The following is a 55,491-nucleotide window of genomic DNA, read 5'->3' as shown; positions in this document are numbered from 1 at the left end:
TCCGATGTGTGCAACTCAAATTTGATAACCCGGTATTGGATCGGCCGCGTCTGTATTTACTGAACGATCTTTTTACACCTGACCGTACTGCTGGCCATGGCGTAACCAGCGATCCAGTAAGGGACTGACGTGACTCGGCCAGCGCTCCAGCAACGCCAGGGCGGCGTCGCGCACGGCGGGTAGCAAATCGGCATCGCGCATCAAGTCGGCCACTTTGAATTGCAGCAGCCCGGTTTGCCGGGTGCCGAGCATTTCGCCGGGGCCGCGCAGTTCAAGGTCTTTTTCAGCGATCACAAAACCATCGTTGGTTTCGCGCATGATGCCCAGACGCTGACGTCCGACTTGTGACAGCGGCGGATGGTAGAGCAGCACGCAATGGCTGGCCGCGCTGCCCCGGCCAACGCGCCCGCGCAGTTGGTGCAGTTGCGACAAGCCGAGACGCTCGGGGTTTTCGATGATCATCAGGCTGGCATTGGGCACGTCCACGCCGACTTCGATCACGGTGGTTGCGACCAGCAATTGCAGCTCGCCGGCTTTGAATTGGGCCATGACTTCGGCTTTTTCAGCGGCCTTCATGCGGCCGTGGATCAGGCCAACGCGCAGCTCGCCCAACGCGCTGGACAGGTCTTCGAAGGTGCTTTCGGCGGCCTGGCAGGTCATTTCTTCGGATTCTTCAATCAGGGTGCACACCCAATACGCCTGTCGCCCTTCGGCGCAGGCCGCGCGCACCCGCTCAATCACTTCAACCCGCCGCGTGTCGACCACCAGCACGGTGTTGACCGGGGTTCGGCCGGGCGGCAGTTCGTCGAGGATCGAGGTGTCGAGGTCGGCGTAGGCGCTCATGGCCAGGGTCCGCGGGATCGGGGTGGCGGTCATGATCAACTGGTGCGGGCACATGACCCCGCCCACGCCTTTGTTGCGCAAGGCCAGACGTTGCTGCACGCCGAAGCGGTGCTGTTCGTCGATGATCACCAGCGCCAGGTTCTTGAACTGCACCTGGTCCTGGAACAACGCATGGGTACCGACCACCATCGGGGCGCCATTGGCGATTTGCTCCAGCGATGCTGCCCGCGCCTTGCCCTTGAGCTTGCCGGCCAGCCAGGCGACTTCGAGACCCAGCGGCTCCAGCCAGCGTTTAAAGCTGATGAAGTGCTGCTCGGCGAGGATTTCAGTGGGCGCCATCAAGGCCACCTGATAACCGGCTTCCAGCGCCTGCAGGGCGGCCAGGGCTGCGACAACGGTTTTACCCGCGCCCACATCGCCCTGGATCAGGCGCAGCATGGGTTCGGGCTGGCTGAGGTCGTAGGCGATTTCGTTGCCGACCCGCACTTGCGCGCCCGTGGGCGGGAAGCCCAGGTTGGCGAGGTATTGCTTGGGCAGCTTTTTAGCCTTGGGCAACGCCGGAGCTTGCTGCGAGCGCAAGCTCTCGCGCAGGCGTTGCTGCGAAAGCTGATGAGTCAGCAGTTCTTCAAACGCCAAGCGGTGCTGGGCCCAGTGATGGCCCAGCGCGAGTTCTTCAACATCGGCATCGGCGGGCGGCTGGTGCAAATAGCGAATGGCCTCGTCCAGCGGGGCCAGTTGGTAATCCTTGGCCAGTTCGGGCGGCAACCAGTCGGGCAGGCTGCGCGGCCCCAGCATGGCCAGGCTTTGCTGGCTGAGTTGGCGCAAACGCTGCTGGGTCAGGCCTTCGGTGGTCGGGTAGATCGGCGTCAGGGTGGTGTCGACCGGCGGCGGCTCAGCGCCGGTGATGGCGCGGTATTCGGGATGGTAAATCTCCAGCCCCGACGCACCGGGCCGCGCCTCGCCATAGCAGCGCACTTCGGTGCCGCGCTTGAGGCTTTCTTTTTGCGCATTGCTGAAATGGTAAAAACGCAGGCTCAAGCCGCCGGTGCCGTCGTTAATACGCACCAGCAGGCTACGGCGCTTACCCATTACCACGTCGAGGCCGATCACCCGGCCTTCGACCACGGCGTCTTGCCCCGGCCGCAGCGCGCCAATCGGCACCACACGGGTGCGGTCCTGATAGCGCAATGGCAGGTGGAAAAGCACGTCCTGAACGGTTTCGAGCCCGACCTTGGCCAATTTCTCGGCCATGGCCTCACCGACGCCCTTGAACACGGTGACCGGCACGTTAGACAACTCAGTCATTTCAGCTTCTTACGTCGCAGCAGGTGGCTTGGCCACGGAACACAGGCGGATCGAGTCCGCGAGGATTTCAATGGCTTTTGGCCGAGGGAAGCTGGCGCGCCAGGCAATCGCTACCGTGCGAAACGGCACCGGCGGGGTCAGCGGGCGCACCGACAAAATGCCAGGTGCGTAATGGTGGCTGTCGACCGCCGACAACGGCAGGATCGAAATTCCCAGACCCGAGGCCACCATGTGGCGGATGGTTTCCAGCGAGCTGGATTCCACAGTGGTGTGCTTGGCGCCATCTGCACCTTTGGTCAGCGTCGGGCAAGCCTCAAGCACTTGGTCACGGAAGCAGTGGCCTTCACCCAGCAACAACAAGCTCTTGTCGTTGAGCAGACTGGCGTCGATGGTGTCTTTTTTGCTCCACGGGTGTTCACTCGGCATCAGCACATAGAACGGCTCGTCGTAGAGCGGCAACGTCAGCACGTCGGCTTCGTGGAACGGCAGCGCGATGATGATCGCGTCCAGCTCGCCGTTGCGCAGTTTGTCGCGCAGTACGTGTGTGAAGTTTTCTTCGATGTACAACGGCATTTGCGGGGCGACCCGATGCAGTTGCGGAATAAGGTGTGGGAAAAGGTACGGGCCAACGGTGTAAATCGCCCCGACTTTGAGCGGAGCGGTCAGTTGGTTCTTGCCGGCCTGGGCCAGTTCGCGAATCCCCTGGGCTTGCTCAAGCACCTTTTGCGCCTGGGCAACGATACCTTCACCTACAGGCGTGAGACGCACAGCGCTTTTGCTGCGCTCGAAAATCAGCACACCGAGTTCGTCTTCCAGTTTTTTCACGCCCACTGACAGCGTCGGCTGGCTGACGTGGCAACGCTCGGCGGCATGACCGAAGTGTTGTTCTTGGGCGAGCGTAACGATGTAGCGCAATTCAGTAAGAGTCATAGCGGGCGTCCCTGTATTGACGAGCCAAGCATAACGGCTGCAATCGATAGACGCACGTTATCACTCATTGCCCGGGGAACCACAGTGACTGCGGCAGGTTTCATCCGCTGCTTTGTAGTCGCTGACGAAGCATGAGGCTGCGATGGGTTGCGAAGCGACCCCAAACGGCGGTCCTGCGGCCCGCATCGCAGCCTTCGTACCTGGTCAGCGGCTACAGGGGCGGGGCCAACATGCAAAAAGGGCACCCTGCGGTGCCCTTTTTGCTGTTAACGCCGACGTTTATCGATGGAATAAACGAACGGCGCCACGATTTCGATGCTGCCGTTGGTCAACATTTCTGGCGGCGGCTTGGGCAATGGCTGTGCCCGGCGAATCATTTCCAGGGTAGCCCGGTCCAGATCCGCGTTGCCGGAGCGCCCTACCAACTCGTAGGACAGCACCTTGCCTTCAGCGTCGACCACGAAGCGCAGACGGTTCAGACCTTCCTTGCCCCGCGACTGCGCTGCTGGTGGGTACTTCTTGTACTTGCCCAAGTGGGCCAGCAACGTACCTTCCCAGCTGGCTTTGGCAGCCAGTTGTTGTGGCGACGGGCCTGGAGCCGGTGCAGCAGACTTTTCAGTCGGCGCTTTGGTCGGCGTGGCGTCGCTTGGTTTCTCTTCTGACGGCTTTTCTTTGACCGGATCAGGTTTTTCCACAGGCTTGGGCGGTTGAGGCTTTTGCTTGGGTTTGACCGGTTTCGGAACAGCGATCTTCGGCTTGGGCGCTTCAGCCAGCTTGGGTATCGGCAACTCTTCCACAGGGGCCGGTGGTTGCGGTGGTGTCACCACTTTCGGCGGCGCAGGCGGTGGTGGTGCTGGCATCGGCGCCAGATCAACCATCATGGCTTGCGGTGGAAGTTCGATAGCCCGTGGGTTGGACCATTGCAGGGCAAGAATCACTGCCACTGCATGGACACCCAACACCACGGCCAAGCTGATTGCGTAACGCGTCATCTTTTGGCGCGCTATGGTCATTTCTTGGCTGCCGTCTCTAATCCGACCAGACCTACCTTCAAGTAACCGGCTGCGCGCAGTGCATCCATCACGCTCATCAAGTCACCGTAGTCCACGCCTTTGTCGGCCTGGAAGAAGATCGTCGTGTCTTTGTTGTTGTGAGTCCTGGCATCCAGGGTCGGACCCAACGCCTCAACCGTGACTGGCTCTTCGCCCAGGTACAGGCGCTGGTCAGCCTTGACGCTGAGGAACACCGGTTTCTCTGGCCGCGGCGCCGGTTTGGCGGTCGAAGCGGGCAGGTCAACCTTGATATCCACAGTGGCCAGCGGTGCGGCCACCATGAAGATGATCAGCAGCACCAGCATCACGTCAATAAAGGGGGTGACGTTGATTTCATGGTTCTCGGCGAGATCGTCATCGCCTTCTTTTAAATGCAGGCCCATGGCCGATTACCCCACTTTCACCATGTGCGGTTGCGAGCTGCGCTCGGGCGGCAGGTGATCGAGGTCACGGCTAACCAGCAGCAACACTTCTGCCGACGCATCAGCCACCTGAGCTTTGTAGCCGGTGATGGAGCGGGCGAAGACGTTGTAAATCACTACCGCAGGGATCGCTGCAACCAGGCCCAGTGCAGTGGCCAGCAAGGCCTCGGCAATACCCGGTGCAACCACGGCCAGGTTGGTGGTTTGGGTTTTAGCGATACCGATGAAGGAGTTCATGATGCCCCACACGGTACCGAACAGACCTACGAACGGGGCGGTGGAACCGATGGTTGCCAGCACGCCGGTGCCGCTGCTCATGTTACGACCGCAAGCCGCTACCAGGCGCTCAAGACGGAAGCTCACACGTTCCTTGATGCCTTCTTTCTCACGGCTATTGGCCGACAGGCGCATTTCTTCCATCGCGTCTTGCACCAGCAGGTGCGCGAGGGTGCCTTCTTTGGCAGCGGTTTCGCTGGCTTCCTGAAGGGTACGGGCTTTTTTCAGGTTGGCGATTTCACCGCGCAGACGACGCTTGGCACCCAAGACTTCAAAGCCTTTGGCAATCCAGATGGTCCAGGTGATGATCGAGGCAATGGCCAGGCCGATCATTACGATTTTTACGATGATGTCAGCGTTTTTGTACATGCCCCATGGGGACAGGTCGTGAGCCATGCCCAGGCTGTTGTCTTCTTCAGCGATCACTTGCGGTGCATCATCGGCCGGTGCGCCAGCGCCTTCTGCCAGGGCAGGGTCGGTCGCGACGGGGGCAGCAACAGGCGCCGGGGCCGCAGCTTCGGTTGCAGAATGTGCAGCGGGGGCAGCAGGCTCATCGGCAAAGGCCGCAGCAGGTGCCAGCAGGAAGCTGAACATCAGCGCCGCAAGCCCACGCCATAGACGTGAAGGGCTCGAAAGCTGGGTTGGCGAAGCGGTGGGTTGATTGCGTGTCATGCTAGCCGGACCTGAAGAAAGAAAAAGGATAATTGCCCTACAGCGCGTCTTAAGACCCAGGGCAAACGATGCGTTATTATTGCAAGTAATTCTTGTTAACAAAAGCAAATGCACCTGTTTTTTTCAAATGTCACGACCTTGGTCGTGTCCGTTCAGCCATTTTTGTAACATTTAGTAAGGAGTTTTGAGATGTCCAACGCCACAGCGTTGATCGTCGGTTGCGGTGATATCGGAAGTCGCTTGGCCACTCAATTGCTCGATAAAGGCTGGCAAGTCTATGGGCTGCGCCGCTCAATCGATCGTTTGCCGGCAGGCGTCATCGGTGTCGCGGGCGACCTGTTCAATGAGGCATGCCCGGCTGACTGGCCGACCGGGCCAATTGATTACCTGGTGTACAGCGCCACTGCAACGGAGCGCAACGAAGCAGGTTATCAAGCAGCCTATGTTGAGGGTTTGAAACACACCTTGAGCTGGCTCAAGCAACATAACCAGCAGCCCAAGCACTTGCTGTTTGTGTCCAGCAGCGGTGTGTATATGCAGCAAGACGGGGAATGGGTCGATGAAAACTCCCCTGCGGAGTCGACCATTTTTTCCGGTCGGGTCATGCTGCAGGCTGAGCAGGTAGCGCTGCACAGTTGCCTACCCGCCAGCGTCGTGCGCCTGACCGGCATTTACGGGCCGGGCCGGGAATGGCTGCTGGGGCAAGTGCGCAAGGGTTATCGGGTTGCGGTCAATCCGCCGCTGTACGGCAACCGCATTCACGCCGATGACGCTGCCGGGCTGCTGGCCTTTTTGCTGGAAGCGGCTGATCAGGGCAAAACGCTGGACGACTGCTACATCGGTGTCGACAACGCGCCCGCGCCGCTGGCCGAGGTGGTGGACTGGTTGCGCGAGCGCCTGGGTGTGACCGAATGGGCCGAAGAGGCAAGCGTGCGCCGTGCGGGCAGCAAGCGTTGCAGTAACGCACGGGCTAAAGCATTGGGCTGGGAGCCGCGCTACCCAAGCTACCGCGAAGGCTATGCCGCGATTCTTGAGAACAGTTGATCGCAGGCGCTGTCGAGGCACGAAGGCTGCGATCTTTTGAAGATCAAAAGATCGCGAGGCAAGCTCGCTCCTACAGGAGCGGGGTTGGCTTTTGGGGTTGTTTCTCCAGCACCCATTCCTGTTTGCCAGGGTAGAGCTGGGGCATTTCGTCAGGCTTGGCGGAGTCCAGCGCCTGGAAGATTTCAAGTCGGTTGCCGTTTCGCACAAAGATATGCGCGGCGCCGATTTCGTCCTGTTGCAGCCACAGGCTGTCGTATTCGCCACTCATCGACGCGCAATCGCCCGCCATGCACAGGGCGTAGGCGTTGTTGTTGGGCAGGCCTTTGACTTGACCGTCCGGCATAAAGGTCACGGTATTGCCCTGCCCCACGCCGCTGATCACACGCCACTGACCGCCTAGATAGGCCGCCTTGAGCGCGTACTCGAAATTCGTACCTAATGGGGCTTCACTGCTCAGCTTTAGCGGCGTGCGCACAAAGGACTGCTGAGGGTCGGCGTCTGAAGCGGCCTGAACCAGCTCTGCGCCCTGCATATTAAGCTCGATGGCCGAACTGCCATACACCGCCACTTGCCAGGCGCCCTTGTGGCCAGGCGTCAATTTGCCTTCGACCCACTCAAAGCCGTTGGTGTAGTTGGCTTTGGCGTTTTTGGCGTCGATGTCCCATTCAAGGTTCGGCCCGTTAGCCAGCAAGGCTTCACGCAGGTTGCCGCCCTTGGCAGCTTCATCGATTGCGCCCTGGTTAATCCAGACGCCACTGATATCGCGGGGTGCAGGTTCGCTGGCACAGCCGCCCAATAATACGGCGAGCAGTGACAAGGCTAGCGCTTTGCGCATAGTGGAATCCTTTTAAAGCGGGGGGAGAAGCGAGGGGGTTGGCGCAGCATGAATGTGCTGCGCCGAGGGTATTACTCGAGTACCAGAATGGCGTCCATCTCGACTTGCGAACCCTTTGGCAGCGCAGCAACGCCGATGGCTGCACGTGCCGGGTACGGCTGTTCGAAGTACTTGCCCATGATCTCGTTGACCTTGGCGAAGTGGCTCAGGTCGGTCAGGAAGATGTTCAGCTTGACGATGTCTTTGAACGAGCCACCCGCTGCTTCAGCTACCGACTTCAGGTTTTCGAACACCTGAACGGTTTGGGCTTCAAAGCCTTCAACCAGTTCCATGGTTTTTGGGTCCAGCGGGATTTGACCGGACATGTAGACGGTATTGCCAGCTTTGATCGCCTGAGAGTAAGTACCGATCGCTGCAGGTGCCTTATCGCTGGTGATTACAGTCTTGGACATGGGTGACTCCTTGTAATTAGGTGGCTACGCACGCATACGAGTGATGCGGATGACCCCGGTAAGGGCGCGCAGTTTTTTGATCACGCGCGCCAGGTGCACACGGTCGTGCACGCTGACTACCAGTTGGACCACGCTGATTCGACCATCGCGTTCGTCCATGCTGATTTTTTCGATGTTGCCGTCGGCGGCGTTGACGCTGCTGGCCAGCAAGGCGATCAGGCCGCGCTGGTGTTCCAGCTCGACGCGCAATTCGACGTTGAATTCGCCGGTAACGTCCTTGGCCCATGATAGCTGGACGCATTTTTCAGGGTTATGACGGATTTCACTGATATTGCGGCAGTTGTCCAGGTGCACGACCATGCCTTTGCCCGCCGACAGGTGGCCGACAATCGGGTCGCCCGGAATCGGCGTACAACATTTGGCGTAGCTGAGCACCAGGCCTTCTGTGCCGCGAATGGCCAGCGGGCCTTCGGGGCTCGGCAGTTGCTCGCCCTCGCCCAGCAAACGTCGGGCCACGACATACGCCATGCGGTTGCCCAGACCAATGTCTTCAAGCAGGTCTTCGATGTGTTCCAGGCGATATTCCTGGAGCATGGCCTGAACGCGTTCGGCGGGGATCTTGTCCAGCGCGCTGTTAAAACCGTTAAGCACTTTGTTCAGCAAACGCTCGCCGAGGCTGATGGACTCGGAACGGCGTTGCAGTTTCAGCGCGTGGCGAATGTGCGTGCGCGCCTTGCCGGTGACTACAAAGTTGAGCCAGGCCGGGTTCGGGCGTGCGCCCGGCGCACTGACGATCTCGACCGTGGAGCCGCTTTGCAGTGGCTCGGACAGCGGCGCGAGACGACGGTTGATCCGGCAGGCAATGCAGCTGTTGCCGACGTCGGTGTGTACCGCGTAGGCAAAGTCGACCGCCGTGGAGCCTTTGGGCAGCTCCATGATCCGGCCTTTGGGTGTAAAGACGTAGACCTCGTCCGGGAACAGGTCGATTTTTACGCTTTCGATAAATTCGAGGGAGTTGCCGGCGCGCTGCTGCATCTCGAGCACGCCCTTGACCCATTGCCGCGCCCGGGCGTGAGTCCCGGTGTGCTGCTCGTCGCCACTGGATTTGTACAACCAGTGCGCGGCGATGCCGTTGTTGGCCATTTCTTCCATTTCACGGGTACGGATCTGAATTTCGATCGGTACGCCGTGCATGCCAAACAGCGTGGTATGCAGCGACTGATAGCCGTTGGCTTTAGGGATTGCGATGTAGTCCTTGAAGCGGCCCGGCAGCGGTTTGTACAAATTATGTACAGCGCCCAGCACGCGGTAGCAGGTGTCCACTTTGTCGACGATGATGCGGAACGCGTACACGTCCATAATCTCGTTGAACGCCCGACGCTTGCCGCGCATCTTTTTATAGATGCCGTAGATGTGCTTTTGCCGCCCGCTCACTTCGCCCTGAATGCCGTCGACGGCCAGACAGTGGCTGAGGGACTCTTCAATTTTGTTGACGATCTCTTTGCGATTGCCCCGGGCGCGCTTGACCGCCTGATAAATGCGCGCCGAGCGCATCGGGTACATCGCTTTGAAACCGAGGTCTTCGAATTCGATACGAATGTTGTGCATGCCCAGCCGGTTGGCGATGGGCGCGTAGATTTCCAGGGTTTCCTTGGCAATCCGCCGGCGTTTTTCGCCGGACAACACTTCGAGGGTGCGCATGTTATGCAAGCGGTCCGCCAGCTTGACCAGAATCACGCGAATGTCGCGGGCCATGGCCATGGCCATTTTCTGGAAGTTTTCAGCTTGGGCTTCGGCTTTGGTTTCGAAGTTCATCTGGGTCAGCTTGCTGACGCCATCGACCAGTTCGGCCACGGTTTCACCGAACTGCGCAACCAGCGCTTCTTTGGCAATACCGGTGTCTTCGATCACGTCATGCAGCATGGCCGCCATCAGGCTCTGATGGTCCATATGCATGTCGGCAAGGATGTTTGCCACTGCCAGCGGGTGCGTGACATAAGGCTCGCCGCTACGTCGGCGTTGGCCGTCGTGGGCTTGTTCTGCGTAAAAATACGCTCGTCGGACCAGATTGACCTGGTCCGCACTGAGGTAGGTCGACAAGCTGTCGGCGAGGGCGTCTATGCTCGGCATGAGGGAGCCTCCTGCCAAAACTGTGAACCCTTCGCCGTACTACGTCGACCGGGCATAGGCTTAGTTCGCCTCGTTGGACTCGTCCTCGAACGCTGCAAACAGCGGTTCGTCTTCGACGATTTCAGCGTTGGCGATAAACTCGTAGCTCATCAGGCCTTCTGCGATTTCGCGCAGGGCAACAACGGTAGGCTTGTCGTTTTCCCACTGAACCAGAGGCTCTTTACCACCGGTGGCCAGTTGACGGGCACGCTTGGTAGACAGCATGACCAGCTCAAAGCGGTTATCCACGTGTTCTAGGCAGTCTTCAACGGTTACGCGGGCCATGGTCTTCCTCGTAGCAAATACAATGTGCGCGCTGCCCGGATGGGCGAGCGGACTCGACAGTTTAAAAAATCACCAGCCATTAGGGAAGCGCTGATTTTTCACTCACCCTGCCCAACGTCTCTGTAAGTGCCAATGTAAAGCCCTTGCAGGGGTTTTGGGAAGAGCTGATTAACCGAGCAATTCGGCCAGCAATTTACCGTAGCGCTGCTGTTGGCGCTTTTGCTGGAGACGACTGGCATGGAAAATGGCCTTCAAGTCATCCAGTGCCAGAGCAAAGTCGTCGTTGATGATCAGGTAGTCGTAGTCGACGTAGTGGCTCATTTCACTCACGGCTTCGCGCATACGGCCGTCAATAATCTCGGCACTGTCCTGCCCGCGATTGTCCAGACGATCACGCAGGGCTTGCTGGCTCGGCGGCAGGATAAAGATCGATCGTGCCTGAGGCATCAGTTTGCGAACCTGCTCGGCACCTTGCCAGTCGATTTCCAGGATCAGGTCGTGACCTTCATCCAGCGTCTGCTGCAAGTAGCTTTGCGAGGTGCCATACAGATTGCCAAACACTTCGGCACGCTCAAGAAAATCGCCGTGCTCGATCATCTTCACGAACTCTTCGCGCTCGACGAAGTGATAGTGCACGCCGTTCTCTTCACCGGGACGCATGGCCCGGGTGGTGTGTGACACCGAGACGCGGATCTGCGGCTCAATGTCGATCAGGGCCTTGACCAGGCTGCTTTTCCCGGCCCCTGAAGGCGCGGAAATAATGTAGAGAGTGCCAGTGCTGTGGGTCATGTCAGGGGAAGCCTTACTCAATATTCTGTACTTGTTCGCGCATCTGCTCGATCAACACTTTGAGGTTGACCGCAGCCTGGGTGCTGCGCGGATCGAATGCCTTGGAACCGAGGGTGTTGGCCTCCCGGTTGAGTTCTTGCATCAGGAAGTCGAGCCGACGGCCGGCAGCACCGCCCGACTTGAGCACGCGCCGCACTTCCAGAATGTGGGTGCTCAGACGGTCCAGCTCTTCTGCGACGTCACTCTTTTGCGCGAGCAAGACCATTTCTTGCTCAAGGCGCTGAGGGTCCAGCTCGGCTCTCATGTCGGCGAAGCGGTCCAACACCTTCTGCCGCTGGGTCGCGAGCATTTGCGGGACCAGCTCACGCAGGGTCTCTACGTCGCTTTCAATGGCGCTCAAGCGGTCACTGATCAAGCGTGCCAGCTCGGCGCCTTCGCGCTCACGGCCGTTTTTGAGTTCTTGCAGACCTTGCTTGAACAGCGCCAGCGCCTGGTTGTTGAGGGCCTGCGGGTCGGCGGCATCGGCCACCAGCACACCGGGCCAGGCCAGCACTTCGAGCGGATTGAGGGCCGCGGGCTGCTTGATCAGGCTGGCAATGGTCTCGGCAGCGGCCACCAGTTGCGCGGCGCGCTCGCGGTCGACTTGCAGCGGCTTGCCCGTGGTTTCTTCGGTGAAGCGCAAGGTGCACTCCAGCTTGCCCCGGGAAATACCTTGGCGCAGCGCTTCACGCACCGCCCCTTCAAGTTCGCGGAAAGACTCTGGCAAGCGCAGGTGCGGCTCCAGGTAGCGGCTGTTGACCGAACGCAGCTCCCAGCTCAGGGTTCCCTGAGTGCCGGCGCTTTCGACGCGGGCAAAGGCGGTCATGCTGTGCACCATGGAGGTACCTCGCGATCTGATGAGTGAAGCCGGGCGGCTATTAAGGGGGCGGATTGTAGCGCAGTGCAGCGGATGGCCCCAAATGGCGTCTGTCGTAAAGGCGCTACAACACTGGATTGCGTTTTAAATGTGCCCGGATCGGTCACGGCCTTTATAATGCTCGGCAGTTTTCCGTCCCGTACAGGTATCCCACATGAAACGTCCAAGTGGTCGCGCTGCCGATCAGCTCCGCCCGATCCGCATCACCCGCAACTACACCAAACACGCAGAGGGTTCTGTACTGGTCGAGTTCGGTGACACCAAAGTCATCTGCACCGTAAGCGTCGAGAACGGCGTACCGCGCTTCCTTAAAGGTCAGGGCCAAGGCTGGTTGACTGCCGAATACGGCATGTTGCCGCGCGCCACCGGCGAGCGTAACCAGCGTGAAGCCAGCCGTGGTAAACAAGGCGGTCGCACCCTCGAAATCCAGCGCCTGATCGGCCGTTCGCTGCGCGCCGCGCTGGACATGTCCAAACTGGGCGACATCACTCTGTACGTCGACTGCGACGTGATCCAGGCCGACGGCGGCACCCGCACCGCGTCGATTACCGGCGCGATGGTGGCTCTGGTTGACGCACTCAAAGTGATCAAAAAGCGTGGCGGCCTCAAAGGCGGCGACCCGATCAAGCAAATGATCGCCGCTGTATCGGTGGGCATGTACCAGGGCGAGCCGGTGCTGGATCTGGACTACCCTGAAGACTCGGCAGCCGAAACCGACTTGAACGTCGTGATGACCAGCACCGGTGGTTTCATTGAGGTTCAGGGCACTGCCGAAGGCGCGCCGTTCCAGCCTGCCGAACTGAACGCCATGCTGGCATTGGCGCAACAAGGCATGACCGACATCTTCGCACTGCAACAAGCGGCGCTGGCAGACTGATCGCCAAGCCCCTTGATGACCGACAGGAGAACGCCATGACAGAGCTCGACCTTTCAAATCCCAAACCGAGCCGCGAAGCTCGCCAATGGGCAATGTTTTGTCACTTTGCGGCGTTTTTGGGGATGTGGTTTCCGTTTGGCAACCTGATTGGGCCGCTGATTATTTGGCAGCTCAAGCGCGAAAGCGATCCCTTTATTGACGAGCAGGGCAAGGAAGCCCTGAACTTTCAGATCACCGTGGCGATTGCTTCGGCCATTTGCTACGTGCTGATGTTCGTACTGATTGGCTTCGTCTTGCTCGGCCTGCTGTTCATCGGCGCCGTGGTGCTGGTGGTGATTGCCGGGGTCAAAGCCAATGACGGGGTGGCCTACCGCTACCCTTTCACCTGGCGGCCGATCAAGTAAGCCCAAAAGCCCTGTAGCCGCTGCCGAAGAATGAGGCTGCGATGGGTTGCGAAGCGACCCAAACGACGGTCCTGCGGCCCGTATCGCAGCCTCGTGCCTCGTCAGCGGCTACAACGGTTTTACGCCGTAGCGGGCGGCGGGTTCGCTGCGCGAGAGGTTGGGTAACAGCGCCTGGCGCGCCGCCTCAAAGGCCGCCCAATCTGCGCTGTCCGGCAAAGACGGTACCGTCACAGCCTCACCTTGGGCCAAGCCCGCCAACGCCGCATCGACCAGCTTCTCGGTGGTCATGACCATCGTCTTCGGCAAAGCATCTACCGACATACCAGCCGCTGCAAAAAACTCGGTCGCCGTCGCACCCGGCAGCACGACGTGCACGTTTACCCCTTTATCACTGAGTTCGTGGCGCAGCGATTCGCTGAAGGCCAGCACGTAGGCTTTGGTTGCGCCATATACGCCATTGAGCAATGTCGGCGCCACGGCGACGACTGAAGCAATGTTGATGATCGTGCCACGCCCCTGTTCGACGAAGTTACCGGCAGCGGCTTTTGCCAGACGCGTCAGCGCCAGCACGTTGAGCAAAATCATCGCGTCCATTGCTTCAACGGAAGACTCCAGCAATGTGCCCCCGGCTCCCACGCCCGCGTTGTTGACCAACAGACTGATGCGCTTGTCGTCTTGCAAAAGGGCGGCGACACGCGCCAAATCGTCAGGCTGGTTGAGGTCAGCGACCACCACCTGAACATCGCGCCGGGTGTGCGCGGTCAACCGGGCCGCCAGACCTTCCAGACGCTGCTGGTTGCGGGCCACCAGAATCAGGTCGTAGCCCTGCTGCGCCAAACGATCGGCATACACCGCACCAATCCCCGAAGAAGCGCCCGTAACCAGGGCATAGCCTTTGTGTTCACTCATCACGCTTGCTCCAAAACGGCCGGGTAAGGAGTCGGCCTTGTTGGGGTTCAGGTTATGAGCGTATGGTGATGTCAGCAATGCCATATATCCCACCTTTCAGGACATGCTTATGGTCACCATCGGTATTCTTCTGTCGCCCGGCTTTCAGATGCTTTGCCTGTCCACCAGCACCATCTTTGAGTTTGCCAACCTGCTCAGCGGGCAATCGTTCTATCGCGTGGATTTGATCTCTGAGCAGGGCGGCCTGGTACCCAGCTCCATGGGTTTTAGCGTCGAGACACAGGCGTTCAAGCAACGCAGTTATGACACGGTGCTGGTGCTGGGCGACAACCAATTGATAGAACCCACACCGGCGCTGACCCCTTTTCTGCAGGACACCCTGAGCACGTCGCGCCGCCTGGCTTCAGCCTGTACCGGTTCATTTCTGCTGGCAGCCGCAGGTTTGCTGGATGGCCGCAAAGCCACCACGCACTGGTTTCACGCCCGCACCTTTCGCGAGACGTTCCCCAAGGTAAAGCTGGAAGAAGACCGCATTTTCACGGTCGACGGCAAACTGTGGACCAGCGCGGGCATGACCGCCTGTATTGATCTGGCCCTGGCCTTGGTGGAGCAGGATCTGGGCGCGGACGTGGCGCGCGATGTGGCCAGAAAGCTGGTGGTTTACCATCGCCGTGCTGGCGGGCAGTCGCAGTTTTCTGCGTTATTGGAACTCGAGCCAAAGTCTGACCGCGTGCAAACCGCGCTGACCTACGCCAAGGAGCACCTGCGCGAAGAGCTGTCGGTCGAGCAATTGGCCGAGGTCGCCCACCTGAGCCCTCGCCAGTTCAGTCGCCTGTTTCGCAGTGAAACAGGCCAGTCACCGGCCAAGGCCATCGAAAACCTGCGCCTTGAGGCGGCCCGTTTGATGCTTGAGTCCGGCGCCCACAGCATCGACAGCGTGGCGCGAGAGAGCGGTTTTGGCGACCCGGAGCGCATGCGACGAGCCTTTATCCGCGCCTTTGGCCAGCCACCGCAAATGCTGCGTAGGGCGCTGCACTTGCAGGCTTAGCCGCCAAAAAAAATGCCCGTATCGTGGGATACGGACATTTTTGTGACAGCGAAAGAACACTTAGATAGTGAGTGTCCAGTCGTAGTCCACGATCAACGGCGCGTGTTGCGAGAAGCGTGGCTGACGCGGCAAGCGAGCGCTGCGAACAAAGCGGCGCAAACCCGGGGTCAACAACTGGTAGTCGAAACGCCAGCCCAGATTCAGCATCTCGGCCTGTTCGTTGTCCGGCCACCAGCTGTACTGATCACCTTCACGACTGACTTCACGCAGGGCATCGACATAGCCCATGTTGCCGACAATCTCATCCATCCAGGCCCGTTCAGGCGCCAGGAAACCAGGAGACTGCTGGCTGTCACGCCAGTTTTTAATGTCGAGCTTCTGCTGCGCCACATACAACGAGCCGCAGTAAATGTACTCACGACGCTTACGACGCTGCTTATCCAGATAGCGTGCAAAATCGTCCATTAGCTTGAACTTCTGGTTCAAGTCTTCATCGCCATTCTGCCCCGAAGGGAGCAGCAAGGTCGCGATGCTGACCTTATCGAAATCGGCTTGCAGGTAGCGCCCGTAGCGATCGGCCGTCTCGAAGCCAAGCCCAGTGATGACTGCTTTCGGCTGCAACCGCGAGTACAAAGCCACACCGCCTTGGGCAGGGACTTCAGCTTCGCACGCGTACAGAAAGTAGCCATCCAGCTGGTAGGCTGGATCGTCCAGTTCAAAGGCGGAGGCGCGGGTGTCCTGCAGGCAGATAACGTCGGCATTCTGAGCCTGCAGCCAACTGAGCAAACCGCGCTCGACTGCCGCCTGAATACCATTGACGTTCACACTGATGATCCGCATAAATGGCCCCAAAAATCACGTGCGTGTATGATACACGCCGTCTTACTAATTAGCTAAATCCGTGGTATCTGGGGCCATTTTCATGCAAGCGTATCAGCGCGACTTTATCCGTTTTGCCATTGATCGCGGCGTTTTGCGCTTCGGTGAGTTCATCCTGAAGTCCGGGCGTACCAGCCCCTACTTCTTCAATGCCGGCCTGTTCAACACCGGCTCCGCGCTGGCTCAACTGGGGCGCTTCTATGCCGCCGCCATCGTTGACAGCGGCATTGATTTCGACGTGCTGTTTGGCCCGGCTTACAAAGGTATCCCTTTGGCCGCGACCACCGCCGTCGCCCTGGCCGAGCACCATGATCGCGACATGCCATGGTGTTTCAACCGCAAAGAAGCCAAGGCCCACGGCGAAGGTGGCAGCCTGGTTGGGTCGCCTCTGGAAGGCAACATCCTGATCATCGACGACGTGATCACGGCCGGCACCGCCATCCGTGAAGTCATGCAAATCATTGACGCCCAGGGCGCCAAAGCGGCGGGCGTACTGATCGCCCTCAACCGCCAGGAGCGCGGTAATGGCGAGCTGTCGGCCATCCAGGAAGTCGAGCGCGACTTCGGCATCCCGGTGGTCAGCATCGTGTCGTTGACCCAGGTGCTGCAGTTCCTGGCCGAAGACGAAACCTTGAAGCAACACCTGCCAGCCGTTGAAGCCTACCGGGCGCAGTACGGGATCTAAACAGCCCTGCTGTTCCCCACGGGGGAGGCACGACACCTGTCGCGCCTCCCCCGTTTTGTTTTGCGGATCAACCCGCCTGCGCTGCCAATTCAGCTTCGCGCTGAGCGATGGCGAGTTCCAGCTCTGGGGAGCGCTTGGCCCATTGCTCGGGGGGGAGGGGCTTGGACCATTCGATGATGTCGGGGCAGAGAAATTCAGGTAATGGATAAAGTTTTAATCGTTCAAGAGCATCAATAAGGAAGGTATTAAATATGAAAACTCCGCAGAACCCATCCCATAACAACGTCATAAACCAGCCTTTACGTTTAGCGGTGCTATAAAGCCTATCCACATAAGTGGCTAGAATACCTTTGGGGTGATGAAATCTAGCACTATTATCCTCTACCGCTTGCGGCCCGACCTCCATAAAACTGCGCATACATTCCCATTGAGCCATCGCACCTTCATCCGAGCCGCAGTTAAACCCTAAAAAAAAGTGCTTATTTTCAGCCTCAGCATGTACGTCCGGATTATCGAAACTTATAAAGAGCATTCCCATTGAATGCATACCCGCTTGACTGACTGTCGTGTGCACAGAGGTTGCGGCGGTTACAGACTCCCACGGTATAATCCAGTATTTCCCGTTTTCACGAGGCACACAGACTTCACGACGTTGTCGGTTGAATCGAATGGGTAATGGTGTGGGTTTTATTAAGCTATAGATCAACATCAACGCCGGGATACCAACGACTATCCCACCAAACACAAATATGTAATAACTGAGTTTGGGGGCAACTTCATTGACCCCTATCCCTAAAATCAAGAAAAGCATCACCAATGGCCATAAAACCATTAACCCAGAACCAATACCGCAACCCCCAACATCTAAGTACACATTATTCTTACGCCAAATGATGTTGACCATATCAACCGCTGCCATCCCCGTTGGAATGGGCATAGGAGCCAGATAGCCTTGCTGTGAAAACAAGCCATTGTTTTTAATACCTGCGGTTGATGCACTCATCGCTTGCTACCAGGCTGCAAAACAATTAACCGTTGCTGCCCCCCCAACGGATAGCGCTTGGCACTGTCAAGCTCTGGTGTTGGCTCATTACGTAAGGCGATTACTCCAGTGGCAGCAGTCAATATGAACGCCACACCTCCTTCACCTCCCACAAAATTGAGAGCACCCAGTATTGAGGTCAAAGGGGTTTGGTACCGCAGACGCAAAGATACCTTGGTAGGCTTCGAACCGAACACGTCAGGCACGATGCTGAATGGGCCACTCAAACGCAAACCCGACCCTTGGTTATGCGGAATCCATTCACAGCGACTGCCCTGTATCCAACTACCCCCTATATCTTGCAACGGCTCCTCAGGTGAGTTCTTACCCTTTCCGCCTTTTATCCGCTTGCGCATCGCCTGGATATCTAGCGGATTACCGATCATGGATAAATCCAGATAAACGTTACTGGGTTCAGCTCCTGGCAGATCAATGGTAAGTGCCTTTATCGCGCGGCTCACTTCGCCGGACTGCAAAGAACTCATAACACTATTTGCCTCTACAGGCTCAAAGCTGACTCTGGGCGTATAAAGAATGCCATACAAATGTTTGAGTTCGAATTGTTGCTCGTCGAATGATATTGGCCCTAGTTCTTTGGCACGACTTTTACTCCAGCAGCAATCATTAAGAAATTTTTGCATGGCCGTTTGTTGAAAGTACCAAGCAATCAAATAAAGCACCCCCAGCACCGCAAGCAAGAAATTAAGTGGCCCCATCCAAAATACGAATCGCAAAAGTGCAACTTCTGCAGTAATATTTCCACTAATAGCTCTTAACGCGTGAACTACTCCATTAAGAACAACGGCCCCGAAAGTTGCAATTTGGGCACCTACTACATTTCTCCGCATTTGTAGCCATGGATCAATAGAACCTTGTGCATTCTCGAGTTGCTCTTGCAGTGAGAGAAACTCTGCTAAGGAAGCAACAAATGATAGTCCGCCGATAATAGCTCCTAAAATAGTTTTTACTGGCGCCGCAGATAAGCCGATAAAAATGCGCGCGCTTTTGCTCACCTGACTATCAATTACCGCCACCAATGCCGCCCCGGCATACAACGTCGCAGATGCAGTGTCGTATACCCGCTGCTGATCCATCCCCTCCAATACTCCGGCCTGCCCCAGATAATTACTGGCATTCCAGCTATTGAGCAGCAACGCCGTCAGGGCGATCAGACCTCCGCTGTTTTTAACGGCGGGCGAGTTGACGATTTTTGCAACGTGGCCGCGGCCGATAGCGTTGCCGGTGGTATTAACCCACTGGGCGAGATCTTCTGCGGCCTTGCCAAATTGCTGTAGAACCTGGTGTTTACCTTGAATAATTAGCCGCAAGCCAATCTGATTGACCACACGCACAACCGTCATCATCGCCAGCCAAGGCCCTTTCAACGGTTCGCCTACTTTGCTGCTGAGCAGCAGCAAAGAGGCACTCAAACGTTTTATTAGGGTGTTCCAAAGACTATCGGCTGTGTTCGACATCACTGTTAGGCCAGACAGGATTTTCAAACCTTTTGGCCCCAACGCCTTGCTCAACGCCGCCATCGCATTGGCCTGATTTTCAACTTCTAGCGCAGCCATCAATTCTGTTGCACGGCTGTTGGTATTGACCGCGCCTTCGAGCGTGGGGCTCCAACCGTAAAACAGCTGCCTCAGCGCCCCGTCATCCGCACTGCGCACATAGTCCGCATATTGCTCGGCGCCCACTTTGCGCAAGCACTGCGCGCTAAGGCAGGCCAAAGCCAGTTCGTCCAGCCATTGGCGATGGTCGCTGTCTTGATAATCCACAAACCACGTACCGCTATGGTGACGCGGCAGGTAAGTGCCACGATCGGCATAGAGGGTTTCGTGTCGCTCTTTCAGGTGATCAAAGTGTCTCGGGGCCGTTTTGTCGAGCCAATAGTTCATGGCGGGCAGGTCGATGTATTTCTCGACCTTGTCGGAGGTGTGTTTGTTTCTCAGGTTGTTGACTTTACTTTCTTGGTAATCGCGCACCACTTGCAGCACTTCATCATGCAATTGAAGTGGGATGAACCCGCGGATTGGCGCTACTGCGGCTTGTTCACGCAGGCGTATTTCTGCCAGTCGGGTATCTGCTTCTAGATTGCTGTGGGTGGTGCCGCGTCGAATGTTGGCGGTGTAACGTTGTCTCGCCAGTTGCTCCAGTCGGGTGCGCGCATTGAGCAACATCTGCGCCTGCTCACGCGTCAATTCAATATTCTGTTCCCGGTAGCGATACACCAGCATACCGATCACTTCGTCGACATCCTCCGTAATCAGACTCCGCACAAACCCGCCAATGCTTAGCCGCAGGTTGTTATCGGCTTGCCACTGTTCATGCCGTGACTCAACTTGTTCTTGTTCGTGGTTGATGTCGCGTAGAACGCCGAGGTCGTCGTCCAGGCACGCCAGTACGGTGTATAAGCCGCGCGATTGGGTGTGGGCGATTTCCATCAGGCTTTGCGTGGTGGTCGGCTCCCATGACACGGCACTCCACTCTCCCGGTGCGGGTATATCAGCCGGAACGTGCGGGTATTGAGCGGCAACTTTGGCGCGTTCGCTGAGCCAGCGCTGGGTGTTTGTATAGGCGTTGATGGTGTCTGGCGTTGGGTCTTTGATCGCCTTATTGCCCAATTCATCTGCACACGTCTGCAATTTGGACTGATTGCGCTGGTAATCGATAGCCAGCGCCAAGTCATAAAGCTCGGGGATTAACTCGCCCATGATGCTTTTGGCTTCTTTAAACGGCACGCAATGCGGTGCTTGCAGGGCGTTCGCAACCTGCCGTAAATCGAGACAGCGCATGCGCTTGGCACGTATTTCAGGCTCGCTGAGTTGCGCGCAAGAAATGGGATTGAGCGGGATTTCGCTGTAGAGCATCCAGGCTTCCTGATGCTTGTCCAAGGCGATGCCGCTCAAGGTGCCAAAATTCACGACGGTGTCATCGTCGTCCAGCGCTTGCGCGCGCAGCAGATGGTTTTGCGCCACGGTGTAGCGCTGAAGTGGCCCCTTGCCCTGCCACACGTAGACAAAGCCCGACCGTAACAGACGTGCGGCCATCGGATGGCTCTTGGTCTCTACACCCGGCTGGAAAGCCGGATGGCTTACAGCCTTGACCCCAAACTGAAAATCCGAGAGTTTGACGGGCTTTTCGCTAAGGGCGTAGCGTACCGGAACCACGAATATGTGTGATGGGCTGGCCTGGCATTGGCGAACGCTGCTGTTTATGTCGGTATGCGGGCGAGCTTTGGCAGCTCGCGTGGCTTCTGACAAGTTGACCGCTGCGGCCAAACCTTTATCGGCACTCATGCGACCACCTCACTCGTGATGAATTGACGTGTTAATTCGTCCAGTAAATGATCGAGCCGTTGTTGTGGGGTTACATCGCGCTCGGCCAGTAATTGTCGATAGACCCCTTGGCCTGGGCCCTCTGGAAAGGCCGCGCCAAAATGCGCATACAGGCTCATCCAACACATCACTTCGTCCTCTGCGCTGTAACCCTGGCGCGCTGCATTTCGTTGACAGTCTTGTGCCCATTGCTGCCGGGCTTGCGCATCCAGCCCTTGTAAGCACTGCGGGAAATAGCGCTGGCAGTGATCAAGCATTCGTTGGTTAAACTGGTCACGTTTGCCTTGGCACAAATGCTCAAGCTGTAGCGCGCTTAAGGTCAGCCAAGGTGTGGCCGCGTATTGGCCGCACGGTTGATCCGCATTTATCTGGTGGATATAAACCCCATCGGGCAAGCGGATGGAGCGCACCGGCCCCATCAATCGATCTCGATGCGTATCCGTTAAGTCGGCGAGCCACAGGCGGGTTATGCGTGGATCATAGAAGCGGAAAAATGCGCTGACATTGCCTTCCAGTTGCACATGAACAAGGCTGCGCAAGTGCGCTATCAAGTCGGCCTCATCAGCCTCTGTCTCCAGCCAGATACCGGCACTAGCCCGCCACTCCTCAGCGAATGTTTTAGCCAATAAACCATTGGGCTCGACGGCTATAAGCACCGGACCCACGCTCGCCAAGTCGGCATAACGAGTCGTCAAATACAGAGCGTGCGGGATGGCTTTTGGCGCCGACTGAAACAGGCGCGCGTAAAGGTCTGGAATCTGATTGCTGTCGAGCAACAAGTACGCACGAGTCATGCTCGATCCTCTTTCAATGCCTGGCAGATCAAGCAGACGGGCTCTACTTCATCAGCTGAAATTTCAAATGCATGTGCCTGATCTACCAGCGCCAGCGCTGTCATGGCCTCAACCCCCTCCGTACTGGCCGGCACTGCCGGCATGCCCGGTATCGGCACCCCGCCGGGCAAGATCGGTGAACTGCTGTAAATCCCTACCGGTGTCAGCTGCAGGTGTTGACCACCCGCCATCAGGGTCAGCAGCGGGCCGCCGTCGACCACCAGCGTGGCCCCGGCCTTGAAGTGCGCGTGCACCCCGGCTTCAACAGCCATAACCAGCCCCACCCGGGTGTGGCTGGTCAGGGCGACGGCCTGGAAGTCATTCCCTTGCACTTCAACCTTGCGGTCGCCGCTGACGGTTTGCTGGTCTTCGCCCTTGAGCACCACCACGCTGGTGCCGCTGATGGTTTCTTCGCGCTGGCCATCGATCTGCAAGCGGCTGTCGTTTTCAATGTGTTGCTGCATATCGCGCTGGGCATGCAGATAGATTTTCTCCTGGCCGTGGCGGTCTTCAAGGCGCAATTCGTTGTAGCCGCCACCGCCCGGTGTGCTGCGACTGCGCAAGGTGCTTTGGGTTTTATCGGCAGGCAGTGTGAGCGGCGTCGGGGTCATGCTCGACACCAGGCAGCCTGAAATAACCGGCTGATCGACATCACCCTCCAGATAGCTGACCAATACTTCCATGCCGACCCGCGGGATTGTCACCGCGCCATAGCTGTCGCCCGCCCAACTGGAGGCGACGCGCAGCCAGCAACTGCTGGTGTCGTCGCTCGCTCCGCTGCGGTCCCAATGGAAGCTGACCTTAACCCTGCCGAACGCGTCGCAGTGGATCTCCTGCCCCGCCGGGCCGGTAACGCGGGCTGTCTGGCTGCCATGGATGCGCGGCTTGGCAAAAACCACGGGCGAGCGGTACGTCACGCCCTCGGGGATCGCCACAAAGTGATTGCGATAGCCTTGGCTAAAGCCCTGAGAATGCAAGAGCGTTGAGCGGCCACCTTGCTCTTCAAGCACCTGTGGCTGTTTGCCTTCGTGGTGAACGTGGGTCAGTAGCCACGGTACATTCCAGTCGCTAAAAGGGTGCTCGCTCATGGTCAAAAAGTGGCCACTGCTCAAGGTCGGCTGATCACTGTGGCCGCTGGCCTGGCGATAATCGCTCTGATGCTGTTCCAGCGCTCGCTGGCTTTGTCGCTCGCCTTGAGCATCGCTAGTAAAGCGACCGGGGTAGGTGTAATGCTCAAGCGGGCGGTGTTTGAGGTCGCTATGGCTGTTGGCCTCCAGCGTGCGGCTGGCAGCTTTAAAGTCGTAATCACGCCGCGCGGTACTGTTGGTTCGGGTTTGCAGGCGCAGATCAAACCCCTGAATCGCCGCCGCTGAGGCCGCCATCCCGCCGCTGGGTATGTAAGACGTTGCCGGTTGCAACGAGGTAAAAGCCGCCTGTCCATCACCGAACTGTAAGTAGTGGGCATCAGACGAATGCTTGAAGTGGTAATGCATGCCCTCTTCAAAACACAGCCGCTGAATGAAATGCAGGTCGGACTCGGCGTACTGCACACAGTACTCGCGAGGTTCGTAGGTCGATTGCAGCGTGAAACCGTACGCATTGCCGAGAATGCCGTGCTCTTCGAGCAGGGTTTCGATGATCTGCTGCACGGTCTGGTTCTGGAAAATGCGCTGATTGGTGCGGTGTTTCAGGTAGGCCAAACGCGGCACCAGCGTCAGGCGATAGTGCGTGAAGCGCTTGCCAGGGCTGCATCGGACGATCTGATAAATCTGCCCGTGAATACCGCGCCCAAGGTCATCAAAGGCCAAAAAAGCCGGGGTGTGCAGCAGCGCTTCAAGGTCCAGATCTGCGCGATCACACACCAACTCAACGTCAAAGGCAAAGGGCGTGTTGAGCGCTTCGTCACCGCTGAAGGCCAGCACCTCAACAGGATGAGGGCAACGGTTGATGTTCAGCCTGAACGAGTTGTCGCGAGCAAATGCGGGCATCCATGACTCCTCTGACGTGAGGTCAGCGCAAAGGAGTGAACGCTAAAGGATGGGCACAGCGCAGGATGTAGGAGGAGTCTCTACTTACGAGGGAATACGGCCTTCGTTGTCGGAGATCCGTAAATCTGTGTGGGAGCAGGCTTGCTCGCGATCTTTTAAACGGTCAAAAGATCGCGAAGCAAGCTCGCGCCTACAGCGGGAGGGTTGAAGCTTAAGCAGCAGGCTTGCTGTTGCTGATCAACGTGCCCACACCGGTGTCGGTGAAGATTTCCAGCAGTACGGCATTCGGTACACGGCCATCGACAATATGCGCGGTGGTCACACCACCTTGCACGGCTTCCAGCGCGCAACGAATCTTCGGCAGCATGCCGCCGTAGATGGTGCCGTCTTCGATCAACCCGTCGACCTGCGCGGTGGTCAGGCCGGTCAGCACATGACCTTCCTTGTCCATCAAGCCGGCAATGTTGGTGAGCAGCATCAGCTTTTCAGCTTTCAGTGCCTCAGCCACTTTGCCCGCCACAAAGTCAGCGTTGATGTTGTACGACTCGCCGTCCGGGCCCACACCAATCGGCGCAATGACCGGGATGAAGTCGCCCTTGGTCAGCATGTTGAGCAAGTCGGTGTTGATCCCGGTGACTTCGCCCACATGACCGAAGTCGATGATTTCAGGCGTGGTCATTTCCGGGGTCTGGCGCTTCACCACCATCTTTTTGGCCTGGATCAGACCGGCATCTTTGCCGGTCAGACCGATGGCGCTGCCGCCATGACGGTTGATCAGGTTGACGATTTCCTTGTTCACATGACCGCCCAGGACCATTTCAACAACGTCCATGGTTTGCGAGTCGGTCACGCGCATGCCGTCGATAAAATGACTCTCGATGGACAAACGCTTGAGCAGATCACCGATTTGCGGGCCGCCACCGTGGACTACGACCGGGTGGATACCCACCGCTTTCATCAGCACGATGTCACGCGCAAAACCGGTTTTCAGGTCATCGTTTTCCATCGCGTTGCCGCCGTACTTGATGACCAGCGTCTTGCCGACATAGCGGCGAATGTAAGGCAGCGCTTCGGACAAAACCTTGGCGACGTTAGAGGCGGCATCACGTTCGAGGGTCATTCAGGGCTCCGGTAAAACTCAGTCGATCAAAACGGTAGTTGAAGATCAGGTGCCACACGCTTGAGTTGGGCGTGGAAGACATCCTTGATGCGTTGCAGTTCGGCCTCGGTATCAGCCTCAAATCGCAGCACGAGCACCGGCGTGGTGTTGGACGCGCGAACCAGGCCCCAGCCTTGTGGATAGTCGACGCGCACGCCGTCAATCGACGTCAGCTCGGCGGCCTCACCCCATTGGGCGTCATGCAGGGCTTCAATGATGCTGAATTTGCTCTCATCCGTCACATCGATATTGATTTCTGGCGTAGAAATATCGTTCGGGAAGGTCTCAAACAGCTCTTCAGCGGTCTGCTGTTGTTTGCTGAGTATCTCCAGCAGGCGCGCAGCGCTGTAAATGCCGTCATCAAAGCCGAACCAGCGCTCTTTGAAAAAGATATGCCCGCTCATTTCACCGGCCAGCAAGGCGCCGGTCGCTTTCATTTTCTTCTTGATTAACGAATGACCGGTCTTCCACATCAATGGGCGACCACCGTATTCCTTGATTAGCGGGGTCAGGCGGCGCGTGCACTTCACATCAAAGATGATCTCGGCGTTCGGGTTGCGCTCCAGCACGTCTTGGGCAAACAGCATCAGCAAGCGGTCCGGGAACACCATGGTGCCGGTGTTGGTCACCACGCCCACGCGGTCGCCGTCGCCGTCGAAAGCCAGGCCCAGGTCGGCGTTGGTTTCTTTTACCTTGGCGATCAGGTCTACCAGGTTTTCAGGTTTGCCCGGGTCCGGGTGGTGGTTCGGGAAGTTGCCGTCCACCTCGCAGAACAACGGGATCACCTCACAGCCCAGCGCCTCCAGCAGTTGCGGCGCAATCACGCCGGCAGCGCCGTTGCCGCAATCGACCACGACCTTGAGCTTCTTGGCCAGCTTGATGTCTTTGACAATTTCATCGGCGTAGCGCGACAAAATATCCACACGCTCGATGCTGCCTTCGCCCCACGTCAGTTCGTTGGTTTTCAGGCGCGTATGCAGCGCCTGGATCTGCTCGTTGGCCAGGGTGTCACCGGCGATCACAATTTTGAAACCGTTGTAGTTCGACGGGTTATGGCTACCGGTGAGCATCACGCCCGACTTGCCCGCCAACACGTTAGCCGCGTAGTACAGCGCAGGTGTGGGCACCAGGCCCACATCGCTGACCTGGCAACCGCTGTCAGCAACGCCCTGGATCAAACGCTCGACCAGCGCCGGGCCAGACAAACGACCGTCACGGCCGATCGACACATGGGGTTCACCTTCGGCCAGGCTCTGGGAGCCAATGGCGCGACCAATCCAGTAGGCGGTTTCAGCGGTCAATGTTTGCGGCACCACACCGCGAATGTCATAGGCGCGAAAAATGGTGTCAGGGAAGTTGGGGGCGACCGAAGCAGGGCTGCTCATTACAGGGAAGACTCCATTCTTGAAGAGTGTGGGGAACGCGAATAAGGATTAGAGAGTGCCGGAATGCCCGAAACCGCCAGCGCCACGCTGGCTTTCGTCGAACTCCTCGACCAACTCAAAGTGCGCCTGCACCACCGGCACCAGCACCAGTTGAGCGATACGCTCGCCGATAGTGATGTTAAAGGCCGTTTGACCACGGTTCCAGCACGACACCATCAATTCGCCCTGGTAATCGGAGTCGATCAGACCCACCAGATTGCCCAGCACGATGCCATGTTTGTGGCCCAGGCCAGAGCGCGGCAGGATCAACGCAGCCAGGCCCGGATCGCCGATGTACACCGACAGGCCGGTCGGGATCAACAGGGTTTGGCCCGGTTCCAGCACGGTGTCTTCTTTGAGCATGGCGCGCAGATCAAGGCCTGCGGAGCCAGGGGTGGCGTATTGCGGCAGCGGGAATTCGGTACCAATGCGTGGATCAAGGATTTTGGCTTGCAAAGCGTGCATTCGAGTTAAACCTGGTTCAGACGTTCGGCGATAAAAGTGATCAGCTGGCGGGCAATCTTGCCCTTGCTGGTCTGGGCAAATACGGTGGCGTGCAGGTCGCGGTCAATCACGCTGCAGGCGTTCTCTTCGCTGTTGAAGCCGATGCTGGGGTTAGCCACATCGTTGGCCACAATCAGGTCGAGATTTTTGTCTTTCAGCTTGCGCGCGGCGTAATCGAGCAGGTGCTCGGTCTCTGCGGCAAAGCCGACACTAAAAGGGCGGTCCGGGCGCGTAGCAATGGTGGCCAGAATGTCTGGGTTGCGCACCATTTGCAGCAGCAGGCCGTCGCCTTTCGTAGGGTCTTTCTTGAGTTTTTGCGGGGCAACGACTTCCGGGCGGTAATCCGCAACCGCAGCTGACGCGATAAACACGTCACACGGGATCGCAGCCTCACACGCAGCGAGCATGTCGCGCGCGCTGACAACGTCAATGCGGCTGACGCGATCAGGCGTGGGCAAATGCACGGGGCCGGTGATCAACGTGACACGGGCGCCCGCCTCAACAGCCGCTTCGGCAAGGGCAAAGCCCATTTTCCCGGAGCTGTGGTTGGTGATGTAGCGCACCGGGTCGATGTTTTCCTGGGTCGGGCCTGCCGTGATCAGCACGTGCTTGCCGGTTAACGCCAGGTGCTGGAAGCACTCGGCCGCGCAGTGCACCAGGTCATCGGCTTCGAGCATGCGGCCAAAACCCACGTCGCCGCAGGCCTGGCTGCCGGAGGCCGGGCCAAACACCTTAAGGCCGCGGCTCTGGAGCAATTGGGTGTTGGCTTGGGTGGCCGGATCGCGCCACATGGCCTGGTTCATGGCCGGGGCGATGGCCACTGTGGCGCCCGTGGCCAGCACCAGCGTGGTCAGCAAATCATTGGCCAGGCCTTGGGCCAGACGGGCGATCAAGTCCGCAGTGGCCGGGGCGATCAGCACCAGGTCGGCCCATTTGGCCAGCTCGATATGGCCCATGGCCGCTTCTGCCGCCGGGTCGAGCAAATCCAGATGAACGGGGTGTCCAGACAAGGCCTGCATGGTCAGCGGGGTGATGAACTCACTGCCGCCGCGCGTCATGACCACGCGCACTTCTGCGCCTTGGTCCAGCAGGCGGCGAACCAGCTCTGCACTCTTGTAAGCAGCAATGCCGCCGCCGACGCCCAAAACAATGCGTTTTCGATACAGCCGCTGCATAGGCCTGCCTTCTAGTTCGATGATGACTGCGCGGAAAATGGCCAAATGCCACGCAAAAATGATGGGCTAAGATAACACAGCGCTTGCCACGGAACAGCGGCGCACCCACACACGGAGGTGTCATGAGTATCAGAAATTGGCCCGCGGCCGAGCGCCCGCGCGAGAAACTTTTGGAGCACGGATCGGCCAGTCTTTCGGATGCCGAGTTGCTGGCAATCTTCTTGCGCACCGGGGTTTCGGGCAAAAGTGCTGTCGATTTGGCGCGGCATTTACTCACCGAATTCGGCAGCTTGCGCGCTTTGCTGGAGGCGGATTTGGGGGCGTTCAGTCGCCAGCTCGGGCTCGGCCCCGCCAAGTTCACCCAACTGCAAGCGGTGCTGGAAATGGGCCGCCGCCACTTGGCCGAGCGTCTGCGCCGGGACTCCGCGCTAGAAAGCCCGCAGGCGGTTCGCGACTACTTGAAATCCTTGCTGCGCCACGAACCCCACGAAGTGTTCGGCTGTCTGTTTATGGACTCCAAACACCGCATGCTGGCCTTTGAAGTGCTGTTCAGAGGGTCGATCGACAGCGCCAGCGTTTACCCGCGCCAAGTGGTCAAACGGGCCCTGGCGCACAACGCGGCGACCGTTATTTTTTGTCATAACCACCCGTCCGGCAATTCAGAGCCCAGCCAGGCCGACCGCATCCTGACCCAGCGCCTCACTGAGGCGCTGGATCTGATCGAAGTGCGGGTGCTGGATCACTTCATCGTCGGTGAAGGTGAGCCGCTGTCGATGGTCGAACACGGCTGGATGTGACGCTTAAGGCTTCACGCTAACCGTCGAAAAGTCCTGACGTCCAAACGGGCTTACCTGATAACCCTGTACGTCTTTACGGGTTAACGCGTAGGCCGTTGGATGTGCCAGCGGCAGCCACAAAGCCTGCTGCTGAATTTCTGCCTGAGCCTTTTGATACAGCGCGCTGCGCTTGTCCTGATCGCTGATGGTTTTGCCCTGGCTGATCAGCGTGTCGAGGGTTTTGTCGCAATAGCGGGCAAAGTTGGTCCCGGACTTCACCGCCGCACATGAAAACTGCGGCGTCAGGAAGTTGTCCGGGTCACCGTTATCACCCGCCCAGCCCATAAACAGCAGATCGTGCTCGCCCGCTTTGGCGCGACGAATCAGCTCGCCCCACTCGATCACACGGATATCCGCCTGAACGCCAATTTTCGCCAGATCCGCCTGCAACAACTGCGCACCCAGGCTTGGGTTGGGGTTCAGCACGCTGCTGGTCGGACGCGTCCAGATCGTGGTTTTAAAGCCGTCCTTGAGGCCCGCTTTGGCCAACAGCTCTTTGGCCTTTTGCGGGTCATGGGCATAACCCGGCAGGTTTTTTGCGTAGCCCCAGGTATTAGGCGGGTAAATGCCGTTGGCCGCCTGCCCGCTGTTTTCGAACACCGCCTTGAGGTACGTGTCCTTGTCGAACGCCAAATTAATGGCCTGCCGCACTTCAGGTTTATCCAGCGGCGGGTGCTGACTGTTGATGGCCACGAATGCGGTCATAAAGGCAGGCGTTTGCGCGACGGCCAGGCTGGTGTCCTTGAGGGCCGCATCGACATCCAGCGGTTTTGGCGAGAGGGCGATCTGGCACTCGTTGCGCCGCAGTTTTTGCAGCCGCACGTTGGCATCCGGGGTGATGGCAAAAATCAGTGCGTCAACCGCAGGTTTACCGGCGAAATAGTCCGGGTTGGCCTTGTAGCGCACCACGGCATCCTTCTGATAGCGGCTGAACACAAACGGCCCCGTCCCGATCGGCTGGCTGTTCATCAGCTCGGGGGTCCCCGCCTTGAGCAACTTGTCGGCGTATTCAGCCGAATAGATCGACGCAAAGCCCATGCTCAAGGCCGGCAGGAAGGTGGAGTCCGGGTGGCTGAGGGTAAAGCGCACCGTCAGCGGATCCGGGGTTTCAATCTTCTTGATCAACTCGGGCAATTGCAGCGACTGCGCATGCGGGAAGCCGCTCTGCGCCACCTTGTGCCACGGGTTGGCCGGGTCGAGCATGCGCTCGAAGCTGAAACGCACGTCATCGGCGTTCAACTCACGCGTCGGAGTGAAGTAAGGCGTGGTGTGGAACTTGACCCCGGGGTGCAGCTTGAACTCGTACACAAGGCCGTCAGGCGACACAGACCAGCTTTGCGCCAGGCCCGGCACCAACTTGGCCGCTGTGGCGTCATAGTTCACCAGGCTGTTCATCAGCACGTCTGCCGAGGCATTGGTGGTGGTGAGCGAGTTGTACTGCACTACATCGAACCCTTCCGGGCTTGCCTCGGTGCACACACTCAAGGTGGCTGCATGAGCCAACGGGCTCAGGCACAGGGTGAGCAAAAAGGGGGCAGCAGCGAGACGCATATTCTGATTCCTTTGCAAGTCGTTGGCCCATCTGCAAGTGCAGTCTGGAAAACGCCTACCCTAGTGATCTGATTGCCAAATGACTACTTTTTAATAACACCCAATGCCCTCGGCGCTCTCTGATTCCGGTTTTCAGAAACAGGGCCCACACCGAGATGGGCCTGCACATCACCTGAAACCTTTCATCTCGCGACGAGCGGTCGCCGCACGTTCGGCATAGGCTTTACCGTGGATTGCAGCTAGAATGCGGCCTTTATTAATCACTAGAAATCACACTGCATGTTGTTGCGCTTTAGTCTTTCTGGTATAAAGCAGCGCTCTTTTCTAGGGGCCCGGTTCCTTCGTTTGTAGGTGTAGCCGGTAAGACCCTTAAAGAAACGCGGCGCCTGGCGCCAAATGACTGAGAGATTAAGCGGCCAACCCATGCCGGGTTGGGCATGTGGTTTTAGAGGGCTGAGGCATGTCGAGAGTCTGTCAAGTTACCGGTAAGGGTCCGGTGACTGGGAATAACATTTCCCACGCAAATAACAAAACCCGTCGTCGTTTCCTGCCGAACCTGCAGCATCACCGCTTCTGGGTTGAAGAAGAGAAACGTTTCGTGCGTCTGCGCGTATCTGCTAAAGGCATGCGTATCATCGACAAGCGTGGCATCACTGTCGTGCTGGCCGAAATCCGTCGCGCTGGCAAGATCTAAGGGAGCTAATCATGCGTGAATTGATCCGTTTGGTGTCGAGCGCTGGTACAGGCCATTTCTACACCACAGATAAGAACAAGCGCACCACTCCGGACAAAATCGAAATCAAAAAATTCGATCCGCGGGTTCGCAAGCACGTTATCTACAAAGAAGCCAAAATCAAGTAATTGGTTTTTCTTCTACAAAAAAGGCCCCTATCTCACGATACGGGCCTTTTTTGTTGCCTACAGAACAGCCAGCGCGGGTTTAACCGCAGATCTGGCTACCCACTCGGTTCTGGCCATCGACCAGCACGCGCAGGCGGTATGCGTTGTACTCTTTGGTGTAACCCTTGCCCGGATGCTCGATACGAACATCTTTGGCACCGTAGCTGGTGCGCAAAAATTCGATGACCTGAGGCGTCGCCTCAGGTGGCACCAGGTAGTTGATCGCCAGGTTGGTGTTGCACTTGCCGTTTTCACTCGCCATGGCTGGCAAAGACGCGGCGCTCAGAACAACACCCGCCAGCAGAACACCTTTTAACGTTGTAAAAGCAGTCATAAATAATCCTTACCTAAAGATCTGTGAAGAGTGAAATCACCCGTCACGGCGTACTCATTCCGTGAGCAGCCTTCGCCTTTATAGACTGGCTCAGATTGGCCCGGCAGGCAGGGGCCAGCTGTATCAAGATCTGTACGCCACGCACAGATTGAAGAGCAATAAAAAAACCTGCCATCAGCGATGAACAGGGCTTTTAATGGCTCTAAACAGGGAGTCTCAGGCCTTCTGTTCAAACGCTACGTAAAACTTCCGACATGGCTCAAGCACTTCCCACGTGCCTTTGAACCCCGCTGGGATGACAAAATGATCACCCGCCCGCAGGGTCTTGGCGTTACCTTCTCGGTCACGCAATACCGAAACGCCCTGCACAATTTCACAATATTCATGCTCAGTGAAATTGACCTCCCATTGGCCCACGTCGCTTTCCCACATGCCGGCATTTAACTGCCCACAAGCGCTGGCGTAATGGTTATGCAGGGTCTGCTCGGGGTTACTCCGGACACAATCGAAATCAAAAAATCCGATCCGCGGGTTCGCAAGCACGTGATCTACAAAGAAGCCAAAATCAAGTAATTGGTTTTTCTTTTACAAAAAAGGCCCGCATCTCACGATACGGGCCTTTTTTGTTGCAAAAATATCAGTCCTTTGACACCCATGCCTAAAAGGCATTTTTAAAACCAAGAGGAGGCATCCTTGCCCCAGACAAGCCTTTTACCACAGGGTTAATACGGGTAGGGCTGCCCGGTTTCGACCACTCGGGCAGTGAGACCTTCAAAACCTTCACCGCTGCATACCAGATAAGGAATTCCGTCCTCATACTTCCTGTGGGCTACCACACCATCTGAATTCCTGAGCCTCATGTTGAGAAGCAAGTCATGTGGCTTTAGCGACTTGGGATCAACGCCGTCAAGCCTCCACAGCTCTTTGTCATACGGCTCTTGCCTATCGTAAGCTGGGTGATACAACCCTAGGAGTCCATTTCGGCTGGTCTCGATCCGTGCCGCATAATAGAAATTATCCCGAGTCAGGCTTATAGCCCTCACGTCATAACCATAAGACCCTGAGTCAACATAGCAGCCAAACCAGAAGTCCATTTTTATGACCTCTCTAACGCACACGACATTGTTGTACTTGGTGTAGTTGTCTTTACCTGCAAACAACCAACCGTCGTTATGTTTTAAAGGCGTACTGCCATCGAAGGTTGCCCCTATTCGATGAAGAGTGTTGTCACCATTAAGCCCGTCACGCCAGTAAAGCTCCGCTCTAAAACTGTACGCTTGCTTGTATTCAAAACTCATAAAGGCTCCCTGCCTGTACTTATCAGCCGCATAGGTGTTAATTCGGCGTGAATAAAATGTTAGCTGGCCGCACCTGCTCATTTATTGAGCACCTTGTGCGTCACTCTCAAAGCATGGCTCAAATGCGTTTTTCAGGACCGCTCGAGCTATTTCAAATTGTTGAACGACGTGAATGCCAGAGCCAAAACAAAAAAAACCTGCCATCTCTCGATAGCAGGGCTTTCAGCGATCTAAATCGGGGGTTTAGACTTTTTGCTCAAACGCCACGTAAAACTTCCGACACGGCTCCAGCACTTCCCACGTGCCTTTAAAACCAGCCGGGATGACAAAACGGTCACCCGCCCGCAGGGTCTTGGCATTGCCTTCCCGGTCACGCAATACCGAAACGCCCTGCACAATTTCACAATATTCATGCTCAGTGAAATTGACCTCCCATTGGCCCACGTCGCTTTCCCACATGCCCGCATTTAACTGCCCACAGTCGCTGGCGTAATGGTTATGCAAGATCTGCTCAGGGTTGCCCTTCAAGAGCTTCTCGGGGGCCGGTGTGTAACGCTCGGCTTGGGTATTGGCGGTGTTGAAGTCGACGACGTTTTCAATGCTCATTGATTGATCCCCCCGAAATAACAGCGTGATAGGCGTGAAAGCCTGAAGTCTATGTTTATTAAAACGAACAAGCCATGCTGTTTACGACCTCTCTGTCAAATATATTGAAAGTCCCCAGGACACTGGTTTAGGGTGGCGCATGCCTCGTGCCAATCATTCTGGATGATTGGCCAGCATTCCGGACACGCCACGCTACACTCGCGCTGGCGTAGGTATTTCAATCAAGAGGAGGACACTCGAATGACCACCCTGACGCGTAGTGACTGGGAACAACGTGCCCAACAGCTGAAAATCGAAGGTCGCGCCTTCATCAACGGTGAATACACCGACGCGGTCTCCAAAGAAACGTTCGAGTGCCTCAGCCCGGTCGATGGCCGCCTGCTGGGCAAGGTCGCCAGCTGCGATAGCGCAGACGCCCAACGCGCTGTCGAAAACGCGCGTGCGACCTTCGAGTCGGGTGCCTGGTCCCGTCTGGCGCCAGCCAAACGTAAAGCCGTGATGATCCGCTTTGCCGGCCTGCTCAAGCAACACGCCGAAGAACTGGCCCTGCTTGAAACCCTGGACATGGGCAAACCGATCAGCGACTCGCTGAACATCGACGTGCCAGGCGCTGCCAATGCCCTGAGCTGGAGCGGTGAGGCCATCGACAAGATTTACGACGAAGTCGCCGCCACCCCGCACAACCAGCTCGGCCTGGTTACCCGCGAAGCAGTCGGCGTGGTTGGCGCCATCGTGCCGTGGAACTTCCCGCTGATGATGGCCTGCTGGAAACTCGGCCCGGCCCTGTCGACCGGTAACTCGGTGATCCTAAAACCGTCCGAAAAATCCCCGCTGACCGCCATCCGCATCGCGGCATTGGCCGTTGAAGCCGGTATTCCTGCTGGCGTGCTGAACGTGCTGCCGGGCTACGGCCACACCGTCGGCAAGGCGCTGGCCTTGCACAATGACGTCGACACCCTGGTGTTCACCGGCTCGACCAAAATCGCCAAGCAACTGCTGATTTACTCGGGCGAGTCCAACATGAAGCGCGTCTGGCTCGAAGCCGGCGGCAAGAGCCCGAACATCGTCTTTGCCGACGCCCCGGACCTGCACGCTGCGGCCAAGGCGGCGGCCAGCGCCATTGCCTTCAACCAGGGTGAAGTCTGCACCGCAGGCTCGCGCCTGCTGGTCGAGCGTTCGATCAAAGACACCTTCCTGCCGCTGGTTATCGAAGCGCTCAAAGAGTGGAAGCCGGGCAACCCGCTGGACCCATCGACCACCGTGGGCGCGCTGGTCGACACCCAGCAAATGAACACCGTGCTGTCGTACATCCAGTCGGGTCACAGCGAAGGCGCCAAACTGGTCACTGGTGGCAAACAGATCCTTCAGGAAACCGGCGGCACCTACGTTGAGCCGACCATTTTCGACGGCGTGAGCAACGCGATGAAAATCGCCCAGGAAGAAATCTTCGGCCCAGTCCTGTCGGTGATTGCTTTCGACACGGCCGCCGAAGCCATCCAGATTGCCAACGACACGCCATACGGCCTGGCCGCAGCGGTGTGGACAGCGGACATCTCCAAGGCACATCTGACCGCCAAAGCCCTGCGCGCGGGCAGCGTGTGGGTCAACCAATACGATGGCGGCGACATGACCGCTCCGTTTGGCGGCTTCAAACAGTCGGGTAACGGTCGCGACAAGTCGCTGCACGCGTTCGACAAGTACACCGAGCTGAAATCCACCTGGATCAAGCTGTAACACAACACGTGTAACACCCTGCGGGAGCGGGCTTGCCCGCGATACTGGCGCTTCGCTGCGCTGGCATCGCGAGCAAGCCCGCTCTCACATTGCACTGACCTTTTTTTGGAGCACAGACATGCGTTGGGCGACCTATTTTGCCGTGCTGGCCTCCGTGCTCAGCGTCGGTTTGGCGCTGGGCGTGAGCATGCCGCTGGTGTCGTTCCGGCTCGAAAGCTGGGGCTACGGCGGGTTTGCCATTGGCGTCATGGCCGCCATGCCGGCCATCGGCGTGCTGGTAGGCGCCAGCGTGGCCAGCAAGCTCGCGGCACGCGTGGGCACACCGGCCTTGATGCGTCTGTGCTTATGGGCCGGGGCCCTGTCCATCGGCGTGCTGGCGTTACTGCCCAGCTACCCGGTGTGGCTGGTGCTGCGCCTGCTGATCGGGGTGGTACTCACGGTCATTTTTATTTTGGGCGAAAGCTGGATCAACCAACTGGTGGTCGAGCAATGGCGCGGCCGCCTGGTCGCGCTGTATGGCTGCGCGTACGCCCTGAGCCAACTGTCTGGGCCGCTGTTGCTGGGCGTGGTGGGTTCAGAGGGCGACTACGGCTTCTGGATCGGCGTGGCCCTGCTGACACTGGCGCCCTTGCTGTTGCTGGGCCGCGACGGCGCACCCGTCACCGAAGCGTACCGCGTGACCTTCAAGGACTTGCTGGCGTTCTGTCGCGGCTTACCAGCCATTGCGTGGGCGGTGGCGCTGTTTGCCGCCTTTGAGGCGATGATTCTGACGTTGCTGCCCATCTACTGCCTGCGCCAGGGCTTTACCGCTGACATCGCATTGGCGATGGTCAGCACCGTGGTGGTGGGCGATGCCCTGCTGCAACTGCCGATTGGCGCACTGGCTGACCGCGTGTCACGACGCTCGCTGTTTACCGGCTGCGCGGCCCTGCTGATGCTGTCGAGCCTGGCGGTGCCGCTGCTGCTCGACACCCTGCTGATCTGGCCGCTGTGGGTGATTTTCGGCGCCAGCGCGGGCGGCTTGTTTACCTTGTCGCTGATCTTGATTGGCGAACGCTACCGCGACGACGCCCTGGTGCGGGCCAACGCCCACGTGGCGCAGTTGTGGGGCATTGGCTGCCTGATCGGGCCGCTGGCCGCAGGCGCTGGCAGCCAATGGATCAGCGGCCACGCCTTGCCGCTGTTTATGGCCGCCGGGGCATTTGGCCTGGTGATATTGGTGCTGCGCCAAGGCGCATTCGGGGCCGAGCAAACCGCCGCCTAGCCGCTACAACATCTTCTCCAGCCCAACCGTCTTGCTGAACCATGCATTCAGCCGGCGCCACCAACTGCCCGGCTCGCGGGTCAAGGTGTGCAACTGACCGTGGTCTTCGGTCACCCAGACGATCTGCCCTTTCTCCAGCACCGGCTCATAACTCAATGCGTGCGACATACCTTGCAAGGCCAGGTCGCGCGCTTGGGCGGCCAGTTCCGGGCTGTCCACCAACACGCCGACTTCGGTGTTCCACAAGCCCGAGCGCGGATCGAAGTTGAACGAGCCGATAAACGACTTGCGCTGGTCAAAGATCATCGCCTTGCTGTGCAAACTCGAATCAGAACTCAAACCCGGCTTGAACAGGTGCAACCCGCTGCCGCCCGTGCTGCCCGGCTGGCGGCGCAGCTCATACAGCTTGACCCCATGTTCCAGCAGCGCCTTGCGATACGGCGCGTAGCCACCGTGCACAATCGGCACGTCCGTGGCCTCCAGCGAGTTGGTCAACAAGCGCACATCAACCCCGGCATCGGCGCGCCCGGTGAGATACACCAAGCCCGTCTCACCGGGCACAAAGTACGCCGAAATCAAAATCAGCTCTTTGTTGACCCCGGAAAGGTCCGGGGCCAACTGGGTGGTCAGCAATAAATGCGGATCCGGCTCGCCCTCCGCCAGCACCTTGCTCGGCGCATCCCACAGCGCCTGGTTCCACGCCCAGATCAACTCGCTGCGCCACACGTCCAGTTGCGGATCGGTTTCGTAAGCGGCGAGCTGCTGATACAGCGTCTGATGCGCCGCTTTCGACTGTTTAAGCGAAGCCTCCAGCGCGCCACGGGCCTTGGTCAGCTCCACATGGGACAGCCGCGAAGAAACAAAATCGCCAATCGGTTGGCTCAGCGCGCTGTTCCAGTACTGGTCAAAGCTGTGTCCCAACTGCTCGGCCACCGGCCCCACACTGAGCAGGTCGATGTCGGTGAAGTTCAAATCCGGTTCGGCATCGAAATATTCGTCGCCCAAATTGCGCCCGCCCACAATCGCCACGCTGTTGTCGGCCAGCCACAGCTTGTTGTGCATGCGCCGGTGTTGGCGCGACAGATTGAACAGCCGCCCCATGGCCCGGGTCACGCCGGTACTGCGGCCCAGTTGCAGCGGGTTGAACAGGCGGATTTGAATGTTGGGATGAGCCGCAAGGGTCGCCAGAATGTCGTCCAGCCCATCGCTGGCGGTGTCATCCAGCAAGATGCGCACGCGCACCCCGCGATCAGCGGCCTTGAGCAACTCGTCGATCAACATGCGCGTACTGAGCCCGTCATGGACGATGTAGTACTGCAGATCGAGGCTGGTCTGCGCGTTGCGGATCAGCTCGGCGCGGGCCCAAAACGCTTCACTGCCCCTGGGCAATAAACGAAACCCCGAGCGGCCTTGATACGCCGCCGCCTGATCCTGAATCGAACGGCCAAAGGCCGAGCCCGACGCCGGTAATGCCTGGCTCGGCTCACGGTTGACTTGCACAGTGCTACACCCTCCCAGCCACAACGCGAACAGCAATATGCACAGTGATTTCAACGTGTGGTGCCCCATTAATGCTCGGCATGATTTGCGGCTTGTGCCAACAGCGCGCTGGCAGCTTCACCGACTTTACGCACCGCTTCTTCGATCTGGAGCGTTGGTTTGGCAGCGTAGTTCATTCGTAAACAATGACGGTACTTGCCGGACGCCGAAAAAATACTACCCACGGCAATCTGTACGCCTTGTGCCAGCAGCGCGCGGTTGAGGCGCAAACTGTCAAAACCGTCTGGCAGCTCCAGCCAGAGCAAAAAGCTGCCCTGAGGTCGGCTGGCGCGGGTGCCCGGCGGAAAATAGCGGCTGACCCAGCCGAGCATCAAGTCGCGATTACGCTGGTATTGCGTGCGCATCTTGCGCAGATGGGGCTCGAAATGGCCGTTTTTCAAAAACTCGGCCACGGCCAGTTGCGGGTGTGGCGCCGTTGAGCCGGTGTTGATGTACTTCATGTGCAGCACCCGCTCCAGATACCGCCCCGGCGCGACCCAGCCCACGCGCAGGCCGGGGGCCAGGGTCTTGGAAAACGAACTGCACAAGAGCACGCGGCCATCATCGTCGAACGACTTCACAGTACGCGGGCGCGGGTAGGTGTAGGCCAGCTCGCCGTACACATCGTCTTCGATAATGGCCACGTCAAAGCGCTGCGCCAACGCCACCAACGCCCGCTTACGGGCCTCGGGCATGATGTAGCCCAGCGGGTTGTTGCAACTGGGGGTGACCTGAATTGCCTTGATCGGCCATTGTTCCAGCGCCAGTTCCAGCGCTTCGAGGCTGATGCCGGTGAGCGGGTCGGTGGGAATCTCCAGCGCTTTCATGCCCAGCCCCTTGAGGGTTTGCATGGCGCCATGAAAGCTCGGCGAGTCGACCGCGACAATATCGCCCGGCTCACACACCGCCCGAATGCTGCACGACAGGGCTTCATGGCAGCCGGTGGTGATCACCAGGTCCTGGGCGCCCAACTGGCAGCCTGAATCGAGCAGCAAACGCGCGATTTGCTCACGCAGGGCCAGCACGCCGTAGACGTTGTCGTAATACAAGCCGGGCAGATCGAGGCGCCGGCTGATCTGCGCCAGGCTGCGCAGCAGCGGCTTGATGGTCGGCGTGTACACGTCCGGCATGCCGCGCCCCAGCTGTATGACGTCTTTTTGCGGCACCGAGCGCACCAACTCCAGCACCTGCTCCCACTGAGAAATCTCGACCGGACGCTGCGCCGGTTTGCCCATGCCCGGCAAAGCGGGCAACTCGCGCTCCATTGGTACGAAGTAACCTGATTTGGGGCGCGGCGACGCCAGTGCCTGGTCCTCCAGCACGCGATACGCCTGCTGCACCGTGCTCAGGCTGACCCCGTGCTCGACGCTCAAGGCCCGCACCGACGGCAGGCGGTCGCCCGGTCGGTAAAAGCCCTGCTTGATGCGTGTACCCAGCAACTCGGCGAGGTTGATGTATAGGGTCATGACGGGGCTCTTGAAAGGACGACCAGTACAGATAGGGTAAAAACCAAGGATTCAGCGCTTAAAAGCCCGCATCTGTATGCAGTTAATAGCTGAACGCTGAATCTGTCATGGTTTTCGGCGCAAGGCCATCATGCTGACTCAATGCAATGGAGTCAAAAGGAGCTGCGCGATGAATGCCTTTAGCGATGTACACCCGAGACCTAACAGCCAGCCCAAGCACCTGGGGCGCTGGAGTCTGTTCTGGCATCGCTCCCGCACCCGCCGCGCCTTGCGCAAGCTGGATGCGCAGCAACTGCAAGACGTGGGCTTGAGTGCCGAAGTGGCCAAACGTGAAGGCCGTAAACCGTTTTGGCGTTCTTGATACATCTTTGTAGGAGCGAGCTTGCCTCGCGATCTTTTAAAAGATCAAAAGATCGCAAGGCAAGCTCGCTCCTACAGCAATCAGGCGAGTTCTTTGAGCCGGTGCCAGAGCATGCCCAGCGCCAGCAACGGCGAGCGCAGGTATTTACCGCCCGGGAAGGTGATGTGCGGCACCTGATTGAAAAGATCAAAACCGCTGCTGTGCTGGCCACTGATGGCTTCGGCCAACAACTTGCCCGCCAAGTGCGTGGCGTTCACCCCGTGACCGGAGTACGCCTGGGCGTAATACACATTGGGCTGATCCGGCAGGCGGCCAATTTGCGGCAAACGGTTGGCGCCAATGCCGATCATGCCGCCCCACTGGTAATCGATCTTCACGTCTTTAAGGTGCGGGAACACTTCCAGCATCTTGGGCCGCATGTAGGCGCCAATGTCCTGCGGGTCGCGGCCCGAGTAATGGCAGGCACCGCCGAACAGCAAGCGGCGATCTGCCGACAGCCGGTAGTAATCCAGCGCCACGCGCTGATCGCACACCGCCATATTTTGCGGCAGCAAGGCGTGGGCCTGAGCTTGGGTCAACGGCTCGGTGGCAATGATGTAGCTGCCGGCCGGCAGGACTTTCCCGCTGAGGTGCGGGTTCAAACCCTGAAGGTAAGCGTTGCAGCCCAGCACCAGGGTTTTGGCCCGGACTGAACCTTGCGCGGTGTGCACGCGCACTTCGGGGCCGTAATCAATGCGGGTGACGGCCGAGTGTTCGAACAGTTTTACGCCCAGCTGCGCCGCAGCAGCGGCCTCGCCCAAGGCCAGGTTAAGCGGATGCAGGTGACCCGAACCCATGTCGATAAACCCGCCCACATAGCGATCCGAGCCCACCACGGTGTGCACTTCGTTGGCTTGCAGCAGGCGGGTTTCGTGGCGATAGCCCAGATCGCGGAGTTCTTGTGCTTCTTCGGCAAAGCCTTCGAGGTCGCGGGGCTTGTTGGCCAGGTCGCAGTAACCCCAGGTCAGGTCGCAGGCGATGTTGAACCGCTCGACGCGCTGGCGGACGATCTCCACGGCCTCCAGCCCCATGAGTTTCATTTGCCGCACGCCGTCTTTCCCGATCACCCCTTCAAACTGGTCAAGGCCATGGCCGACGCCGCGAATCAGTTGCCCGCCGTTACGCCCGCTGGCGCCCCAACCGATTTTATGGGCTTCAAGCAGGACCACGCTCATGCCGCGCTCGGCCAGCTCCAGCGCTGTGTTCAGCCCGGAAAACCCGCCACCAACCACGCACACATCGGCCACCACATCACCTTGCAACACCGGATGGTCAGGCTGCGGCAAGCTGCTGGCGGCGTAATAAGAGGCGGTGTGCTGGCTGCGCTGAACGGGGGCGCTCATGTGCGTAATCCTGATTGTTTATGTTTGGAAAATTTTACAGAGCATAAGCCGTGCCAATCGCGAGGGGCAAGACCGGCCGTACGGTGCTGTCTAGGCCGCTGCTTTTCAGGCAGACTCTGCGGCCTTTTCACGTGCAATGGGCAATAAATGAGCTGCAACAGTCATAAAATCCGCTTTCTCAGGCAGCAAATTCCGTCGTTTGAATGCGTGCCGGGTTGCCATGACTGCTGCGGGCCTGTGACCACGTCATCGGAAGAAATGGCCCGTTTGCCGCGCAAGACCGCAGCCGAGCAAGAAGCCGCCCTGAATGAGCTGAACTGTGTGCACCTGGGGCCGAACGGCTGCACGGTGTATGACGAACGCCCGCTTATTTGCCGCCTGTTCGGCACCACGCCGACGCTGCCCTGCCCTAATGGCCGTCGCCCGCTGGAGATGATTCACCCCAGCGCCGAGAAGCTCGTGCATGAGTACATTGCCAGTACGCGGCAGGTGCTGGTTTAACGCACCGTTATTGGGCCAGGCTGGAAGTGCTTTGCCCCACGGCCAAGCCGGCGCGAATCGCAGCCAACGCGGCCAGGTAGTAGGTTTTGCCGTCAGGCGACTCCGCGAACGTCACAAACTCTTCCAGCTCCGGGTCCGACAAGTCGCGGTACACGTACAACAACGTGTTATCCAGCTCCCCCGCAATCTGCTCCATCAGCCGCTGGCGCTGGCCGTTGAGCGCGCCTTGTACCTGTGTGCTGCCCAGCAGGCCAGGAATCATCGCACTCAGGCTGTCTGCCGCCACACCGGCAATGGCCAGCGTGACCTCAGCCCCCGCCTCGCTCGCCGGCAAGGCGTTGGACAAATGGTTAATCAGCAACTGACGCGTGGCGCTGGCCTCAACGCGCGGCAAGCCTTGCGCGTGCTTGGCCAACTGATCACGGCGGGTGGCCAGCAGTTCAGCGGCCACAATTTTACGGCCCAGCTCTGACTGGAAAAAAGTCAGGGCTGGATCAGGATTCGGCAGCTTCTTGCGCATCTGTCCTTTGGCGCGCTGGTCCATCGCCTGCGCGGCAAAACGCTGGCTGCTGTTGTTGACCAGCGCCTGGTAAACCGCAGGCGGCAAGTTGTTGCGGTAGCGCTCTTGAGCGGCATTAAGGGCGTCTGTGAAATGCGCGCGTTGCTCAGGCCAACCGGCAACGGTGAATAGATCATCGAGGTGGTCTGCCCATGCGGGTAACGAACAACACATCATTAACAGTAAAAACAAGCGGCGCATGAAGGACTCCTGTCAGCTAGGCGCTATTGTCCGGGGCCAGCGTAGGACTTGTCGAGAATTCGTCTCGCCCCAGAGGCTTTAAATGACCAGATGAAATATTTCTGCGTGGCCAGCTAGACGGAGCTGTCAGATTTTCGGGCGTATCGATATTATGCGCGCCATGCAAATACCCTCTGATCACCCGCTGTTGCTACGCATCGTCGACGACCTGTACGCGCAGGGATGGTCACAGCAAAATATTTTTATGCCCGAGGCTTTGACCCTCGAACTGGCGGCTGAGTGCCATAAACGTGCAGCCGAAGGCGAATTGACCCCGGCGGCGGTTGGCCGGGGCCCGGCGCAAGAGGTTCGCGAGGGTATCCGCGGCGACCATATTCAATGGCTGGAGCCGGGAGAGGCTCTAGCCTGCGACAACTATTTAGGGTTAATGGAAAGCCTGCGAATCGCCATGAATCGCAGGCTTTTTTTGGGCCTGGAGGACTTTGAAAGTCACTTCGCGCTCTACCCGCCCGGTGCGTTTTACCTCAAGCACCTGGACCGCTTTCGCGACGACGATCGGCGCATGGTGTCGGCGGTGCTCTACCTCAATCAGGCCTGGCTGCCTGAGCACGGCGGGCACTTGCGCATGTACCTTGAGGACAGGGGCGATTACGACGTGTTGCCGACCGGGGGCTGCCTGGTGGTGTTTCTGTCGGGCGAGATCCCCCATGAAGTGCTGCCCGCCACCCGTGACCGGCTGTCATTGACCGGCTGGTTCCGACGCCGCGCCACCGAGGTGCTGCTATGAGCGCCAAGGTGCTGGTCAGTCGCTGCCTGCTGGGCCATCGCGTGCGCTATGACGGCGGCGCCAGCGGCCCCTATGACCTGTTGGCGAAATGGCAGGACGAAGGCCGCGTGATAGCGCTATGCCCGGAAGTCGCCGGTGGCTTGCCCACCCCGCGTGCAGCGGCCGAAATTCCGGGCGGGCAAGGGGTTGAAGTCCTCAGCGGCCGCGCGCCCGTGATCACCACCGACGGTGAGGACGTGACGGCAGCCTTTGTGTCCGGCGCCCAGCAGGCGCTGGAGTTGGTCAAACAGCATGGCATTCGCATTGCTATCCTCAAGGCCAACAGCCCGTCGTGTGGCAATCGACTGACCTACGACGGCAGCTTCAGCGGCACCAAAGTGGCAGGCCAGGGCGTGACCGCTGCCCTGCTCAGCGCTGCCGGGGTTCAGGTGTTCAATGAGCTGGAACTGGCCGAAGCTGCGCACGCGTTGGCAACTTTAAAGCCTGACTGAAGCCCGCTCCCACATTGGAAATGAGTTCAGGTAACATTCTGTGCCACTTTGCCCAGGGGATTTATATGAGCGACAAGCAGAAACCACAACCCGCTGCCTCTACCGCTAACACTTCACCCGCCGAAAGTGCCGATGCGGCCTTGCACCACATCGTGGATGGTTTTTTACACTTCCATCACGAGATCTTTCCTGAACAGGAAGCCTTCTTCAAAAAGCTCGCCACGGCACAAAGCCCGCGCGCGATGTTTATTGCCTGCGCCGACTCGCGCATCGTCCCGGAACTGATCACCCAAAGCGCGCCGGGCGATCTGTTCGTGACGCGTAACGTGGGCAACGTCGTACCGCCTTACGGCCAGATGAACGGTGGCGTTTCCACCGCCATTGAGTACGCGGTGCTGGCACTGGGCGTGCAGCACATCATCATTTGCGGGCATTCGGATTGCGGCGCGATGCGCGCTGTACTTAACCCGGCCTCGCTGAAAAAGATGCCGACGGTAAAAGCCTGGCTGCATCACGTAGAAGTGGCGAAAACCATGGTGCAGGACAACTGCAACTGCGCCAACGAAGCCGAAAGCATGCACGTGCTGACGGAAGAAAACGTGATCGCCCAGCTGCAACACTTGCGCACCCACCCGTCCGTGGCCTCGCGCATGGCCAGCGGGCATTTGTTCATTCATGGCTGGGTCTATGACATCGAGACCAGCGCGATCAAGGCTTACGACGCCGACACCGGCACCTTCCGCCCACTGGACGGAACCAACCCGATCCCGAGCGCAACGCCTAAAGCCCGGTTTTAACCGCCGGACGGCAGGCATGAGCCTCGCGATCTTTTGCCCGTTAAAAGATCACGAGGCCAGCGGGCAATTACAACGCCAGCCCGACGCCCAATTGCTTGGACAGGCACGGCCAACGCTTCCACGCAGCCCCCGTGTCCGGGCTGGTGAGCTTGTCGCGATAGGCTTCAACCGACTCCAGCGCAAAGCTTTCGTCATCAAGCAGTTCATCCACCGCGTGGTGCACGGCCTCATCAAGCTGGTTGGCGAACGCTTCACCGACCAATTGGTGGGCGATCAGGTTGGCCACGGTCATGTCCAGCGGGATCAACGGCTGGTGAAAGTGCATGATGTAGAGATCGTTGACCTCTTCAACCAGTCGATGCGCCAGGTACGCTTCGTCGAGCAAGCCCTCTAGCCCTTCATGACCGTCCAGCAGTGACGGGGGCTGAACAAAAAACTGCTCGGCAATTTTCAGCACAGGCTCGATTTGTGATTCGATACCCGCCTCGCGAGCGACCGCATGGGCTGCGTCGAGCAAGTCCGGCACCTGGTCGATATAGGCGCTGACAAAACGGGTCATTACCGCGTTCCGATCGGATTCAGGTAGCTGAATGGCCGAATGCAGGTGGGGAAGGCGGGTCGTCAAATGCTGGGTGAGCAGGCCACTTTTGGCATCAAGTTCTTGGGCACGCGAGATCTGCGCGCGAATATCGGCGGTGTTCATGGGAACTCCAAGGGGGGCGCTGAATCAGGGAAGTGCTTTAAAAGACGCTCACTGCAAAAGAGGGCCTTTTTTTCAGGGGGCGTATTGTCGGTCATTTTTTGATCGGGCAGTGAGTGCCATTTGTCGCGGGGGTCAGGTTTTCATTTTGGGCGCGCATCTTAACCGATCAGTGTTGTACCGTGGCAATGCGCCACAGGCTGCGACCCCAGCCTTCACGTACGCTGTCTTCTCGCGTTGTTTATCGACCACTACGTTGTGATGAACCTATGACTAAAACCCAAAGAAACGTCTTTATCCTGGTCGCGCTGCTGGCGTTGATCATGGGGCTGATCTTCAACAGCCTGATGTCGCGAAGCAGTCAGGGCAACAACACGGCGCTGACCGAGGCCGGGATTATCCTGCTGCCACAAAGTCGCCACCTGCCGACCATCACCCTGACAAACCAGGACGGTCAGCCGGTGCTCATCAATGAGCTGAAGGACAAGTGGAGCCTGCTGTTTTTTGGCTACACCTACTGCCCGGACATTTGCCCGACCACGCTTTCCCAGTTGCGCCAGATCAAAAGCGAGCTGCCAAAAGCGGTACAGGACAAGCTGCAAGTGGTGCTGGTGAGTGTCGACCCGAACCGGGATACCCCGCAGCAGCTCAAAAAATACCTGAGCTACTTCGACCCGCAATTTGTCGGCCTGACGCCGGGCTCAACCGAGCAACTGCAAACATTGGCGAACGCCGTGAGCATCCCGTTCATCCCGCCCGATACCAGCAAGCCGAACTACACCGTGGATCACAGCGGTAACCTGGCGCTGATCGGGCCGGACGGCACTCAGCGAGGTTTTATCCGCGCGCCGTTCAACACCCAAAAGATGGTCGCCCAGTTGCCGGGGCTGGTAGAGAGGAAGTAAGGGATTAGTACACACATCGGTGGGAGCGGGCTTGCTCGCGATGGGATCACCAAGGTGTGTCATCAGCATTCAATGGTATGAATCGCGAGCAAGCCCGCTCCCACAAGGGGATCGGGTTTGCCCGGATCATCGATATCAGAACGCCGGCAGAATGGCGCCTTTGTACTTCTCAAGAATGAAGGCTTTCACTTCTGGCGTGTGCAGGGCAGCGACCAGCTTTTTCATGTCTTCAGAGTCTTTGTCGTCCGGGCGTGCAACCAGGATGTTCACGTAAGGCGAGTCGCTGCCTTCAATGACCAGTGCGTCTTTTTCCGGGTTCAGCTTGGCTTCCAGCGCGTAGTTGGTGTTGATCAGCGCCAGATCAACCTGGGTCAGCACACGTGGAATCGTCGCTGCTTCCAGCTCACGGAACTTCAGGTTTTTAGGGTTCTCGGTGATGTCCTTGACCGTCGACAGGATGTTTTTCGAATCCTTGAGCTTGATCAACCCCGCCTTGTCCAGCAGCAACAGCGCACGGCCGCCGTTGGTGGCATCGTTCGGGATCACCACGGTGGCGCCGTCTTTAAGCTCATCAAGCTTTTTGTATTTGCTGGAGTAAGCGCCCAGCGGCTCAAGGTGCACGGCCGCTACGCTGACGAGGTTAGTGCCTTTGGATTTGTTGAACTCATCCAGGTAAGGCTGGTGCTGGAAGAAGTTGGCATCCAGACGCTTTTCCGCCACCTGTACGTTGGGTTGAACGTAGTCAGTGAACACCTTGACCTTGAGGTTCACGCCCTCTTTAGCCAGAGCCGGTTTTACGAATTCCAGGATCTCAGCGTGAGGGACCGGGCTCGCCGCCACCGACAGATCACCTGCGTGGGCAGAAAATGCCGCTACAGCGGCCACAGCAGCAAATAACTTCTTCATTCAACAGCTCCTTGTGAACACCTGACTCCAGGTATCTGCCAGCACAGCGCTGGCTTTATGTGTTTAACGCGAGGCCTTACTTGCGCGAGAAGTGCACCACCAGCCGATCGCCGACGGTTTGCAGGATCTGCACCAGAATCAACAACAGCACCACCGTGACAATCATCACGTCAGTCTGGAAACGTTGGTAGCCGAAACGAATCGCCAAATCCCCGAGACCGCCCGCACCCACTACACCCGCCATGGCGGTGTAGGACACCAGCGTAATCGCGGTCACGGTAATCGCTGCAAAAATGCCTGGGCGGGCTTCTGGCAGCAAGGCGCTGGTAATGATCTGACGGGTGCTGGCGCCCATCGACTGGGTGGCTTCGATGATGCCACGGTCAACTTCACGCAAAGCCGTTTCCACCAGACGGGCGAAGAACGGGGTTGCACCGACCACCAAAGGCGGAATCGCACCCGCGACGCCCAGCGAGGTGCCGGTAATCAATACGGTGAACGGGATCATCACGATCAACAGGATGATGAACGGCAACGAACGCAGAATGTTCACCAGCAGCGACAGCATGGCGTACACGGCTTTCTGTTCAAACAATTGGCGTGGGCTGCACAGAAACAGCAGCACGCCCAGCGGCAGGCCCAGCAGGATGGTGAACAGCAGCGAACCGCCGAGCATCATCAGGGTATCGCCCGTGGCCAGCCAGATTTCGAACCAGTCGATATTGGTGAAAAAGCTCAGTAGAGAGTCCATTAGCGCAGCACCTCCATATGAACGTCAGCCGCAGTAAAGCGGGCGAAAGCCGCGTCCATGTCGCCACCGGTGATGGCGAGGGTCAGTTGCCCGTAGGGGGTGTCTTTGATGCGGTCGATCCGGCCCGCCAGGATGCTGTAGTCCACACCCGTTTCGCGGGCGATGGTGCCCAGCAGCGGCGCGTAGGTGGCCTGGCCCTGGAACGTCAGGCGCACAATGCGCCCCGGCACATGGGCGAAATCATCGCGCTGCTCGCCTTCGTCGATCTGCTCGTCTTCCTGCACAAAACGCTTGGTGGTCGGGTGCTTGGGGTGCAAGAACACCTCGGCCACCGGGCCTTGCTCGACGATCACGCCAGCGTCCATCACCGCCACTTCGTCACACACACGGCGGATCACATCCATCTCGTGGGTGATCAGCACGATGGTCAGCTTCAGCTCGCGGTTGATTTCGGCCAGCAATTGCAGCACCGACGCCGTGGTTTGCGGGTCGAGCGCGCTGGTGGCTTCGTCACACAGCAAGACTTTTGGCTTGGTGGACAAGGCACGGGCAATGCCCACGCGTTGTTTTTGACCGCCTGACAACTGCGCCGGGTATTTCTTGGCGTGGTCTGACAAGCCCACGCGCGCCAGCAACTCGGCCACCCGTTGGTCAATTTCACTGCGGGACAATTCGCCCGCCAGCGTCAGCGGCATCGCCACGTTGTCAGCAACGGTCTTGGACGCCAGCAGGTTGAAGTGCTGGAAGATCATCCCGACTTGCTGACGGAAACGCCGCAGGCCATTGGCATCCATGGCAGTCACGTCTTCGTTGTCGACGATGATCTGCCCGCCGCTCGGTGTTTCGAGGCGGTTGATCAGGCGCAGCAATGTACTTTTACCCGCGCCGGAATGGCCAATCAGGCCAAATACCTGACCGCTCTCAACACGCAAACTCGTGGAGTGCAGGGCGGGAATGTCCTTACCGGCGACCCGGTAAGTTTTATGAACGTTATGAAACTCAATCACGTAGCGAACCTTGTGGGGCGCGTAAATAGAAGATCAGCGGTTAGCCGGGCGCGCATTTTAGCCTGTCCTTATAGAGGTTCTTAGCATTTATTTGAGCGAAGACCTTTCATTTGGCGATAAGACGACTGATGGTCAGAAATAAGGAACGACCACAACAGGCGCAAGTCAGTACTAACAGCACCTCACATCCCGCAACGGGATATATGTCCAAGAAGCCCAGCCCGTGGGGCTTTCATCAACAAGGAGCTTAGTCTGATGAGTAGCAAAAAACCGTCTTCACCCAAGAGCCAGATGGCCGGCACCGACACCTTGGATCGTGGCAACACGAACGTCAAATTGGAAAACCTCGAAGCCTTCCGCGACGATGCGACCCAACAGGCGCTCAGAACCAATCAAGGCGTGAAGATTGCGGACAACCAAAACACCCTCAAAGCAGGCGCGCGCGGCCCGTCACTGCTGGAAGACTTCATCATGCGTGAAAAAATCACGCATTTTGACCACGAGCGAATCCCGGAGCGCATCGTCCACGCGCGTGGCACCGGCGCTCACGGTTATTTCCAGACCTATAAAGCCCACAGCGCCCTGACCAAAGCCGGTTTTCTGCAAGACCCGGATAAAAAAACGCCGGTATTCGTGCGCTTCTCGACCGTTCAGGGCCCCCGCGGCTCGGGCGATACCGTGCGTGACGTGCGTGGTTTTGCGGTCAAGTTTTTTACCGATGAAGGCAACTTCGACCTGGTCGGCAACAACATGCCGGTGTTCTTTATTCAGGACGCGATCAAGTTTCCTGACTTCGTGCACGCGGTCAAACCCGAACCCCACAATGAAATGCCCACCGGCGGTTCGGCGCATGACACCTTCTGGGATTTTGTCTCGCTGGTGCCGGAGTCTGCGCACATGGTCATCTGGGCGATGTCCGACCGGGCGATCCCGAAAAGCCTGCGCAGCATGCAGGGCTTTGGCGTGCACACCTTCCGCTTCATCAACGCCGAAGGGAAATCACATTTTGTTAAATTCCACTGGCGCCCTAGCGTAGGCACTTGCTCCCTGGTGTGGGACGAAGCGCAAAAGCTCGCCGGTAAAGACACCGATTACCATCGGCGCGATCTGTGGGAGTCGATTGAAACCGGCGATTATCCGGAATGGGAATTCGGCGTCCAGATCATTGCTGAGGAAGACGAACACACGTTCGACTTCGACATTCTTGACCCGACCAAGCTGATCCCCGAAGAACAGGTGCCGATTACACCGCTGGGCAAGATGGTCCTTAACCGCAACCCCGATAACTTTTTTGCCGAGACCGAGCAGGTGGCGTTCTGCCCTGGGCATATCGTGCCGGGCATCGACTTCTCTAACGACCCGCTACTGCAAGGCCGCCTGTTTTCGTACACCGACACGCAAATCAGCCGCTTGGGCGGGCCGAACTTCCACGAGATTCCAATCAACCGCCCTGTCTGCCCTTTTTCCAACAACCAGCGCGACGCTCAGCACCGCAGCACGATCAATAAAGGCCGTGCGTCTTACGAGCCCAACTCCATTGATGGCGGCTGGCCGAAAGAAACCCCGCCCGCCGCGCAAGACGGGGGCTTTGAATCGTACCCGGAACGCATCGACGCCAACAAAATACGTCAGCGCAGCGACTCGTTCAGTGATCACTTTTCTCAGGCCCGGCTGTTTTTCAACAGCATGAGCAAACATGAACAAGAGCACATCATCGCGGCCTACAGCTTTGAATTGGGCAAGGTTGAACGGGAACACATCCGCGCACGCCAAGTGAATGAGATCCTGGCCAACATCGACCTTGAGCTGGCCCGGCGCGTCGCTGAAAACCTGGGGTTGCCCGCACCCAAGGCCGGCACTGTGCCTGCACGCAAAACCAGCGTCAGCGCTTCGCCCGCGCTGAGTCAGGCCAATTTGCTGCCGAGCAATATCAAGACCCGCAAAGTGGCCGTGCTGGCCGCCAACGGTGTCGAGGGCAAAGCCATTGAAGCGCTGAAAAAGGCACTGACCGCGCAAGGCGCCCACGCCAAATTGCTCGGGCCGACGTCTGCACCGGTCAAAACAACAGAAGGCAAGCTGCTGAACGTGGACGGTTCGATGGAAGGTTTGCCGTCAGTGGCCTTTGACGCCGTGTTTGTGCCGGGAGGCGCAGAGTCGATCAAAGCACTGAGTGGCGACGGGGTGGCACTGCATTACCTGCTGGAAGCCTACAAGCACCTCAAGCCCATCGCCGTGCACGGCGAAGCCAGACAGCTGCTGGATGTGCTGCATTTGCAGGTGGATGACGGGTTGTTGGCGATCAAGGACGCTCAGGACCTGAAGGCGTTTTTTGCAGCCATTGCGCAGCATCGCGTCTGGGCACGGGAACCGAAGGCCAAGGCTATTCCGGCTTAAGGGGTAGACGCCTGGCCGTTGCCCAAGTGCTATTAGCGCTTGGGCAACGGCCACGCTCTTTATTCAGGCTTGCTGGGCGTCAGCACCACTTGCGCAGGCACATGGCGGATGATCTGACGCTCAAGGCTCAGGTCAAAGCCGGGGTCGAGCTTTTTCACGCGTTTGCTGATCAACGTGGCCAGCCACGGGTAATCAGCGGTGCGTGGCACCTGCAGGCTGACCGCGCACTGATAATTGACAATGTCTTGCGCGATCAAATCCAGTTGATGGCGAAGTTTGCCAATATCGGTGATGTTCAAGGTAACGGTGGTGAACGGCGCCGCCGGGTCAATGACCTTGGCCGCTGGCCGCGCTTCCGCCGCCTTGAGCGCGGCTTCGGCTTTGTCCAGCTCGGCCTTGCGCGCCTGGGTGATGGCGCTGTTGACGCCACCTGTCAGGGCCGGGGCTTTAGGCATTAATGCCCGTGCACGGCTCAAGGCCGTCGCAGCGGAGTTGACATCACCTTTTTGCAGCAAGATCTGGCTGCGTTGCAGGTAAGCCTCAGCCAATTGGCGCTGGTACTGCACCAACTGTGGATCATCCGGGGTTTGGGCCTGCAAGGCGGCCAACTGGTCTTCGGCGGTCGCGAGTTCGCTGCTGGCCAGGTTTTGCTCCAGCTGTGCGATGGCACCGGCACGCGCTTGCTCGACCTGATTGACGGCCGGTGGCGTGCTTTGGCAGGCGCCCAGCAGCAAGGAAAATGCGGCCAGGAGCACATAACGTGAGTTAAACAGCTTCATTCCTGCGGCTCTCTAAGTGCGCAAAAAACGAGCAAGTCTACACCCCTCGACGGGGCAGAACAAAACTCAGCAGAAACAACGCGGCAGCACACACCACAATGGAGGGCCCGGCAGGCGTGTCTTTGAACCACGACAAGGCCAGGCCACCACACACTGCCAGCATTCCCAGCAACGTCGCGCCAAACGCCATTTGCTCCGGAGAGCGGGCATGCCGTTGGGCGGCAGCAGCAGGGATAATCAACAACGACGTAATCAGTAGCACACCGACAATCTTCATCGCTACCGCGATCACCACCGCAATCAACAACATCAGGGCCATGCGCAGCGTTGCAACGGGTAAACCCTCAACCGTCGCCAGCTCTTCGTGCACGGTAATGGCCAGTAAAGGCCGCCACAGCGCCACCAGCAACGCCAGCACCACCGCGCTGCCGCCCATAATCCACATCAAGTCAGTCGGGCTGATCGCCAGCAGGTCACCAAACAGGTAAGCCATCAGGTCGATCCGCACTTCATGCATGAAGCTTAGTACCACCAGCCCAAGGGACAAGGTGCTGGGGGCGAGAATTCCGAGCAGCGTGTCGGAAGCCAGTGGCTGACGCTGCTGCAACGTCACCAGCAACACCGCCAGCAACAGGCAACCAACAGTCACGGCAATCGCCGGGCTAACATCCAGCAAAAAGCCCAATGCCACGCCCAACAAGGCGGCGTGGGACAAGGTATCGCCGAAATAGGCCATGCGGCGCCACACCACAAACGAGCCCAAAGGGCCCGCCACCACCGCCAAAGACAAACCTGCCAGCAGGGCGTAAAGCAGAAAATCAGCCATGCTTGCAGCCTTCTCCATGAACGTGGGCATGCGCCGGGGCGGCGCCTTCAGTGACCACCGAGCCATGCAGATCATGGGCGTGGTCGTGATGGTGGTGATAAATCGCCAGGCTTTGTGCGTTTTTGCCGAACAGTTCAACGAAGGCCGGGTCGCCACTCACCTGCTCCGGGTGGCCAGAACAGCACACGTGGCGATTGAGGCACACCACCTGATCGGTGGTGCTCATGACCAGATGCAAATCGTGGGACACCATCAGCACGCCGCAGCCATGACGGTCGCGCAGGCGAGTAATCAAGCTGTACAGCTCGGCCTGCCCGGCCACATCAACGCCCTGCACCGGCTCGTCGAGCACCAGCAACTCGGGTTTGCGCAGCAGCGCACGGGCCAGCAGCACACGCTGCATTTCGCCCCCCGAGACACTTTGCACCGGGCTGTCGATGACCTTTTCGGCGCCGACCTCTTTCAAGGCGGCAAGGGCCTGGGCCCGGTCCACACCCGGCACCAGGCGCAAAAAGCGCAGCACCGAGAGCGGCAACGTAGGGTCAACGTGCAGCTTTTGCGGCATGTAGCCGATGCGCAACTTGGGTTTGCGCCAGACGCTGCCGCTGGTGGGCTTGAGCAAGCCCAACACCGCTTTGACCAGCGTGGTTTTACCGGCGCCGTTGGGGCCGATCAGGGTCACGATTTGGCCCGGCTCAACGCTCAACTCAATCATGTCGAGCACGTTTTGCCCGGCAAAGGTCACGCAGACCCCTTCAAGACGTATCAGCGCAGCGCTCATCAAGCCTCCCGGCAACCCGAACACAAACCGAGCACTTCCACGGTTTGCCCTTCGACAGTAAAGCCGACATCGCGTGCGCTGCTGATAATCGCGTCACTGATGGTTTTTTGTTCAAGCTCGATGGCCGCGTGGCACGTGCGGCAGATCAGGAACTGGCCTTGGTGCGCGTGCTCGGGGTGGCTGCAGCCGATAAAGGCGTTGAGCGATGAAATACGGTGCACCAGGCCATTTTCCAGGAGGAAGTCCAGCGCGCGGTACACGGTGGGCGGCGCAGCGCGGCGGCCGTCTTGCTCGCTGAGCACGGCCAGAATGTCGTACGCGCCCAGCGGCTTGTGGCTCTGCCACACCAGCTCCAGCACCCGCCGACGCAACGCCGTCAGGCGCAGGCCCTTTTGCGCGCACAGAACGTCCGCTTCAGAGAGCGCGCTGTGGACGCAATGAGAGTGGTCGTGGGGACGGCTGGCAAGCGGTGCAATAGACATGGGCGGCGACGATTTCCAAGAGAGACGTTATTATGTTACCCGTTTCAGCCGCCATGAGTGCCCATCGTGTCCCGTATTTTTGCGATTTTTATTGCTTTGTCTGCCAGTTTGTTGGTGATTAACCCGGCTCACGCCGAGGTCAATGTACTGACCAGCATCAAGCCGTTGCAGCTGATTGCCGCGGCTGTGCAGGACGGCGTGGGCAAGCCCGAGGTACTGTTGCCGCCCAATGCCTCGCCGCATAACTATGCGTTGCGCCCCTCCGACGTACGGCGTGTTCAGTCGGCTGACTTGCTGTACTGGATCGGCCCGGACATGGAAGGCTTTATGCCCCGCGTGATCAAAACCCGCACCTTGCCCTCAGTGGCCGTGCAAAGTTTGCCGGGTTTGAAGCTGCGCCATTTCTCCCAGGACAGCCATTCCCATGACGAAGATGCGGCGGCGGAGCATGATCACGATCACCGTCCTGGCACCCTCGACGCGCACTTATGGCTGGCGCCGGACAACGCCCGGGTGATTGCAGCCAAAATGGCCGCCGACCTGAGCGAAAAAGACCCGGCCCATGCGCCGCAATACCAAAGCAATCTCAAGGCCTTCAATGAGCGTCTGGATGCGCTGGATGCACGCCTGAAGACGAGCATGGCCGCGATTGCGGACAAACCGTTCTTTGTTTTCCATGAAGGCTACGACTACTTCGAAAGCGCCTACGGCCTGAAGCACACCGGTGTGTTCAGCGTGGCGTCTGAAGTGCAGCCGGGTGCCCAGCACGTGGCAGCCATGCGCCAGCGTTTGCAAGAAGTGGGCAAGACCTGCGTCTTCAGTGACCCGCCGCTGCGCCCGCGCCTGGCCGACACCCTGACCGCTGGCTTGCCGGTCAAACTGGCCGAGCTGGACCCGCTGGGCGGTTTCACCCCGGCCACCGCGCAAGGTTATGAGCAACTGCTGGAAAAGCTCGGCAACGACCTGGCAGGCTGCCTGAACAGCCTGTAAAGGCATAAACACCTGTAGCCGCTGCCGCAGGCTGCGATGGGTTGCGCAGCGACCCCGCTTTTGAATGAAAGCGAAGGTCCTGCGGCCCTTATCGCAGCCTGCGGC

The 55,491-nt window shown here is 58.6% G+C and carries 55 protein-coding genes and 2 pseudogenes; 19 read left to right on the top strand and 38 right to left on the bottom strand.

Annotated features, from left to right (window positions below):
* Nucleotides 1–72: 72 nt before the first annotated feature.
* The 5 genes from recG to exbB all read right to left on the bottom strand — a co-directional run bounded on the left by recG (nt 73) and on the right by exbB (nt 5,500).
* Nucleotides 73–2,148 (bottom strand): ATP-dependent DNA helicase RecG, encoded by a 2,076-nt coding sequence (gene recG / locus QMX84_RS10225; RefSeq protein WP_048371189.1) that lies wholly within the window; start codon nt 2,146–2,148, stop codon nt 73–75.
* Nucleotides 2,149–2,157: 9 nt separating this feature from the next.
* Nucleotides 2,158–3,078 carry a hydrogen peroxide-inducible genes activator gene (locus QMX84_RS10220; RefSeq protein WP_153331249.1) on the bottom strand — a complete coding sequence of 307 codons (921 nt, stop codon included), beginning with the start codon at nt 3,076–3,078 and terminating at the stop codon, nt 2,158–2,160.
* Between the two features lie 266 nt (nt 3,079–3,344).
* The gene (locus QMX84_RS10215) at nt 3,345–4,091 is read right to left on the bottom strand and encodes an energy transducer TonB (RefSeq protein WP_048371193.1); all 747 of its coding nucleotides are present in this window, start codon (nt 4,089–4,091) and stop codon (nt 3,345–3,347) included.
* Entirely contained in the window at nt 4,088–4,513 is a 426-nt protein-coding gene (exbD, locus tag QMX84_RS10210) for a TonB system transport protein ExbD (protein ID WP_019828186.1), read from the bottom strand. Before exbD ends, QMX84_RS10215 begins: the two co-directional genes overlap by 4 nt.
* A 6-nt stretch (nt 4,514–4,519) precedes the next feature.
* Nucleotides 4,520–5,500 carry a tonB-system energizer ExbB gene (exbB, locus tag QMX84_RS10205; protein ID WP_153432834.1) on the bottom strand — a complete coding sequence of 327 codons (981 nt, stop codon included), beginning with the start codon at nt 5,498–5,500 and terminating at the stop codon, nt 4,520–4,522.
* Nucleotides 5,501–5,689: 189 nt separating this feature from the next.
* On the opposite strand from exbB, the gene QMX84_RS10200 reads away from it, so the two are divergent.
* The gene (locus QMX84_RS10200) at nt 5,690–6,544 is read left to right on the top strand and encodes an SDR family oxidoreductase (RefSeq protein ID WP_282363759.1); all 855 of its coding nucleotides are present in this window, start codon (nt 5,690–5,692) and stop codon (nt 6,542–6,544) included.
* 70 nt (nt 6,545–6,614) lie between these two features.
* Here QMX84_RS10200 and QMX84_RS10195 read toward each other — a convergent pair whose 3' ends face one another.
* From QMX84_RS10195 to QMX84_RS10170, 6 genes are all read right to left on the bottom strand, one after another.
* Complete coding sequence (locus QMX84_RS10195; protein WP_262126117.1) at nt 6,615–7,379, bottom strand: hypothetical protein; 765 nt, start codon at nt 7,377–7,379, stop codon at nt 6,615–6,617.
* A 71-nt stretch (nt 7,380–7,450) separates the two neighbouring features.
* Complete coding sequence (locus tag QMX84_RS10190) at nt 7,451–7,831, bottom strand: RidA family protein (protein ID WP_019410296.1); 381 nt, start codon at nt 7,829–7,831, stop codon at nt 7,451–7,453.
* Between the two features lie 24 nt (nt 7,832–7,855).
* Entirely contained in the window at nt 7,856–9,961 is a 2,106-nt protein-coding gene (spoT, locus tag QMX84_RS10185; protein WP_048372386.1) for a bifunctional GTP diphosphokinase/guanosine-3',5'-bis pyrophosphate 3'-pyrophosphohydrolase, read from the bottom strand.
* A gap of 60 nt (nt 9,962–10,021) precedes the next feature.
* Entirely contained in the window at nt 10,022–10,285 is a 264-nt protein-coding gene (gene rpoZ, locus QMX84_RS10180; protein ID WP_016782707.1) for a DNA-directed RNA polymerase subunit omega, read from the bottom strand.
* A gap of 168 nt (nt 10,286–10,453) precedes the next feature.
* Nucleotides 10,454–11,074, bottom strand: coding sequence for a guanylate kinase (gmk, locus tag QMX84_RS10175; protein ID WP_282363758.1), 621 nt, complete (start codon nt 11,072–11,074; stop codon nt 10,454–10,456).
* Nucleotides 11,075–11,087: 13 nt separating this feature from the next.
* Nucleotides 11,088–11,951, bottom strand: coding sequence for a YicC/YloC family endoribonuclease (locus QMX84_RS10170; RefSeq protein ID WP_153372488.1), 864 nt, complete (start codon nt 11,949–11,951; stop codon nt 11,088–11,090).
* A gap of 193 nt (nt 11,952–12,144) precedes the next feature.
* On the opposite strand from QMX84_RS10170, the gene rph reads away from it, so the two are divergent.
* On the top strand, nt 12,145–12,867 hold the full coding sequence (gene rph, locus QMX84_RS10165; RefSeq protein ID WP_273221934.1) for a ribonuclease PH: 723 nt from the start codon (nt 12,145–12,147) through the stop codon (nt 12,865–12,867).
* A gap of 35 nt (nt 12,868–12,902) precedes the next feature.
* Nucleotides 12,903–13,271 carry a DUF4870 domain-containing protein gene (locus QMX84_RS10160; protein WP_048389120.1) on the top strand — a complete coding sequence of 123 codons (369 nt, stop codon included), beginning with the start codon at nt 12,903–12,905 and terminating at the stop codon, nt 13,269–13,271.
* A gap of 108 nt (nt 13,272–13,379) precedes the next feature.
* Here QMX84_RS10160 and QMX84_RS10155 read toward each other — a convergent pair whose 3' ends face one another.
* Nucleotides 13,380–14,180: an SDR family oxidoreductase gene (locus tag QMX84_RS10155; protein WP_282363757.1), complete on the bottom strand. Its 801-nt coding sequence runs from the start codon at nt 14,178–14,180 to the stop codon at nt 13,380–13,382.
* A 109-nt stretch (nt 14,181–14,289) separates the two neighbouring features.
* On the opposite strand from QMX84_RS10155, the gene QMX84_RS10150 reads away from it, so the two are divergent.
* A complete protein-coding gene (locus QMX84_RS10150; protein WP_282363756.1) occupies nt 14,290–15,228 on the top strand; it encodes a GlxA family transcriptional regulator in 939 nt (312 codons plus the stop codon).
* Between the two features lie 60 nt (nt 15,229–15,288).
* On the opposite strand, the gene QMX84_RS10145 is transcribed toward QMX84_RS10150, so the two are convergent.
* The gene (locus QMX84_RS10145; RefSeq protein ID WP_048372400.1) at nt 15,289–16,068 is read right to left on the bottom strand and encodes an exodeoxyribonuclease III; all 780 of its coding nucleotides are present in this window, start codon (nt 16,066–16,068) and stop codon (nt 15,289–15,291) included.
* Nucleotides 16,069–16,150: 82 nt separating this feature from the next.
* On the opposite strand from QMX84_RS10145, the gene pyrE reads away from it, so the two are divergent.
* On the top strand, nt 16,151–16,792 hold the full coding sequence (gene pyrE, locus QMX84_RS10140; RefSeq protein WP_282363755.1) for an orotate phosphoribosyltransferase: 642 nt from the start codon (nt 16,151–16,153) through the stop codon (nt 16,790–16,792).
* A 67-nt stretch (nt 16,793–16,859) separates the two neighbouring features.
* Here the strand turns inward: pyrE and QMX84_RS10135 are convergent, their stop codons facing one another.
* The 8 genes and pseudogenes from QMX84_RS10135 to coaBC all read right to left on the bottom strand — a co-directional run bounded on the left by QMX84_RS10135 (nt 16,860) and on the right by coaBC (nt 28,258).
* Nucleotides 16,860–17,795 (bottom strand): DUF6708 domain-containing protein, encoded by a 936-nt coding sequence (locus QMX84_RS10135; RefSeq protein WP_282363754.1) that lies wholly within the window; start codon nt 17,793–17,795, stop codon nt 16,860–16,862.
* Nucleotides 17,792–21,136 carry a toxin VasX gene (locus QMX84_RS10130; protein ID WP_282363753.1) on the bottom strand — a complete coding sequence of 1,115 codons (3,345 nt, stop codon included), beginning with the start codon at nt 21,134–21,136 and terminating at the stop codon, nt 17,792–17,794. Before QMX84_RS10130 ends, QMX84_RS10135 begins: the two co-directional genes overlap by 4 nt.
* Nucleotides 21,133–21,969 (bottom strand): DUF4123 domain-containing protein, encoded by an 837-nt coding sequence (locus QMX84_RS10125; RefSeq protein WP_282363752.1) that lies wholly within the window; start codon nt 21,967–21,969, stop codon nt 21,133–21,135. Before QMX84_RS10125 ends, QMX84_RS10130 begins: the two co-directional genes overlap by 4 nt.
* Complete coding sequence (locus QMX84_RS10120; RefSeq protein WP_282363751.1) at nt 21,966–23,996, bottom strand: type VI secretion system tip protein VgrG; 2,031 nt, start codon at nt 23,994–23,996, stop codon at nt 21,966–21,968. Before QMX84_RS10120 ends, QMX84_RS10125 begins: the two co-directional genes overlap by 4 nt.
* A 211-nt stretch (nt 23,997–24,207) precedes the next feature.
* On the bottom strand, nt 24,208–25,116 hold the full coding sequence (gene argB / locus QMX84_RS10115; RefSeq protein WP_048387078.1) for an acetylglutamate kinase: 909 nt from the start codon (nt 25,114–25,116) through the stop codon (nt 24,208–24,210).
* 26 nt (nt 25,117–25,142) lie between these two features.
* Nucleotides 25,143–26,546: pseudogene (locus QMX84_RS10110) on the bottom strand (phosphomannomutase/phosphoglucomutase); the annotation flags it as partial.
* Nucleotides 26,547–26,588: 42 nt separating this feature from the next.
* Nucleotides 26,589–27,044, bottom strand: coding sequence for a dUTP diphosphatase (gene dut, locus QMX84_RS10105; RefSeq protein ID WP_048387082.1), 456 nt, complete (start codon nt 27,042–27,044; stop codon nt 26,589–26,591).
* A gap of 5 nt (nt 27,045–27,049) precedes the next feature.
* Nucleotides 27,050–28,258, bottom strand: coding sequence for a bifunctional phosphopantothenoylcysteine decarboxylase/phosphopantothenate--cysteine ligase CoaBC (gene coaBC, locus QMX84_RS10100; RefSeq protein WP_282363750.1), 1,209 nt, complete (start codon nt 28,256–28,258; stop codon nt 27,050–27,052).
* Between the two features lie 122 nt (nt 28,259–28,380).
* Between coaBC and radC the strand changes: the two genes are divergently transcribed.
* Nucleotides 28,381–29,055, top strand: a complete 675-nt coding sequence (gene radC / locus QMX84_RS10095; protein ID WP_282363749.1) for a DNA repair protein RadC — start codon at nt 28,381–28,383, stop codon at nt 29,053–29,055.
* A gap of 3 nt (nt 29,056–29,058) precedes the next feature.
* Here the strand turns inward: radC and QMX84_RS10090 are convergent, their stop codons facing one another.
* On the bottom strand, nt 29,059–30,645 hold the full coding sequence (locus QMX84_RS10090) for an ABC transporter substrate-binding protein (RefSeq protein ID WP_282363748.1): 1,587 nt from the start codon (nt 30,643–30,645) through the stop codon (nt 29,059–29,061).
* A gap of 460 nt (nt 30,646–31,105) precedes the next feature.
* Between QMX84_RS10090 and rpmB the strand changes: the two genes are divergently transcribed.
* Together rpmB and rpmG (QMX84_RS10080) are read left to right on the top strand one after the other, a co-directional pair.
* Complete coding sequence (gene rpmB, locus QMX84_RS10085; protein ID WP_019410280.1) at nt 31,106–31,339, top strand: 50S ribosomal protein L28; 234 nt, start codon at nt 31,106–31,108, stop codon at nt 31,337–31,339.
* 11 nt (nt 31,340–31,350) lie between these two features.
* Complete coding sequence (rpmG, locus tag QMX84_RS10080; protein WP_003437824.1) at nt 31,351–31,506, top strand: 50S ribosomal protein L33; 156 nt, start codon at nt 31,351–31,353, stop codon at nt 31,504–31,506.
* A gap of 79 nt (nt 31,507–31,585) precedes the next feature.
* Here rpmG (QMX84_RS10080) and QMX84_RS10075 read toward each other — a convergent pair whose 3' ends face one another.
* Complete coding sequence (locus tag QMX84_RS10075; protein WP_282363747.1) at nt 31,586–31,879, bottom strand: I78 family peptidase inhibitor; 294 nt, start codon at nt 31,877–31,879, stop codon at nt 31,586–31,588.
* Between the two features lie 216 nt (nt 31,880–32,095).
* Nucleotides 32,096–32,404 (bottom strand): cupin domain-containing protein, encoded by a 309-nt coding sequence (locus tag QMX84_RS10070; RefSeq protein ID WP_315975383.1) that lies wholly within the window; start codon nt 32,402–32,404, stop codon nt 32,096–32,098.
* On the opposite strand from QMX84_RS10070, the pseudogene rpmG (QMX84_RS10065) reads away from it, so the two are divergent.
* Nucleotides 32,375–32,452: pseudogene (rpmG, locus tag QMX84_RS10065) on the top strand (50S ribosomal protein L33); the annotation flags it as partial. The gene QMX84_RS10070 and the pseudogene rpmG (QMX84_RS10065) overlap by 30 nt on opposite strands.
* Before the next feature lie 149 nt (nt 32,453–32,601).
* On the opposite strand, the gene QMX84_RS10060 reads toward rpmG (QMX84_RS10065), so the two are convergent.
* Nucleotides 32,602–33,177: a hypothetical protein gene (locus tag QMX84_RS10060; protein WP_262126103.1), complete on the bottom strand. Its 576-nt coding sequence runs from the start codon at nt 33,175–33,177 to the stop codon at nt 32,602–32,604.
* Between the two features lie 243 nt (nt 33,178–33,420).
* The gene (locus QMX84_RS10055) at nt 33,421–33,783 is read right to left on the bottom strand and encodes a cupin domain-containing protein (RefSeq protein ID WP_282363746.1); all 363 of its coding nucleotides are present in this window, start codon (nt 33,781–33,783) and stop codon (nt 33,421–33,423) included.
* 240 nt (nt 33,784–34,023) lie between these two features.
* On the opposite strand from QMX84_RS10055, the gene QMX84_RS10050 reads away from it, so the two are divergent.
* Nucleotides 34,024–35,517, top strand: coding sequence for an aldehyde dehydrogenase (locus QMX84_RS10050; protein ID WP_048372429.1), 1,494 nt, complete (start codon nt 34,024–34,026; stop codon nt 35,515–35,517).
* Between the two features lie 118 nt (nt 35,518–35,635).
* On the top strand, nt 35,636–36,781 hold the full coding sequence (locus QMX84_RS10045; protein WP_262126101.1) for an MFS transporter: 1,146 nt from the start codon (nt 35,636–35,638) through the stop codon (nt 36,779–36,781).
* Nucleotides 36,782–36,784: 3 nt separating this feature from the next.
* On the opposite strand, the gene QMX84_RS10040 is transcribed toward QMX84_RS10045, so the two are convergent.
* Nucleotides 36,785–38,350 carry a phospholipase D family protein gene (locus tag QMX84_RS10040; RefSeq protein ID WP_282363745.1) on the bottom strand — a complete coding sequence of 522 codons (1,566 nt, stop codon included), beginning with the start codon at nt 38,348–38,350 and terminating at the stop codon, nt 36,785–36,787.
* On the bottom strand, nt 38,350–39,786 hold the full coding sequence (locus tag QMX84_RS10035; protein WP_282363744.1) for a PLP-dependent aminotransferase family protein: 1,437 nt from the start codon (nt 39,784–39,786) through the stop codon (nt 38,350–38,352). The genes QMX84_RS10040 and QMX84_RS10035 overlap by 1 nt, the downstream gene beginning before the upstream one ends.
* Nucleotides 39,787–39,955: 169 nt before the next feature.
* Here QMX84_RS10035 and QMX84_RS10030 point away from each other — a divergent pair, with 169 nt between their 5' ends.
* Complete coding sequence (locus tag QMX84_RS10030; protein WP_282363743.1) at nt 39,956–40,147, top strand: DUF1127 domain-containing protein; 192 nt, start codon at nt 39,956–39,958, stop codon at nt 40,145–40,147.
* A gap of 80 nt (nt 40,148–40,227) precedes the next feature.
* Here the strand turns inward: QMX84_RS10030 and QMX84_RS10025 are convergent, their stop codons facing one another.
* On the bottom strand, nt 40,228–41,529 hold the full coding sequence (locus QMX84_RS10025) for an FAD-binding oxidoreductase (protein ID WP_282363742.1): 1,302 nt from the start codon (nt 41,527–41,529) through the stop codon (nt 40,228–40,230).
* 147 nt (nt 41,530–41,676) lie between these two features.
* On the opposite strand from QMX84_RS10025, the gene QMX84_RS10020 reads away from it, so the two are divergent.
* Nucleotides 41,677–42,030 (top strand): YkgJ family cysteine cluster protein, encoded by a 354-nt coding sequence (locus tag QMX84_RS10020; RefSeq protein ID WP_048372442.1) that lies wholly within the window; start codon nt 41,677–41,679, stop codon nt 42,028–42,030.
* 7 nt (nt 42,031–42,037) lie between these two features.
* Here QMX84_RS10020 and QMX84_RS10015 read toward each other — a convergent pair whose 3' ends face one another.
* Entirely contained in the window at nt 42,038–42,790 is a 753-nt protein-coding gene (locus QMX84_RS10015) for a hypothetical protein (RefSeq protein ID WP_153334449.1), read from the bottom strand.
* A 151-nt stretch (nt 42,791–42,941) separates the two neighbouring features.
* Between QMX84_RS10015 and QMX84_RS10010 the strand changes: the two genes are divergently transcribed.
* The 3 genes from QMX84_RS10010 to QMX84_RS10000 all read left to right on the top strand — a co-directional run bounded on the left by QMX84_RS10010 (nt 42,942) and on the right by QMX84_RS10000 (nt 44,865).
* A complete protein-coding gene (locus QMX84_RS10010) occupies nt 42,942–43,577 on the top strand; it encodes a 2OG-Fe(II) oxygenase (protein WP_153334450.1) in 636 nt (211 codons plus the stop codon).
* Complete coding sequence (locus tag QMX84_RS10005; protein ID WP_262123224.1) at nt 43,574–44,068, top strand: DUF523 domain-containing protein; 495 nt, start codon at nt 43,574–43,576, stop codon at nt 44,066–44,068. The genes QMX84_RS10010 and QMX84_RS10005 overlap by 4 nt, the downstream gene beginning before the upstream one ends.
* 65 nt (nt 44,069–44,133) lie before the next feature.
* Nucleotides 44,134–44,865, top strand: a complete 732-nt coding sequence (locus QMX84_RS10000) for a carbonic anhydrase (RefSeq protein WP_153334452.1) — start codon at nt 44,134–44,136, stop codon at nt 44,863–44,865.
* Nucleotides 44,866–44,932: 67 nt separating this feature from the next.
* Here QMX84_RS10000 and QMX84_RS09995 read toward each other — a convergent pair whose 3' ends face one another.
* The gene (locus QMX84_RS09995; RefSeq protein WP_282363741.1) at nt 44,933–45,568 is read right to left on the bottom strand and encodes a hypothetical protein; all 636 of its coding nucleotides are present in this window, start codon (nt 45,566–45,568) and stop codon (nt 44,933–44,935) included.
* A gap of 266 nt (nt 45,569–45,834) precedes the next feature.
* Between QMX84_RS09995 and QMX84_RS09990 the strand changes: the two genes are divergently transcribed.
* The gene (locus QMX84_RS09990) at nt 45,835–46,470 is read left to right on the top strand and encodes an SCO family protein (RefSeq protein ID WP_282363740.1); all 636 of its coding nucleotides are present in this window, start codon (nt 45,835–45,837) and stop codon (nt 46,468–46,470) included.
* A 135-nt stretch (nt 46,471–46,605) separates the two neighbouring features.
* Here QMX84_RS09990 and QMX84_RS09985 read toward each other — a convergent pair whose 3' ends face one another.
* From QMX84_RS09985 to QMX84_RS09975, 3 genes are all read right to left on the bottom strand, one after another.
* On the bottom strand, nt 46,606–47,376 hold the full coding sequence (locus tag QMX84_RS09985) for a MetQ/NlpA family ABC transporter substrate-binding protein (protein WP_123750703.1): 771 nt from the start codon (nt 47,374–47,376) through the stop codon (nt 46,606–46,608).
* 76 nt (nt 47,377–47,452) lie between these two features.
* Nucleotides 47,453–48,127 (bottom strand): methionine ABC transporter permease, encoded by a 675-nt coding sequence (locus QMX84_RS09980; protein ID WP_262123213.1) that lies wholly within the window; start codon nt 48,125–48,127, stop codon nt 47,453–47,455.
* A complete protein-coding gene (locus QMX84_RS09975; RefSeq protein WP_048387105.1) occupies nt 48,127–49,134 on the bottom strand; it encodes a methionine ABC transporter ATP-binding protein in 1,008 nt (335 codons plus the stop codon). Before QMX84_RS09975 ends, QMX84_RS09980 begins: the two co-directional genes overlap by 1 nt.
* A 201-nt stretch (nt 49,135–49,335) precedes the next feature.
* Between QMX84_RS09975 and katE the strand changes: the two genes are divergently transcribed.
* A complete protein-coding gene (gene katE, locus QMX84_RS09970; RefSeq protein ID WP_282363760.1) occupies nt 49,336–51,528 on the top strand; it encodes a catalase HPII in 2,193 nt (730 codons plus the stop codon).
* 59 nt (nt 51,529–51,587) lie between these two features.
* Here the strand turns inward: katE and QMX84_RS09965 are convergent, their stop codons facing one another.
* From QMX84_RS09965 to QMX84_RS09950, 4 genes are read right to left on the bottom strand one after another with little or no spacing between them, the layout of a single operon-like run.
* A complete protein-coding gene (locus tag QMX84_RS09965) occupies nt 51,588–52,307 on the bottom strand; it encodes a PA5502 family lipoprotein (RefSeq protein ID WP_282363739.1) in 720 nt (239 codons plus the stop codon).
* A gap of 37 nt (nt 52,308–52,344) precedes the next feature.
* A complete protein-coding gene (znuB, locus tag QMX84_RS09960; RefSeq protein ID WP_048372465.1) occupies nt 52,345–53,133 on the bottom strand; it encodes a zinc ABC transporter permease subunit ZnuB in 789 nt (262 codons plus the stop codon).
* Complete coding sequence (gene znuC, locus QMX84_RS09955) at nt 53,126–53,914, bottom strand: zinc ABC transporter ATP-binding protein ZnuC (RefSeq protein ID WP_048372467.1); 789 nt, start codon at nt 53,912–53,914, stop codon at nt 53,126–53,128. The genes znuB and znuC overlap by 8 nt, the downstream gene beginning before the upstream one ends.
* The gene (locus tag QMX84_RS09950) at nt 53,914–54,396 is read right to left on the bottom strand and encodes a Fur family transcriptional regulator (RefSeq protein ID WP_048372469.1); all 483 of its coding nucleotides are present in this window, start codon (nt 54,394–54,396) and stop codon (nt 53,914–53,916) included. Before QMX84_RS09950 ends, znuC begins: the two co-directional genes overlap by 1 nt.
* Nucleotides 54,397–54,462: 66 nt before the next feature.
* Here QMX84_RS09950 and znuA point away from each other — a divergent pair, with 66 nt between their 5' ends.
* Nucleotides 54,463–55,386, top strand: a complete 924-nt coding sequence (znuA, locus tag QMX84_RS09945; RefSeq protein WP_282363738.1) for a zinc ABC transporter substrate-binding protein ZnuA — start codon at nt 54,463–54,465, stop codon at nt 55,384–55,386.
* The last annotated feature ends 105 nt before the right edge of the window (nt 55,387–55,491 follow it).

This window comes from Pseudomonas sp. PS01297 (genome assembly GCF_029959305.1).
GTDB lineage: Bacteria > Pseudomonadota > Gammaproteobacteria > Pseudomonadales > Pseudomonadaceae > Aquipseudomonas > Aquipseudomonas helleri.
The sequence above is the reverse complement of the archived record's forward strand: the minus strand, read 5'-3'. Positions and strand labels throughout refer to the sequence as shown.

Excerpts from the sequence above, each read along its gene's own strand:
- znuB (WP_048372465.1), bottom strand. The coding sequence starts at position 53,133 with ATGGCTGATTTTCTGCTTTACGCCCTGCTGGCAGGTTTGTCTTTGGCG.
- dut (WP_048387082.1), bottom strand. The coding sequence starts at position 27,044 with ATGCACGCTTTGCAAGCCAAAATCCTTGATCCACGCATTGGTACCGAA.
- QMX84_RS10130 (WP_282363753.1), bottom strand. The coding sequence starts at position 21,136 with ATGAGTGCCGATAAAGGTTTGGCCGCAGCGGTCAACTTGTCAGAAGCC.
- gmk (WP_282363758.1), bottom strand. The coding sequence starts at position 11,074 with ATGACCCACAGCACTGGCACTCTCTACATTATTTCCGCGCCTTCAGGG.
- rph (WP_273221934.1), top strand. The coding sequence starts at position 12,145 with ATGAAACGTCCAAGTGGTCGCGCTGCCGATCAGCTCCGCCCGATCCGC.
- exbB (WP_153432834.1), bottom strand. The coding sequence starts at position 5,500 with ATGACACGCAATCAACCCACCGCTTCGCCAACCCAGCTTTCGAGCCCT.
- exbD (WP_019828186.1), bottom strand. The coding sequence starts at position 4,513 with ATGGGCCTGCATTTAAAAGAAGGCGATGACGATCTCGCCGAGAACCAT.
- QMX84_RS10135 (WP_282363754.1), bottom strand. The coding sequence starts at position 17,795 with ATGAGTGCATCAACCGCAGGTATTAAAAACAATGGCTTGTTTTCACAG.
- rpmB (WP_019410280.1), top strand. The coding sequence starts at position 31,106 with ATGTCGAGAGTCTGTCAAGTTACCGGTAAGGGTCCGGTGACTGGGAAT.
- QMX84_RS10015 (WP_153334449.1), bottom strand. The coding sequence starts at position 42,790 with ATGCGCCGCTTGTTTTTACTGTTAATGATGTGTTGTTCGTTACCCGCA.
- argB (WP_048387078.1), bottom strand. The coding sequence starts at position 25,116 with ATGACCCTCGAACGTGATGCCGCCTCTAACGTCGCCAAGGTTTTGTCC.
- QMX84_RS10220 (WP_153331249.1), bottom strand. The coding sequence starts at position 3,078 with ATGACTCTTACTGAATTGCGCTACATCGTTACGCTCGCCCAAGAACAA.
- QMX84_RS10050 (WP_048372429.1), top strand. The coding sequence starts at position 34,024 with ATGACCACCCTGACGCGTAGTGACTGGGAACAACGTGCCCAACAGCTG.
- QMX84_RS10090 (WP_282363748.1), bottom strand. The coding sequence starts at position 30,645 with ATGCGTCTCGCTGCTGCCCCCTTTTTGCTCACCCTGTGCCTGAGCCCG.
- spoT (WP_048372386.1), bottom strand. The coding sequence starts at position 9,961 with ATGCCGAGCATAGACGCCCTCGCCGACAGCTTGTCGACCTACCTCAGT.
- QMX84_RS10200 (WP_282363759.1), top strand. The coding sequence starts at position 5,690 with ATGTCCAACGCCACAGCGTTGATCGTCGGTTGCGGTGATATCGGAAGT.
- QMX84_RS10030 (WP_282363743.1), top strand. The coding sequence starts at position 39,956 with ATGAATGCCTTTAGCGATGTACACCCGAGACCTAACAGCCAGCCCAAG.
- pyrE (WP_282363755.1), top strand. The coding sequence starts at position 16,151 with ATGCAAGCGTATCAGCGCGACTTTATCCGTTTTGCCATTGATCGCGGC.
- QMX84_RS10045 (WP_262126101.1), top strand. The coding sequence starts at position 35,636 with ATGCGTTGGGCGACCTATTTTGCCGTGCTGGCCTCCGTGCTCAGCGTC.
- QMX84_RS10060 (WP_262126103.1), bottom strand. The coding sequence starts at position 33,177 with ATGAGTTTTGAATACAAGCAAGCGTACAGTTTTAGAGCGGAGCTTTAC.
- QMX84_RS10005 (WP_262123224.1), top strand. The coding sequence starts at position 43,574 with ATGAGCGCCAAGGTGCTGGTCAGTCGCTGCCTGCTGGGCCATCGCGTG.
- QMX84_RS09995 (WP_282363741.1), bottom strand. The coding sequence starts at position 45,568 with ATGAACACCGCCGATATTCGCGCGCAGATCTCGCGTGCCCAAGAACTT.
- QMX84_RS10000 (WP_153334452.1), top strand. The coding sequence starts at position 44,134 with ATGAGCGACAAGCAGAAACCACAACCCGCTGCCTCTACCGCTAACACT.
- QMX84_RS10215 (WP_048371193.1), bottom strand. The coding sequence starts at position 4,091 with ATGACCATAGCGCGCCAAAAGATGACGCGTTACGCAATCAGCTTGGCC.
- QMX84_RS10125 (WP_282363752.1), bottom strand. The coding sequence starts at position 21,969 with ATGACTCGTGCGTACTTGTTGCTCGACAGCAATCAGATTCCAGACCTT.
- QMX84_RS10075 (WP_282363747.1), bottom strand. The coding sequence starts at position 31,879 with ATGACTGCTTTTACAACGTTAAAAGGTGTTCTGCTGGCGGGTGTTGTT.
- QMX84_RS09965 (WP_282363739.1), bottom strand. The coding sequence starts at position 52,307 with ATGAAGCTGTTTAACTCACGTTATGTGCTCCTGGCCGCATTTTCCTTG.
- QMX84_RS10120 (WP_282363751.1), bottom strand. The coding sequence starts at position 23,996 with ATGCCCGCATTTGCTCGCGACAACTCGTTCAGGCTGAACATCAACCGT.
- rpmG (WP_003437824.1), top strand. The coding sequence starts at position 31,351 with ATGCGTGAATTGATCCGTTTGGTGTCGAGCGCTGGTACAGGCCATTTC.
- QMX84_RS10035 (WP_282363744.1), bottom strand. The coding sequence starts at position 39,786 with ATGACCCTATACATCAACCTCGCCGAGTTGCTGGGTACACGCATCAAG.
- QMX84_RS10195 (WP_262126117.1), bottom strand. The coding sequence starts at position 7,379 with ATGCGCAAAGCGCTAGCCTTGTCACTGCTCGCCGTATTATTGGGCGGC.
- QMX84_RS10020 (WP_048372442.1), top strand. The coding sequence starts at position 41,677 with ATGAGCTGCAACAGTCATAAAATCCGCTTTCTCAGGCAGCAAATTCCG.
- znuC (WP_048372467.1), bottom strand. The coding sequence starts at position 53,914 with ATGAGCGCTGCGCTGATACGTCTTGAAGGGGTCTGCGTGACCTTTGCC.
- QMX84_RS09990 (WP_282363740.1), top strand. The coding sequence starts at position 45,835 with ATGACTAAAACCCAAAGAAACGTCTTTATCCTGGTCGCGCTGCTGGCG.
- rpoZ (WP_016782707.1), bottom strand. The coding sequence starts at position 10,285 with ATGGCCCGCGTAACCGTTGAAGACTGCCTAGAACACGTGGATAACCGC.
- QMX84_RS10145 (WP_048372400.1), bottom strand. The coding sequence starts at position 16,068 with ATGCGGATCATCAGTGTGAACGTCAATGGTATTCAGGCGGCAGTCGAG.
- QMX84_RS10155 (WP_282363757.1), bottom strand. The coding sequence starts at position 14,180 with ATGAGTGAACACAAAGGCTATGCCCTGGTTACGGGCGCTTCTTCGGGG.
- QMX84_RS10025 (WP_282363742.1), bottom strand. The coding sequence starts at position 41,529 with ATGAGCGCCCCCGTTCAGCGCAGCCAGCACACCGCCTCTTATTACGCC.
- QMX84_RS09985 (WP_123750703.1), bottom strand. The coding sequence starts at position 47,376 with ATGAAGAAGTTATTTGCTGCTGTGGCCGCTGTAGCGGCATTTTCTGCC.
- recG (WP_048371189.1), bottom strand. The coding sequence starts at position 2,148 with ATGACTGAGTTGTCTAACGTGCCGGTCACCGTGTTCAAGGGCGTCGGT.
- QMX84_RS10190 (WP_019410296.1), bottom strand. The coding sequence starts at position 7,831 with ATGTCCAAGACTGTAATCACCAGCGATAAGGCACCTGCAGCGATCGGT.
- QMX84_RS10040 (WP_282363745.1), bottom strand. The coding sequence starts at position 38,350 with ATGGGGCACCACACGTTGAAATCACTGTGCATATTGCTGTTCGCGTTG.
- coaBC (WP_282363750.1), bottom strand. The coding sequence starts at position 28,258 with ATGCAGCGGCTGTATCGAAAACGCATTGTTTTGGGCGTCGGCGGCGGC.
- QMX84_RS09950 (WP_048372469.1), bottom strand. The coding sequence starts at position 54,396 with ATGTCTATTGCACCGCTTGCCAGCCGTCCCCACGACCACTCTCATTGC.
- QMX84_RS10150 (WP_282363756.1), top strand. The coding sequence starts at position 14,290 with ATGGTCACCATCGGTATTCTTCTGTCGCCCGGCTTTCAGATGCTTTGC.
- QMX84_RS10055 (WP_282363746.1), bottom strand. The coding sequence starts at position 33,783 with ATGAGCATTGAAAACGTCGTCGACTTCAACACCGCCAATACCCAAGCC.
- QMX84_RS09980 (WP_262123213.1), bottom strand. The coding sequence starts at position 48,127 with ATGGACTCTCTACTGAGCTTTTTCACCAATATCGACTGGTTCGAAATC.
- radC (WP_282363749.1), top strand. The coding sequence starts at position 28,381 with ATGAGTATCAGAAATTGGCCCGCGGCCGAGCGCCCGCGCGAGAAACTT.
- QMX84_RS10160 (WP_048389120.1), top strand. The coding sequence starts at position 12,903 with ATGACAGAGCTCGACCTTTCAAATCCCAAACCGAGCCGCGAAGCTCGC.
- QMX84_RS10170 (WP_153372488.1), bottom strand. The coding sequence starts at position 11,951 with ATGGTGCACAGCATGACCGCCTTTGCCCGCGTCGAAAGCGCCGGCACT.
- QMX84_RS10010 (WP_153334450.1), top strand. The coding sequence starts at position 42,942 with ATGCGCGCCATGCAAATACCCTCTGATCACCCGCTGTTGCTACGCATC.